Annotated in this window: 53 protein-coding genes and 4 pseudogenes (2 of these 57 only partly in view); 28 read left to right on the forward strand and 29 right to left on the reverse strand. The window is 54.7% G+C overall.

Going from position 1 to position 56,424, the window contains the following annotated elements; genetic code table 11:
* The 5 genes from ACZ1G5_RS19470 to ACZ1G5_RS19490 all read left to right on the forward strand — a co-directional run.
* Positions 1–559, forward strand: the 3' portion of a protein-coding gene (locus ACZ1G5_RS19470; RefSeq protein WP_472734548.1) for a maleate cis-trans isomerase family protein. The gene continues 227 nt to the left of window position 1, outside the view; only the last 559 of its 786 coding nucleotides appear in the window; the start codon falls outside the window, past its left edge; the stop codon is at positions 557–559.
* 54 nt (positions 560–613) lie between these two features.
* Positions 614–1,363: a helix-turn-helix transcriptional regulator gene (locus ACZ1G5_RS19475; RefSeq protein WP_472734549.1), complete on the forward strand. Its 750-nt coding sequence runs from the start codon at positions 614–616 to the stop codon at positions 1,361–1,363.
* A 102-nt stretch (positions 1,364–1,465) separates the two neighbouring features.
* A complete protein-coding gene (locus ACZ1G5_RS19480) occupies positions 1,466–1,990 on the forward strand; it encodes a YbhB/YbcL family Raf kinase inhibitor-like protein (protein WP_472734550.1) in 525 nt (174 codons plus the stop codon).
* Positions 1,991–2,052: 62 nt separating this feature from the next.
* A complete protein-coding gene (locus ACZ1G5_RS19485; RefSeq protein WP_472734551.1) occupies positions 2,053–2,676 on the forward strand; it encodes a YbhB/YbcL family Raf kinase inhibitor-like protein in 624 nt (207 codons plus the stop codon).
* 81 nt (positions 2,677–2,757) lie between these two features.
* Positions 2,758–3,363 carry a flavin reductase family protein gene (locus ACZ1G5_RS19490; RefSeq protein WP_472734552.1) on the forward strand — a complete coding sequence of 202 codons (606 nt, stop codon included), beginning with the start codon at positions 2,758–2,760 and terminating at the stop codon, positions 3,361–3,363.
* 420 nt (positions 3,364–3,783) lie between these two features.
* On the opposite strand, the gene ACZ1G5_RS19495 is transcribed toward ACZ1G5_RS19490, so the two are convergent.
* From ACZ1G5_RS19495 to ACZ1G5_RS19520, 6 genes are all read right to left on the reverse strand, one after another.
* A complete protein-coding gene (locus ACZ1G5_RS19495; protein WP_472734553.1) occupies positions 3,784–4,380 on the reverse strand; it encodes an FMN-dependent NADH-azoreductase in 597 nt (198 codons plus the stop codon).
* An 85-nt stretch (positions 4,381–4,465) separates the two neighbouring features.
* Positions 4,466–4,942, reverse strand: a complete 477-nt coding sequence (dps, locus tag ACZ1G5_RS19500) for a DNA starvation/stationary phase protection protein Dps (protein ID WP_472734554.1) — start codon at positions 4,940–4,942, stop codon at positions 4,466–4,468.
* A 46-nt stretch (positions 4,943–4,988) separates the two neighbouring features.
* The gene (gene gloA / locus ACZ1G5_RS19505) at positions 4,989–5,417 is read right to left on the reverse strand and encodes a lactoylglutathione lyase (RefSeq protein ID WP_472734555.1); all 429 of its coding nucleotides are present in this window, start codon (positions 5,415–5,417) and stop codon (positions 4,989–4,991) included.
* Between the two features lie 38 nt (positions 5,418–5,455).
* Positions 5,456–6,292 (reverse strand): sulfurtransferase, encoded by an 837-nt coding sequence (locus tag ACZ1G5_RS19510; RefSeq protein ID WP_472734556.1) that lies wholly within the window; start codon positions 6,290–6,292, stop codon positions 5,456–5,458.
* Positions 6,289–6,831: a protein tyrosine phosphatase family protein gene (locus ACZ1G5_RS19515; RefSeq protein WP_472734557.1), complete on the reverse strand. Its 543-nt coding sequence runs from the start codon at positions 6,829–6,831 to the stop codon at positions 6,289–6,291. Before ACZ1G5_RS19515 ends, ACZ1G5_RS19510 begins: the two co-directional genes overlap by 4 nt.
* 33 nt (positions 6,832–6,864) lie before the next feature.
* Positions 6,865–7,218: a nuclear transport factor 2 family protein gene (locus ACZ1G5_RS19520; protein WP_472734558.1), complete on the reverse strand. Its 354-nt coding sequence runs from the start codon at positions 7,216–7,218 to the stop codon at positions 6,865–6,867.
* Between the two features lie 74 nt (positions 7,219–7,292).
* Between ACZ1G5_RS19520 and ACZ1G5_RS19525 the strand changes: the two genes are divergently transcribed.
* From ACZ1G5_RS19525 to ACZ1G5_RS19535, 3 genes are all read left to right on the forward strand, one after another.
* On the forward strand, positions 7,293–8,159 hold the full coding sequence (locus ACZ1G5_RS19525; protein ID WP_472734559.1) for a LysR family transcriptional regulator: 867 nt from the start codon (positions 7,293–7,295) through the stop codon (positions 8,157–8,159).
* A 251-nt stretch (positions 8,160–8,410) separates the two neighbouring features.
* Positions 8,411–10,132, forward strand: coding sequence for an FAD-dependent oxidoreductase (locus tag ACZ1G5_RS19530; protein WP_472734607.1), 1,722 nt, complete (start codon positions 8,411–8,413; stop codon positions 10,130–10,132).
* Positions 10,129–10,434 (forward strand): hypothetical protein, encoded by a 306-nt coding sequence (locus ACZ1G5_RS19535; RefSeq protein WP_472734560.1) that lies wholly within the window; start codon positions 10,129–10,131, stop codon positions 10,432–10,434. Before ACZ1G5_RS19530 ends, ACZ1G5_RS19535 begins: the two co-directional genes overlap by 4 nt.
* Before the next feature lie 231 nt (positions 10,435–10,665).
* Here ACZ1G5_RS19535 and ACZ1G5_RS19540 read toward each other — a convergent pair whose 3' ends face one another.
* Complete coding sequence (locus ACZ1G5_RS19540) at positions 10,666–13,167, reverse strand: sensor histidine kinase (protein WP_472734561.1); 2,502 nt, start codon at positions 13,165–13,167, stop codon at positions 10,666–10,668.
* The gene (locus ACZ1G5_RS19545) at positions 13,164–13,892 is read right to left on the reverse strand and encodes a response regulator (protein WP_472734562.1); all 729 of its coding nucleotides are present in this window, start codon (positions 13,890–13,892) and stop codon (positions 13,164–13,166) included. The genes ACZ1G5_RS19540 and ACZ1G5_RS19545 overlap by 4 nt, the downstream gene beginning before the upstream one ends.
* Positions 13,893–14,129: 237 nt before the next feature.
* On the opposite strand from ACZ1G5_RS19545, the gene ACZ1G5_RS19550 reads away from it, so the two are divergent.
* From ACZ1G5_RS19550 to ACZ1G5_RS19575, 6 genes are all read left to right on the forward strand, one after another.
* Complete coding sequence (locus tag ACZ1G5_RS19550; protein WP_472734563.1) at positions 14,130–15,155, forward strand: ABC transporter substrate-binding protein; 1,026 nt, start codon at positions 14,130–14,132, stop codon at positions 15,153–15,155.
* A gap of 94 nt (positions 15,156–15,249) precedes the next feature.
* Positions 15,250–17,421, forward strand: a complete 2,172-nt coding sequence (locus ACZ1G5_RS19555) for an ABC transporter permease (RefSeq protein ID WP_472734564.1) — start codon at positions 15,250–15,252, stop codon at positions 17,419–17,421.
* 10 nt (positions 17,422–17,431) lie between these two features.
* Positions 17,432–18,493 carry an ABC transporter ATP-binding protein gene (locus ACZ1G5_RS19560; RefSeq protein WP_472734565.1) on the forward strand — a complete coding sequence of 354 codons (1,062 nt, stop codon included), beginning with the start codon at positions 17,432–17,434 and terminating at the stop codon, positions 18,491–18,493.
* A 9-nt stretch (positions 18,494–18,502) separates the two neighbouring features.
* The gene (locus ACZ1G5_RS19565) at positions 18,503–19,138 is read left to right on the forward strand and encodes an HAD family hydrolase (protein WP_472734566.1); all 636 of its coding nucleotides are present in this window, start codon (positions 18,503–18,505) and stop codon (positions 19,136–19,138) included.
* Between the two features lie 135 nt (positions 19,139–19,273).
* The gene (locus ACZ1G5_RS19570) at positions 19,274–19,984 is read left to right on the forward strand and encodes a response regulator transcription factor (RefSeq protein WP_472734567.1); all 711 of its coding nucleotides are present in this window, start codon (positions 19,274–19,276) and stop codon (positions 19,982–19,984) included.
* A gap of 227 nt (positions 19,985–20,211) precedes the next feature.
* Positions 20,212–21,816 (forward strand): phosphate ABC transporter substrate-binding/OmpA family protein, encoded by a 1,605-nt coding sequence (locus ACZ1G5_RS19575; RefSeq protein ID WP_472734568.1) that lies wholly within the window; start codon positions 20,212–20,214, stop codon positions 21,814–21,816.
* Positions 21,817–21,990: 174 nt separating this feature from the next.
* Here the strand turns inward: ACZ1G5_RS19575 and ACZ1G5_RS19580 are convergent, their stop codons facing one another.
* Both ACZ1G5_RS19580 and ACZ1G5_RS19585 read right to left on the reverse strand, forming a co-directional pair.
* Positions 21,991–22,371: a hypothetical protein gene (locus ACZ1G5_RS19580; protein WP_472734569.1), complete on the reverse strand. Its 381-nt coding sequence runs from the start codon at positions 22,369–22,371 to the stop codon at positions 21,991–21,993.
* Between the two features lie 91 nt (positions 22,372–22,462).
* Positions 22,463–23,296 carry a helix-turn-helix domain-containing protein gene (locus ACZ1G5_RS19585; RefSeq protein ID WP_472734570.1) on the reverse strand — a complete coding sequence of 278 codons (834 nt, stop codon included), beginning with the start codon at positions 23,294–23,296 and terminating at the stop codon, positions 22,463–22,465.
* A gap of 88 nt (positions 23,297–23,384) precedes the next feature.
* On the opposite strand from ACZ1G5_RS19585, the gene ACZ1G5_RS19590 reads away from it, so the two are divergent.
* Entirely contained in the window at positions 23,385–24,377 is a 993-nt protein-coding gene (locus ACZ1G5_RS19590; protein WP_472734571.1) for an alpha/beta hydrolase, read from the forward strand.
* Here the strand turns inward: ACZ1G5_RS19590 and ACZ1G5_RS19595 are convergent.
* On the reverse strand, positions 24,374–24,784 hold the full coding sequence (locus ACZ1G5_RS19595) for a winged helix-turn-helix transcriptional regulator (RefSeq protein ID WP_472734572.1): 411 nt from the start codon (positions 24,782–24,784) through the stop codon (positions 24,374–24,376). The genes ACZ1G5_RS19590 and ACZ1G5_RS19595 overlap by 4 nt on opposite strands.
* Positions 24,785–24,912: 128 nt before the next feature.
* On the opposite strand from ACZ1G5_RS19595, the gene ACZ1G5_RS19600 reads away from it, so the two are divergent.
* Positions 24,913–25,299 carry a hypothetical protein gene (locus tag ACZ1G5_RS19600; RefSeq protein WP_472734573.1) on the forward strand — a complete coding sequence of 129 codons (387 nt, stop codon included), beginning with the start codon at positions 24,913–24,915 and terminating at the stop codon, positions 25,297–25,299.
* A gap of 62 nt (positions 25,300–25,361) precedes the next feature.
* On the opposite strand, the pseudogene ACZ1G5_RS19605 reads toward ACZ1G5_RS19600, so the two are convergent.
* From ACZ1G5_RS19605 to ACZ1G5_RS19655, 11 genes and pseudogenes are all read right to left on the reverse strand, one after another.
* Positions 25,362–26,653: pseudogene (locus tag ACZ1G5_RS19605) on the reverse strand (methyltransferase); the annotation flags it as partial.
* A 113-nt stretch (positions 26,654–26,766) separates the two neighbouring features.
* Entirely contained in the window at positions 26,767–27,042 is a 276-nt protein-coding gene (locus ACZ1G5_RS19610) for a type II toxin-antitoxin system RelE/ParE family toxin (protein WP_472734574.1), read from the reverse strand.
* On the reverse strand, positions 27,035–27,328 hold the full coding sequence (locus ACZ1G5_RS19615) for a type II toxin-antitoxin system RelB/DinJ family antitoxin (RefSeq protein ID WP_386630269.1): 294 nt from the start codon (positions 27,326–27,328) through the stop codon (positions 27,035–27,037). The genes ACZ1G5_RS19610 and ACZ1G5_RS19615 overlap by 8 nt, the downstream gene beginning before the upstream one ends.
* A gap of 68 nt (positions 27,329–27,396) precedes the next feature.
* A complete protein-coding gene (locus ACZ1G5_RS19620) occupies positions 27,397–28,053 on the reverse strand; it encodes a DUF6927 domain-containing protein (protein WP_472734575.1) in 657 nt (218 codons plus the stop codon).
* On the reverse strand, positions 28,053–28,748 hold the full coding sequence (locus ACZ1G5_RS19625) for a regulator (RefSeq protein ID WP_472734576.1): 696 nt from the start codon (positions 28,746–28,748) through the stop codon (positions 28,053–28,055). The genes ACZ1G5_RS19620 and ACZ1G5_RS19625 overlap by 1 nt, the downstream gene beginning before the upstream one ends.
* Positions 28,749–28,855: 107 nt before the next feature.
* Positions 28,856–29,301 (reverse strand): annotated as a pseudogene (locus ACZ1G5_RS19630) (ParB/RepB/Spo0J family partition protein); the annotation flags it as partial.
* A pseudogene (locus ACZ1G5_RS19635) lies at positions 29,281–29,712 on the reverse strand (hypothetical protein); the annotation flags it as partial. The pseudogenes ACZ1G5_RS19630 and ACZ1G5_RS19635, both read right to left, overlap by 21 nt.
* A 109-nt stretch (positions 29,713–29,821) precedes the next feature.
* On the reverse strand, positions 29,822–30,907 hold the full coding sequence (locus ACZ1G5_RS19640) for a helix-turn-helix domain-containing protein (RefSeq protein WP_472734577.1): 1,086 nt from the start codon (positions 30,905–30,907) through the stop codon (positions 29,822–29,824).
* A gap of 142 nt (positions 30,908–31,049) precedes the next feature.
* Positions 31,050–32,045: a plasmid partitioning protein RepB gene (repB, locus tag ACZ1G5_RS19645; protein WP_472734578.1), complete on the reverse strand. Its 996-nt coding sequence runs from the start codon at positions 32,043–32,045 to the stop codon at positions 31,050–31,052.
* On the reverse strand, positions 32,045–33,229 hold the full coding sequence (repA, locus tag ACZ1G5_RS19650) for a plasmid partitioning protein RepA (RefSeq protein ID WP_472734579.1): 1,185 nt from the start codon (positions 33,227–33,229) through the stop codon (positions 32,045–32,047). The genes repB and repA overlap by 1 nt, the downstream gene beginning before the upstream one ends.
* Positions 33,230–33,517: 288 nt before the next feature.
* Entirely contained in the window at positions 33,518–34,615 is a 1,098-nt protein-coding gene (locus ACZ1G5_RS19655) for a tyrosine-type recombinase/integrase (RefSeq protein WP_472734580.1), read from the reverse strand.
* 125 nt (positions 34,616–34,740) lie between these two features.
* On the opposite strand from ACZ1G5_RS19655, the gene ACZ1G5_RS19660 reads away from it, so the two are divergent.
* The 8 genes and pseudogenes from ACZ1G5_RS19660 (at position 34,741) to ACZ1G5_RS19695 (ending at position 43,784) form a co-directional block, all read left to right on the forward strand.
* Positions 34,741–35,694, forward strand: coding sequence for a DUF1403 family protein (locus tag ACZ1G5_RS19660; protein ID WP_472734581.1), 954 nt, complete (start codon positions 34,741–34,743; stop codon positions 35,692–35,694).
* Positions 35,691–36,323: an SMC-Scp complex subunit ScpB gene (gene scpB / locus ACZ1G5_RS19665; RefSeq protein WP_472734582.1), complete on the forward strand. Its 633-nt coding sequence runs from the start codon at positions 35,691–35,693 to the stop codon at positions 36,321–36,323. Before ACZ1G5_RS19660 ends, scpB begins: the two co-directional genes overlap by 4 nt.
* A 178-nt stretch (positions 36,324–36,501) precedes the next feature.
* A pseudogene (locus ACZ1G5_RS19670) lies at positions 36,502–36,831 on the forward strand (DUF4172 domain-containing protein); the annotation flags it as partial.
* 254 nt (positions 36,832–37,085) lie between these two features.
* Complete coding sequence (locus ACZ1G5_RS19675; RefSeq protein ID WP_472734583.1) at positions 37,086–38,477, forward strand: Fic family protein; 1,392 nt, start codon at positions 37,086–37,088, stop codon at positions 38,475–38,477.
* 128 nt (positions 38,478–38,605) lie between these two features.
* On the forward strand, positions 38,606–40,213 hold the full coding sequence (locus ACZ1G5_RS19680; protein ID WP_472734584.1) for an SIR2 family protein: 1,608 nt from the start codon (positions 38,606–38,608) through the stop codon (positions 40,211–40,213).
* Between the two features lie 194 nt (positions 40,214–40,407).
* Positions 40,408–41,634, forward strand: coding sequence for an argonaute/piwi family protein (locus tag ACZ1G5_RS19685; protein ID WP_472734585.1), 1,227 nt, complete (start codon positions 40,408–40,410; stop codon positions 41,632–41,634).
* An 87-nt stretch (positions 41,635–41,721) separates the two neighbouring features.
* Entirely contained in the window at positions 41,722–43,089 is a 1,368-nt protein-coding gene (locus tag ACZ1G5_RS19690) for an AAA family ATPase (RefSeq protein ID WP_472734586.1), read from the forward strand.
* The gene (locus tag ACZ1G5_RS19695) at positions 43,086–43,784 is read left to right on the forward strand and encodes an HNH endonuclease (protein WP_472734587.1); all 699 of its coding nucleotides are present in this window, start codon (positions 43,086–43,088) and stop codon (positions 43,782–43,784) included. Before ACZ1G5_RS19690 ends, ACZ1G5_RS19695 begins: the two co-directional genes overlap by 4 nt.
* A 21-nt stretch (positions 43,785–43,805) precedes the next feature.
* On the opposite strand, the gene ACZ1G5_RS19700 is transcribed toward ACZ1G5_RS19695, so the two are convergent.
* Positions 43,806–44,753, reverse strand: a complete 948-nt coding sequence (locus ACZ1G5_RS19700; protein ID WP_472734588.1) for a LysR family transcriptional regulator — start codon at positions 44,751–44,753, stop codon at positions 43,806–43,808.
* Positions 44,754–44,875: 122 nt separating this feature from the next.
* Between ACZ1G5_RS19700 and ACZ1G5_RS19705 the strand changes: the two genes are divergently transcribed.
* The 3 genes from ACZ1G5_RS19705 to ACZ1G5_RS19715 all read left to right on the forward strand — a co-directional run bounded on the left by ACZ1G5_RS19705 (position 44,876) and on the right by ACZ1G5_RS19715 (position 49,430).
* The gene (locus ACZ1G5_RS19705; protein ID WP_472734589.1) at positions 44,876–45,886 is read left to right on the forward strand and encodes a TAXI family TRAP transporter solute-binding subunit; all 1,011 of its coding nucleotides are present in this window, start codon (positions 44,876–44,878) and stop codon (positions 45,884–45,886) included.
* 81 nt (positions 45,887–45,967) lie between these two features.
* The gene (locus ACZ1G5_RS19710; protein ID WP_472734590.1) at positions 45,968–48,184 is read left to right on the forward strand and encodes a TRAP transporter permease; all 2,217 of its coding nucleotides are present in this window, start codon (positions 45,968–45,970) and stop codon (positions 48,182–48,184) included.
* 1 nt (position 48,185) lies between these two features.
* On the forward strand, positions 48,186–49,430 hold the full coding sequence (locus ACZ1G5_RS19715) for an NAD(P)/FAD-dependent oxidoreductase (protein WP_472734591.1): 1,245 nt from the start codon (positions 48,186–48,188) through the stop codon (positions 49,428–49,430).
* A 309-nt stretch (positions 49,431–49,739) separates the two neighbouring features.
* On the opposite strand, the gene ACZ1G5_RS19720 is transcribed toward ACZ1G5_RS19715, so the two are convergent.
* Together ACZ1G5_RS19720 and ACZ1G5_RS19725 are read right to left on the reverse strand one after the other, a co-directional pair.
* The gene (locus ACZ1G5_RS19720; RefSeq protein WP_472734608.1) at positions 49,740–50,012 is read right to left on the reverse strand and encodes a putative quinol monooxygenase; all 273 of its coding nucleotides are present in this window, start codon (positions 50,010–50,012) and stop codon (positions 49,740–49,742) included.
* A 61-nt stretch (positions 50,013–50,073) separates the two neighbouring features.
* Positions 50,074–50,715: a LysE family translocator gene (locus ACZ1G5_RS19725; protein WP_472734592.1), complete on the reverse strand. Its 642-nt coding sequence runs from the start codon at positions 50,713–50,715 to the stop codon at positions 50,074–50,076.
* A 688-nt stretch (positions 50,716–51,403) separates the two neighbouring features.
* On the opposite strand from ACZ1G5_RS19725, the gene hisC reads away from it, so the two are divergent.
* Positions 51,404–52,507 (forward strand): histidinol-phosphate transaminase, encoded by a 1,104-nt coding sequence (hisC, locus tag ACZ1G5_RS19730; RefSeq protein WP_472734593.1) that lies wholly within the window; start codon positions 51,404–51,406, stop codon positions 52,505–52,507.
* Positions 52,508–53,062: 555 nt separating this feature from the next.
* Here hisC and ACZ1G5_RS19735 read toward each other — a convergent pair.
* The 4 genes from ACZ1G5_RS19735 to ACZ1G5_RS19750 all read right to left on the reverse strand — a co-directional run.
* Entirely contained in the window at positions 53,063–53,914 is an 852-nt protein-coding gene (locus ACZ1G5_RS19735; RefSeq protein WP_472734609.1) for an ABC transporter permease, read from the reverse strand.
* Positions 53,915–53,942: 28 nt separating this feature from the next.
* Positions 53,943–54,644, reverse strand: a complete 702-nt coding sequence (locus ACZ1G5_RS19740) for a hypothetical protein (RefSeq protein ID WP_472734594.1) — start codon at positions 54,642–54,644, stop codon at positions 53,943–53,945.
* Positions 54,644–55,678, reverse strand: coding sequence for a quaternary amine ABC transporter ATP-binding protein (locus tag ACZ1G5_RS19745; RefSeq protein WP_472734595.1), 1,035 nt, complete (start codon positions 55,676–55,678; stop codon positions 54,644–54,646). Before ACZ1G5_RS19745 ends, ACZ1G5_RS19740 begins: the two co-directional genes overlap by 1 nt.
* Before the next feature lie 64 nt (positions 55,679–55,742).
* Positions 55,743–56,424, reverse strand: partial view of an ABC transporter substrate-binding protein gene (locus ACZ1G5_RS19750; protein WP_472734596.1) — the 3' portion only. The gene runs 215 nt beyond the window's last position; only the last 682 of its 897 coding nucleotides appear in the window; its start codon lies beyond the right edge, outside the window — the gene reads right to left on this strand; its stop codon occupies positions 55,743–55,745.

Consider the following 56,424-nt stretch of genomic DNA (forward strand, 5'->3'; position numbering starts at 1 on the left):
TGAGGTACAAGCCTATGCCTGCCTTGTTGCAATCATGTCGATGGGGCTGGGATATCACCACGAATCCTACAGAAAGCTGAACCAAGCGACAGTCGACAACGGCTGCCCGACGCCTGTCTTGAACTCTGCTGGCGCCCTGATTGATGGGCTCAAGGATATGGGCGTGAAGAAAGTCTCGATCATCTGCCCTTACATGAAACCACTCACGAAACTGGTTGTCGACTACATCGAAAACGAAGGGATCGAAGTGCAGGATTTCCTCGCCCTTGAAATCCCTGACAATCTGGAGGTCGCCTCCCAAGACCCAACGGCCCCGGCAGAGCTGTGGCGTAAGCTGGATCTGCGCGGCGTCGATGCCATCGTCGCGTCAGCCTGCGTGCAGATGCCGTCACTGCCGTCGATTGAAATGATCGAACGGGCATCTGGCTTGCCGACACTCTCAGCGGCAGTTGCGACAACACGTCAAATCTTGCGCAGTTTGAATCTGACAGAGGTCGCCCCCGGTGGCGGTGCGCTGCTTGCCGGTGGTGTGCCGAGAGCATTGCCAAAAGTGGCCTGACAAACAGGGGTGGCGCGTTTATCAACGCGTCACCTCAACACCCAAGGACCTACCGTGGACAGCAAAGTTTCGATCTACCCCATCACACAGGCGACCACGGCCACGTTCACCGAACTCTACTTTCGCCTGACATTCTTCTTTTTCATCAGGCGCGGCAGCAAATATGTGCTGACCCCGTCGCAGGGCGAGATGTTGGGCGAAGAAGGCGATCTGATGATCTTCCCGCCTGGCTCAATGGTGACGATGGAAAACCGCCCCGTGATGGAAGGCGACTACCGCGCGCTTGGCGTCAGTTACTCACACGATCTGATCAATGCGGTGTTCTCAGATGTGCCAAAGTCGGACGCCGCACATGGCGTGCAGATCGTCCGCGCGGCTGAACACAATCCATCCGACATTCTGGGTCTGATCCAAGACACATTGGACAACGATGCCTTGCCGGTTTTGTGGTTACGCGAACAGGGCTTTCAATTGCCAACCCACGTCGAAGACGACCCGATCAGCCAAGTGCGCAGCCTGATCGAGACGGACCTGAGCCATTCTTGGATGGCGGAAGAGGTCGCCGAGCATTTTGCCATGAGCGCGGCGACGATGCGCCGTTGGCTGTCCAAAAGCGGGCAAGGCTTTGCCAAGATCCTGCTGCACACACGGTTAGAACACGGGCTCAGCCTGTTGCAAACGACCGATGCCCAAGTCTCGCAAATCGCACTCGATTGCGGGTTCAAAACACCGTCGCATTTTTCCGACGCATTCCGCAAAAGGTTCGGAATTAAGCCAAAAGACATTCGTTTGGCGGCAGATTGATCGAAATCCGATAATTCTTGATTGGGAGCCGGAAGCGGCACCGCGTTGTGATGGCTAAGTTAGTTTCATCAACAACAAACAATCCCAGAAAGGATTATCCCAATGACACGTAACGTTTTCCTCGCCGCCGCACTGGCAACAACACTGGCCGCCCCGGCGATTGCCGATGGTTTCACTTTGACCAGCCCAGACATTGCCGAAGGTCAGCAGCTGAGTTCAGATTTCGTCTTCCAAGGCTTCGGCTGCGAAGGCGGTAATGTCGCCCCAACACTGGAATGGTCCGGCGCACCTGAAGGCACCGAAAGCTTCGCCGTCACCGTCTATGACCCGGACGCACCGACAGGTTCAGGCTGGTGGCACTGGTTCGCCTTCAACATCCCAGCGGATGTGACATCGCTGCCCGGTGGTGGCGACGTGAGCGGCGTCCAATTGACCAATGACTACGGCGCGGAAGGCTTCGGCGGCGCATGTCCTCCTCCCGGTGAAGTTCACCGCTACCAATTCACCGTCCACGCTTTGGGCACCACGCTTGAGATCGACAATTCGGTCAGCAACGCGCTTGCTGGTTTTATGGTGAACGCGAACAGCTTGGCCTCTTCAACCATCACCGCCGTTTACAACCGCTAAAACAACGCGCCTCGGCACTCTGTCGAGGCGCTACCCCCAACATTCGCAATAGGACTAATCCCATGGACATCACTCTCAAAGCTTGGACGCATGGCGCGCCGATCCCAGAAAAATTCGCATTCGGCAAAATCCCGACAGAGGGCCGTTTCGCCACCTCTGAAAACATCAACCCCGAGATCAGCTGGTCAAACGTGCCCGAAGGGACAAAGTCCTTTGCGGTGATCATGCACGACCCGGACGTGCCATCGTCGGGCGAAGATGTGAACCAAGAGGGCAAAACGGTTCCTGCCGATCTGCCGCGTGTCGATTTCTATCACTGGGTTTTGGTCAATATCCCGGCCACCTCACGCGAGATCGCCGAAGGCGCGGACAGCCTTGGCGTGACGCCAGGCGGCAAAACCGCTGGCCAGCGATCTTACGGGAAAACGGGCATCAACAGCTACACAGACTGGTTTGCTGGCGACGCGGATATGGGTGGTTATGACGGCCCTTGCCCACCATGGAATGACAGCATCATCCACCACTATCACTTCACCGTTTATGCTCTGGATGTTGAAACGCTCGATCTAGACGGTGCCTTCACCGGAGCCGCCGCTTTGGCCGCAATCAAAGGCCATGTGCTGGCGGAGGCCTCCCATATAGGCACCTATTCCATGAACCGCGATTTGCGCGAGCAAGCAGCGTAACACAAACACTTCGGTCTGCACCAACACCTCGGTCTGCGCCAAAACTACAAGGCGCAGACCGGCAACATTAGAAAGACGCCCATGTTCTATGAACCGCGCAATGGCCACGGTCTGCCACACAACCCCTTTAACGCGCTCATCACACCGCGCCCCATCGGTTGGATTTCGACGCGCGGGGCTGACGGGTCCGAGAACCTCGCACCTTATTCGTTCTTCAACGGGGTGTCTTATGCGCCGCCCCAAGTCATGTTCGCTTCCACCGCCAGCAAAGCAGATCGCACCCGCGGCAAGGACTCGGTTGGCAACATCATCGATACAGGCGTGTTCTGCGTGAACGTCGTTGGGTTTGAGATGCGTGACGTCATGAACGCAACTTCGGCCCCCGCACCGCGCGACGTGGATGAGTTCGATCTTGCCGGGCTCGCCCGCGAAGACTGCGCCACAATCGCATGTTCGCGCGTGGCGGCGGCCCCGGCCAGCATGGAGTGCAAGTTGGTCAAAGTCGTTGATCTGCCGGGCGAGGCAAACATCGTGGTCTTTGGCGAAGTAACTGGCATCCATTTGCAGGATGAATACCTGATCGACGGCATTTTCGATGTGACCAAATTCCAGCCGTTGGCTCGTCTAGGCTACCGTGACTACGCCCGTGTGACCGAGCTGTTCAGTCTCAAAAGGCCGCACGCCTGATCTGGAGTTATCCTACAAGAAGCGCCATAAGTTTACCCTAAGAGGTTTCAGGGACCATTTCGTTCCTGCCCGAAAAGTTCTGCATGGAAAGAGCGCGTTGAGAACAGTTGTTGTCCTTCTACTGCTTCAGTCTCTTGGGGCCTTTCTGTCGGTGCTGTTTACCCTTGAAGACCCTCTATCAACGCGATCCTGTATGACAGGTATCTTCGGAATGTTTGCAAATCTGGCGATGGCGACGGGCTTCCTGTTATGGGCATTTCGCGCTGCCTATTCCGGTTGGACACAAAACTGGCCGGACAGAGTTTGGTTAGGTCTTATCGGTGCCGCCGCCTTGAGCGGTGGGCTGGGCTTAGTCCACTTTGTCGCCTTTGTCCGGTGTTCAGTTTGATGAGTTCCAAAGAGTGCCAACGCAGCTTCAGCCTAATCCGCCACCGCCTGCAGCACTTGGGCATCTATTCTTGATGCCAATGTCTTTCCATCCAAAACAGACATATCCGCGGAGACAACTTTTGTGTCTTCAATCCCAAGAAACCCAAGAACGTGTTTTAGATATGGCGTCACAAAATCCATGTTCCCACCCACTTCGGTTTCGCCTGTGGCCACACATAGGTACGCTGACTTCCCCGTAGCTAATCCAACGTAGGTGAGTTCCGGGTCAGGACGGAATGTCAGACCTGGTCGGGCGATTTGATCGATCCAAGCCTTCAGCGGTGCAGGGATACCGAAGTTGTACATGGATACCGTGATGACCAAGATATCGGCATCTAACACCTCCTGGGCCAGCTTGTCGGACGTCTTAAGAGTTTCGTTCTGGGTATCTGAGCGTTCAGAAGGTGCAGAAAAGCTGGCACCAACCCATTCCTCCGTTAAATACTCAGCCTCGTCAGTCGCTTCGCGGCAAATAATACTGGCATCAGGATGCCGCGCTTCAAGCTGTTCGATCAATCGCTTACCAGCAAGACGAGATGCAGATTCAGTCGTTCTGACGCTTGAATTGACGTTAAGAATAGCGGTCATTTTTCATTCCTTTTGTTCCGCGCACGCGAAAAGAAGCACGACGGCGGGTGGAAAAAGCTTCGGGAAATTTACGATTTGTCAGACGTCAAGTGGCCAAATGGGACTCGAGAAACCAGACATTCTGGTCCAGCATTCGCGACATCCCCGTCAACAAATCTGATGTCACGGCATCGCCGGCAGTCGCTGTTTCATCAATTGCTGTCCGAACCGAATTGCTGAGCATTGCAAACCGATCTGCAAGGCCGGCAACATGGTCAGGACCGATCTCGTAATCGATCACATATGCGGGCAACCCAGTTGTCCTGGCGACTGTTTGAACGCGCCCGTCCGGAACGCCCCCAAGGGTCGCCAATCGTTCTGCGACACCGTCGATTTCGTCGTCGAGTGGGCCGACGAAGTTATCGAATAGCTCGTGCAATTGCTGAAAATGCGAACCTCGCACGATCCAATGTGCTTGCTTTGTTGCTAGACGCAGGTCAAGCGCATCAGCAATTACTTGCTGCAATAAGTCGATGGATGTCTTTCGCGCGTTATCGGCCAACGCGATACGTGTCGGTCTCATATTCTTGTTTCCTTTGTTGGGACCGCAAAAAGTCGGCGGCTTGGCTTTAGTGAGTTTGCTTCTCGATAAACTCGATGCGGTAACCGTCTGGATCTTCAATGAAGGCGATGACTTCCCTCAGCCCGGTCTCTTCCGGCGCAAATGTCATTGGTCCTGCCGCACGGGTCACCTTGACGCCCAGTGCGATCAAGTGCTGTTCCATCGCATAGATGTCGTCAACTTCCAGCGCGATGTGACCATAGGCGTTCCCAAGGTCGTAGGTGGCGTCAGCCCAATTGTAGGTCAATTCGATCACCGCGTCTTTGTCGGCATCGCCATAGCCGATAAAAACGAGGGTGAATTTACCGTCCGGAAACGTCTCTCTGCGCAGTTCCCGCATACCAAGGGCGTCATGGTAAAACTTAAGGGATCGTTCCAGATCAGTGACCCGAAGCATCGTGTAAAGAATTCTGTTTGGCACAGGGTTTTTCGGCATCGAAGTCGTCCTTTTTGTATTTGAGAGAATGCGGAACGCTACGCGCCCTGAGCGACAGGGCGGTTCGGGTCTTGTTTCCATTCGGCAAATGATCCGTCGAACAGCGTCCCCTTTTCGCCAATCTTGGCCAAAGCAAGAAGAACAACTGTTGCGGCGTATCCCGACCCGCAAGAGGCGACGAGAGGTTTGGTGTTCCATTCCGGTGCCAAACGATCCAAAGTTTTACGGATTTCAACGTCATCAAGAAACTCGCCCGACTCCGGGCTCAGGACTGCGTTAAACGGAACGTTCAACGCGCCCGGAATATGACCTGTCCGCGGGTCATCCTCGTTGCCGGCGAAATTTGCGGCACCGCGGGCATCGATGATACAGGTCTCTACCTGTGCCGCCAAAAACACATCCAAGTCGATCTTTAGGCCTGGATGCAGCACGGGCTCATAGGTGCCTGTACTCGGCATTTTGGCGTCAGACGAAGCATGAAACCCTTTCGCCACCCAATTCGACCATCCACCATCAAGAACCCGCACATTGGTGAAACCCCAATGCCGCATGGCCAGCCAAATGCGGCCCGCGTGCATGTGCGAAGACGCATCATAAAGCACGACCAGATCGCCCTTGTTGATACCAAGTGCCGCAAATGACGCGCGCGCTTCTGCCTCATCCGCGATGGGTGCCAAACCGGGCACCACGTTTTGCGCGATGAAATGACGGGTCCAATCTAGAAAGACGGCTCCGGGGATGTGACCCGCATCATAGTCGTCGGGCAAGGCCCGCGCAGGCGATGCCCAAGTGCCGCGCACATCGAAAACCTTTACGTTTGGTGCATCAATTATTTCGTTTAGTTCGCCCGCAGTTATCAAGGGTCCTTGCGTCATTGTGCAGCCCCCGCGATGTTATCTGCCAGATAGTCTTGCCAAACTGTGTCTCGGGCAAAATCATATCCAGCAACGTCGCTCCAGATGTTTTCCAACTGATCAAGTTCGGCAGCTTGGGTGCCCGGCGCATGAATAGCCCGATGCGCTGCGACAAGGGCAGAGGCACGCGCATTCGCCCAGCAATGGACAAGAACCTTACGATCCCCCACACGGTCCATCGCCTTCAGAAAGGTCTGAAATTCCTCCGCCTTGGGGTCGCGCCAGTTGACCGGCACATGGATGTATTCGACGCCTTGAGCCGCCAGTATTTCCCCTTCTTCAGGGTTATAGATTCCTTCAGATGCTGGGACGAGGTTGATCACAACTTCGATGCCATCATCCGCAGCCTCGGCCAATTGTGTGGCACTGGGCTGGCCCGACGTCAGGACCGTTGGTTCAAATTGATAGAAATTGCGGGTCTCACTGATGTCAGCGAATGCGGGTGTCATCGTCAGTGTCGCCAAGATGAGTGCGGTGCCTGTGATCTTGCGGAATGTCATGTCTGAATCTCCTATCGAATTGAGCGTTGCGCCTTACTTGTTGACCGTGGTGTAGGTCTTGGAAACGATCTTCCAGCCGACGTTCAACCGCAGCAGGGTGAGCAAATCGAAGAACTGGAACGTCGGCAGATCAATGGTGACCTTGACCAGTGCCATGTCGTTGTTGATCTCAACATGCGTAATCTCGCTGTTGTTTGGGGGAAGCGTTCCACTGTCAGCCAAAGCCTCCAACGCGCTGCGTGGCGTCAGCACGAGGTTACCGTCCGAATCCGCTGAGTTCAGATTGACGCTTGAATAAAAGGCCTTGGCGACACGGGCTCCGCTGCCATCGCGGATGCCTTCAATATAGTCCGTAACGGTTGCAATAATTTGGTCTTCGTCGGTCATGCTCTTTTCCTTTCAGTTATTCGTTGCTTGACCGACATATAGGGGGCACGTTACGTTTAATAAAATGAAATGATGTGAACGATGTCATGCACAAAAACGAACGTAACTTTACCGATGGCAACCTGTTGAAGACATTTGTCGAGATTGCAGATTGCAAAAACCTGACCCTCGCCGCATCGCGGTTGAACCGAAGCCAATCCGCGATCAGCGTGCAATTGCGCAAACTGGAAGAAGAGTTGGGCGCATCGCTGTTCCTACGTGATGGGAAAGGCATGTCCCTATCGTCAAGCGGGGAAAAGCTGTTGCCCGCCGCAAGGCGTAGTTTGGCCGAACTGGCGGGGATCAAGTCACTCTTTGCCGAACCTCTGAACGGCCGAATACGGGTCGGTATTCCAGAGGATTTCGACGAAGGCGTCTTGGAAAAAGCCCTGTCTGAGTTTCGATTTTCCAACCCCGGGGTTGAAGTGTCAGCGACGTCGGGTTGCACTGCGCCTTATGCGGACGCAGTCCGCAATGGTGAACTGGATATGGCGGTGTGTTCCGCTGTTACCAAAACAGTCGGTGATGTCTTTCGCGAGCAACAGGCGGTTTGGGCTGCGAGCGAAAGCCTAATCCTGCGACCAAGCGATCCTGTCCCACTGGCTATTATTGACCATGGATGTTGGCTCGCGGAATTGCCAAAAGTCTCTTTGGACAAAATCGGCCGAAGCCATAACGTTGCTTTCGCATGCAAAGGCATCCTCAGCCAAAAATCCGCGATCCGATCTGGTTTCGCAGTGGGCGTCATCTATGAAAGCTCACTTGAACAAGGCATGAAAGTGCTGGGCCCGCGAGATAACTTCCCACCTTTGCCGAAATTCAAACGTTCGATTTTCATCGGAGACCACGCCCCACCCGATCTCGCAAATGCAATGGCCGATGCGATCAGACATGCAGTTTAGCAGGTATCTTTAACCGAACCGATTGAATTTTCAGGCAAAAAGATCAGCCCTCGAGAAACAGGCATATCGGCGTGGTCGTTACTCTGGTCAAGCCAGCCTTGCTGTATAACTCTCTCGACCTCATGAGTATTAAACTCCTTTGAGATTGACCGTATTCGATTTGTTACCTAACTAGCCCGGAAAGATGGATTTGTCCTGTGCACCCTTTCAGATTTGCTGATCCTTGGGATTCAATGTACGTCTACCCGGCGATGGAAACAAGTTATGCGAATGGTGGTCAACTGTCTGCCTCCAACGCGGAGGTTTGGAACAGTATTCCAACTATGATGAAGGGCGTTCAGTGGATGTTCTCATCTGGCGCTCCCTTGCTGATCAACCCGAAACCGTCCTGGCACAAGTACTCCTGGATAGCGGAATTTGTGGCGGCAATTCCGGGCTATGAGGCGAACACGCTTCAAACGGTGAAATGGGCCAAAGCAGCACGCCAGCAATTATTGAATATGGCTAGAACGGAAGACATAGATTTTGACCAGAAAAACACTGGGATCCTTCATTTCTACGAGACGAAAAAGCAGTTTGAGGTCGCAGCAAAGGTGACTGCTTTGCTTGGTAAAGGGGGGCTGGAACGCCGACCAGTGACAAGTGATGAGATCAGTTTGATCGAACCTACTCTAAAGGGAAACATTTATGGCGGTTTCTATACAGACAGCGACTTTACTGGCGATATTCATAAGTTCACCAGCGCGTTGTCGAAGGCCTGTATCAAACGCGGGGTGGCCGTGCGATGGTCAACCTCCGTGGAGAAATTGCGTCCGGATAACGGTAAGATCACGGTTTTTAGCGGGGTCGCAGACAAACACAGCCTTTTGGTAAATGATATGCATCGCGAGGTTTTTGATCAGGTGGTCATTTGCGCGGACGTCCAGTCGCGAAGATTTGCACACATGATGGGTGACCGCCTGAATGTCTACCCAGTAAAGGGGTACTCGATCACGGTAAATTTGGAGGACGATGCGAACCAAGCTGCGGCTCCGATGACCAGTCTTTTAGATGACAACGCAAAACTCGTCACAAGCCGCTTAGGAAAAGGACGTTTCCGTGTTGCGGGCACGGCAGAGTTTAATGGATTCAGCAAGGACATCGTCTGGAAACGCATCGATCCGATGTTGAAATGGTGTCGACGCCATTTTCCTGACATGAGTACGGAGAACTTTGTTTCTTGGGCCGGGTTCGCGGAAGAATTTGACCGACTGATCTCCGAACTCGGTGAATATCTAAATGCCGCAGGATCAGAGCTCAACTGGATGGCCGGGGCGATGCTCGACATCGTCGGAGTCTTGATGCTTTCAATCCTAGGCGGGCTCGCGGCCTTCATCCTAGTCGCCTCGCGCCTGATGATCGCACTGCTGATCGGTATCGCGCCCGTGATGATCTTTCTTACACTCTTTGATGTCACCAAGGACTACTTTGCCCGATGGCTATCAGCCTTAGTGTCCTTCGCCATTTACCCGATTGTTGTCGCGGGCGTTTTTGCGACAATCACGGGGGTGTCCTCAGCGCTCATCGGCGAACTCGGCGATCCTGAGGGAGCAACAAACATAGGTGCGCTCATCCCCTTTTTCATGATGGTCCTGATGGCGAAGGGCTTCATCATCGCGACGCCATTTATCGTTCGAGCAATCTCTGGGAACATCATGATGCCTGCCCTATCCGGGGGACTGGCTGGCAGCTATGGCTTCGCCCGTGCTGCCATGGGAAGCCAGCAGGCCTACAATCGCTTCCTTGTCGGTGGAGCAAGTGGGGCAGAATACGCCGCTCTTCGTGCAAGGCAATTCTTCGGGGCACAACAGATGCCTCAGCGACCGGGCATGGCGCAAGTCTCGCCCGCTGCGAATAATCCATCCACAGGAACGGGGTCGCGAATGTTGGCGCAGTTGGCAAGGTTAGGCGGACTAGGGAGGCGATGGAGATGAATGATCCAACTACATCATGGATCAAGTTTGAAGACCGCGCACCGACCCACGAGGAACTCCAATCCGATAGAGTGGTTGGCTATTTCAGGATCGAGAGCCTCTCTGGCGAAGTGACAACGGATCATTTTGGCAAGCTGTTTTGGATCGAAGAAGAACAAACTTGGGCGATTGAAATATTCAGCAATGCATTGCGCCTAACAACGCCAGGCCAATTCAACTACGAACCTGTCAAGCCGAGCCATTGGTGTTTGGTGCCAGCTCTACCAGATCATCCAGTTATTAACGGTTTCCCTGAAATTTAAGGCTTTTCCTCAGTAGGCCAGGCACACCAAAAGAGGTCATTCATTCTCAAGTGAACAATGAAAACTCTGCGGGACTTTCCGGACTTGTGCGGTTGCGGCTCTTGCTGACGCAGAATTTACTCGCTTATGCAGCGGCATACATTTTGCAGCGCAGCGGATTTCACGGGAGCGGCCATTGAGGGAGGCAAATCCGGGGTGCGAAAGCAAATCAAAGTCTTCGCTCCGTAACAGTCATTTGAGTGCCCTCAACAATTTTTCGCGCGTGATCGGTTTTTCGATAAACCGTGTCATGTTTGGCACCTTAGGTGCACCCGATGACTTACCTGACATAATGAGCGTCTGCGTCCTTGGCGCGATCTCTTGACACGCCTTGACTAAAGCAATCCCATCAATCTTGTCGCCAAGATCAAGATCACTGAGCAATATATCAAACGTTTTTGATTTCAAAAGCGAAAGGGCAGCTTCACCCGTTGACCTTGCCATCACTTTGAAGCCTTGACGCTCAAGCAGGCGTTTCACAGACCGACGGGTCTTCGGATCATCCTCGACCAGCAATGACAGCCTTTGGTTTTGCGATGTTTGCTCAACCTTCTGTTCATCAGCTAATGGCAGCAGAATTTCGATCTGAGTGCCCTGTCCCAAAGCACTTTCGATGTTCATCTGCCCACCGGTTTGACGAATGAACCCATAGACAATGGACAATCCAAGTCCTGTCCCGCCTTCGCTGCTGCGTGTTGTGAAAAATGGCTCAATTGCGCGGGCAAGGACGTCATCCGACATTCCTGTGCCGTTATCATTGATCAAGATTCGCGCTTGCGTGTGATCGAATGCTTCCAAGGTGACCTGAATTTTCCCATCATCCGCGACTGCAATGTTCGCATTCAGCAGCAGGTTGAACAAAGCGGATTCCATCTGTCCGGGATCGACCAAAACATGAAGCGGTTCAACAGGAAGTGACACTGCCAAGGTGACACCGGGCTTGAGGCTGATTTCCACAAGATCCGTCATACCTTCGATCAGGGCATTTAGGTCAATGCGTTCAGGTGTCAGGCTTTGCTTGCGCGCGAAGGCCAGCAAGCGGTCCGTCAGGGACGCCCCGAAATCAACGGCGTTGCTGATGGCATCTATGCTTTTGGACGCCTCTGGTTCTTCTTGTGTCTTTAACAAATGCGCATGGGTGCGGATAGTTGATAGGATGTTTGCGAAATCATGCGCGGTATCCCCGGCGACTTTGCCAAGGGTTTCGATCCGTTCGATCTGTTGCAGCCGGTCAGACATTTTGCGCCTTTCCGTAACGTCTGCCACAAGCCAGACTCGCCCGTTGTCGGGCAGTTTGCTGGCCCGGATTTCAAGCACCTGTCCTTCGGCGGAAACCAGTTCGCAGAACCCGCGATGATCGGGTTGCAGATCGTTCATGAATGCAGATTCCGCGAAACGACTTCCACGAAGCCAACCGACAAGGCTGTCTTGGTTGGACAGATCCTCTGGGATATTTACGATCTTTGCGAAGGCAGGGTTACAGGCCGTGATGCGCCCTGTTGGGTCTGCGATTGCGATACCGTCAGAGATATTGGTGAAGACTTTTTCAAAAAGTGCATTGCGTTGGTCGAGTTGCCTGTTGGACCGGTCGAGCCTGAGCGCATTGGCCCGAAAGCTCCTGAAAGATCGAAAAAGATCCCCGATCTCGTCCTTTCCACCCATGCGCCGCGGCAAAACGCTTGCCCTGTCACCGTTCGCCAGCCGCACCATGGCTGCCGACACCCGCGAGATATTGAACGTAACATAGCGCGACACATAGAGCGCGGCCGTCAGTGCCAACCCAAGGCTGACTGCACTGATCGCGGTGACCGAGACGCGCGTGACCTGAATGGTGCGCGAGGATGCGTCCCGTTCTCTCGCCAGAAAAATCTCGGCTTGATCGGCGTAGTTGCTGGCCAGATTATTCACCCGGTTGGCGTCAAATCTGATCCTGAACAGGGCGTTTTGCGCGGCAAGGTTGCTGGACAGCTCTTGTCTGCGCAGCTCGAAGATTCCTTCCTTTCCCCAGACACTGCTTTCAAGGCTTGCCAGATAGGTCCGCTGTGCACCGTTCAGTGCGGCACCAGAGATCGCATTTCTTTGCCCCAAATAGTGGCGCTGTTCTTCGCCGACACCGATCAGATTTCCCGCATATGCGGCGTTCAAAGCATCCGCGTTCATGCTTTGCAAAGACCACCAGATCAGCCGCGTGGCATCGTCCCCTTCGGGGGCTGCAATCGCCTCGGCTGCAACCGTGCGTAGCCGACCCAATGTTGCGGTGCGCGCGCGCAGGTCGGCTTGGACGCTGTCAAGCGTGCCGGATACGGCCACAAGATCGTTGACCGCTGCGGCCATGCTGTCGAGGATGACTGTGACCGGCTCATCTTCCGAGCTTTGCCCAAAGCGTGTTTGCGGCCAATCGCTGCGCACCCGGTCCAGCACGTCCAGAAGTTTCGCGCCTTCCTGTTCGATCAGGAAGTTGGACCGTTGGTTCAACAGATAGGGTGCTGATGTCGCCAGATCGGATGATCGTTTGGACAGGTCCAGCGCTTGGGCGACCTGACTAAGCGTTTCCTGATGCAGGTCCTGAAGGCGCGCATCGACCCGTTGCAGCGCAAGCCATGTCACCGCACTTGCCGCCAGTACGGCCAGCGACAACAGCGTCAGCGCGGCCCAAAGGCGGCTGCGGACGGTGCGCAGGCCGAAAACGCTCAAAGGTTTGCGCCTGATGTGTCTGTCACAAAGACATAGCCTTGTCCGCGTCTGGTTTGCAGGTGGACGGGTTTGGAGGGGTTTTCTTCGATCTTGCGGCGCAGGCGCAGGATCAACACATCAATTGTGCGATCATTATAGCGTGTCAGATCGCTGCCGATTTCTGAGAGCAGATCAACACGGGTGATCACCTCATTTGGTCGGTTCAGGAAGAAATCCAGCAACCGGTATTCCGCATTGGTCAGCGAAATCTCATCCCCGTTTTCGTCGCTGAGGATTTTGTTGTCCCGGTCAATGCGCAGCTTGCCAAGTGTGATGAGCTGGCCATGTGTACTGGTCGCAGATGGAAGGGGCACGCCCTTGCCGTATCTGCGCAAGACGGCGCGAATGCGGGCGATCAGCTCGCGCGGATTGAAGGGTTTGAGCATGTAGTCATCGGCCCCAACCTCTAGCCCGACGATCTTGTCTGTTTCGTCCCCGCGCCCGGTCAGCATGACGATGGGCAAGTCTTCGGTGCGTCTGATTTCCATCGCCAGTTCAAGGCCGCTTTCGCCCTGAAGCTGCAAATCTATGATCACCAGATCAAGCTTGACGGACTTGCGCACAACCGCGAAGTCGGCGCTGCTTTCCATTGGGACAGGTTCGAATTGGTTTTCGCTCAGCAAGGCGATCAAGGCGTCGCGCATACCCGCTTCATCATCAACGATTCCGATTTTTGCGGGTTTCATGCGCAGGCTTCCTGTTGGTCTTAAAGCAATCTAGACCCTAACCGCAGGCCCGTCTCAGGCTTTTTCGTTTCAAATATTACAAATCATCTGCGGTTTGTAATTTCATTAACCCGAAAGCCGACGTCCTGTAGCATTGTTAATCCATGGATTGTGCAGGTTTCCTTCGTTGCCAGCTACGCTTACCGGGCTGGTTAGATCGCTGATCGTACTGGCGTCACATTTTCCTGGGAGGAACACATGAAGAAATTTGGATTGGTCTCATCGACTGCATTGGTAATGGCGGCCGCAACCGCTGCGTCAGCGGATGAGCTGAGCATCGTCTGCAGTGCAGAGCAGGATTGGTGCGACCTGATGGTTGCCGCATTCGAAGCCGAGCATCCTGAAATCGAAGCACTGATGGTACGCAAATCAACGGGTGAAACTTTGGCGCAAATCCGCGCCGAGGCTGGCAACCCAAAGATTGACGTTTGGTGGGGCGGTACAGGCGACCCGCACTTGATCGCTGCCGAAGAAGGTCTCACGCAGGCTTCTGGTGTCGACACAAGCGATCTGCTTGGCTGGGCACAGAATATGTCCGAGATTTCAGACGGTAAGGCCATTGGCATCTACGCTGGTGCGCTTGGTATTGCTTACAACTCTGAAATCCTAGCGGAAAAGAATATCGCGCCGCCTGCTTGTTGGGCCGATCTGGAAGATCCGCGCTTTGAAGGCGAGATCCAGGTCGCAAACCCGAGCAGCTCAGGCACGGCTTACACCGAGTTGGCGACATTCGTGCAGCTCTTTGGTGAAGACGAAGCGATGGTCAAGCTGGCCGCTATCGGTCAGAATGTGAACACTTACACAAAATCCGGGTCTGCACCTTCTAGAGCTGCGGCACGCGGTGAAACAGGTGTGTCCATCGGCTTTATGCACGACATGGTCAAACTGGCCGCAAGTGGTTTCCCACTTGAAGTCGTCGCACCATGTGAAGGCACTGGCTACGAAGTGGGTGCGGTGTCCGTTATTGAGGGCGCACGCAACCTTGAAGGCGCGAAAGCATGGGTTGAATTCGCATTGCGGGCTGATGTTCAGTCGCGCGGTCCAGAAGTTGGCGCATTTCAGGTTCCGTCAAACTCAAATGCTTCAGTCGCGCCAGAGTCCCCGGACCTCGCATCGATCAAGCTGATTGATTATGACTTCGCTACTTACGGCTCAAGCGACACACGTAGTCGCCTGCTGGCCCGTTGGGACGCCGAAGTCGGCGATCCGAACCCTCAACAGTAATCTCCCTGTCGATTGGTCTGCCCTCCTTTCGGGCCAACTGACACCCAGATGTCCCGCTTTGGCGGGGCATCACCTTATTCACGCGGATAGACACATGAAAAAGACAGTCCTGATTTGGCTGGCTCTTGGGCTTGCTAGTTTTGTTTTGCTGCCTTGGCATATGACCGACGACGGTCTGTTTGACCAAAGATGGATCACTGATGGCATTGCTGCGACAGGCTTGTTCAGTACCTTTGCCGGTCAGTGGTGGTTGGCCCCGGCTGGTTTGGCGCTTGCGGTGGCTTTAATCCTACAGTTCATCATTGCAGAGCCGGTGAAATGCGCGCGGCTGACCTTGGGCACGACCCTCGCTGGTCTGTTCTTTATCGCCCTTCAAGGGCTTATCATCGTCCGCGCGGGACCGCGCATTTTTGAAGGCTTCTTGACAGACGGCGTCATGATGGCCGGGCAAGCGGGCATGGGCGCTGGCGCAGGTATTTGCGCCGTTGCCTTGCTGTTTGCCGCGACGATATCGCTGTCGCAATCGGGCAAGGGGCAAGGTGATGCCTTCGTGGTCAGCACCATCGGCCTGATCATCGCACTTGTCGGTATTTTCGTCTTTTTCCCGGTGGTCCACATCTTGACCCGCGCCTTTGAGGTCGAGGGTGGTTATTCGCTGACCCAGTTCTTTCCGCGCTTCTTCAGTAGCGAGATCTGGGGGCTTGGTTGTCTGATTGGTCCGAAGTCCTGCGGTGTGGCGATCAATTCGCTTTTCCTCGGGATCATGACAGGTCTGGGAACAACGATCCTTGGCCTGACATTCGCGCTGATTTTCACCCGCACAGACTTTCGTGCCAAGAAATTCCTGCGCGTTCTCACCGTGCTGCCGATCATCACACCACCATTTGTCATTGGTTTGGCCCTGATCCTGCTATTTGGTCGCGCCGGCACCGTGACAGAATTCTTCGCAGACCTTTTTGGCTGGGAACAAACCCGCTGGGTCTATGGCTTTTGGGGTGTCTATTTCGCACAGCTCTTGTCCTTCACCCCTATCGCCTTTCTGGTCCTGATCGGTGTCGTTCAAGGCGTCAGCCCGTCGATGGAGGAAGCGTCACAAACACTGGATGCAGACCGTTGGCAGACCTTCCGTTATGTGTCGCTGCCACTCATGCGCCCCGGCCTTGCGAATGCGTTCCTCCTCGGGTTCATCGAGAGCCTCGCTGACTTCGGCAACCCCTTGGTTTTGGGCAGCGGGTATGAGGTACTCTCGACCGAGATATTCTTTGCCATTGTCGGCTCTGTCGCCGATCCTGCAAAGGCTGCGATCCTTGCCATAGCGCTTTTGTCGCTGACGATGGCAGCTTTCATCGCGCAGCGCATGTGGCTGGGCAAAAAGTCCTATGCAACTATTACGGGCAAGGCCGATAGCGGACAGAATGCATCATTAAGTCCTGTGTTGAAGGGGCTGTGCTATGCCATCGCCTTGCCGTGGGCAGCGCTGACCATGATCGTCTATTCGATGATCGTCTTCGGCAGCTTCGTGAAGCTTTGGGGCTACAACCACAGCTTTACGTTTGACCACTATATCCGCGCTTTTGGCATTGATTTCGCTAATTGGCGCCTGACCGGTGTGGCGTGGGACAGCTACTTCACGACTCTGACGATCTCGTCCATCGCGGCCCCGCTGACGGCGATTGTGGGCTTGGCCACGGCCTACCTTCTGGTGCGCCAGAAATTTGTCGGCAAGGATGCGTTTGAGTTTTCTACGATGCTCAGCTTTGCCATTCCCGGCACGGTGATCGGTGTCAGTTATATCATGGCGTTTAACTTCCCTCCGATCGAGCTGACAGGTACGTCGATTATCCTGATCATCGTCTTTGTCTTCCGCAACATGCCCGTGGGCGTGCGCGGCGGGATTGCGGCCATGAGCCAGCTGGACAAGAGTTTGGACGAGGCATCCATCACCCTTGGGGCGAACAGTTTCACCACGGTGCGCCGAGTGATCCTGCCGCTGATGGGGCCTGCGATCCTGGCCGCGCTCACCTATAGCTTTGTGCGTGCGATCACGTCAGTCAGCGCGGTGATCTTTTTGGTCAGCGCAAAGCACAACATGGCCACGGCGTTCATCGTCGGCCGCGTTGAAAACGGTGAATTTGGCCTCGCCATTGCTTATTCGGCTGTGCTGATCGTCACCATGCTGGCTGCCATCCTTCTTATGCAACTTCTGGTCGGAACGCGCCGCCTGCGCCGCACCGACCGCGTCCAACAAGCCGTAAAGCCGGCGTGAGGAAATGAACATGACTGATACACAAACAGGCTCTGTCCGCTTTGAAAGCGTCGTCAAGAAATACGGCGAGGTAACTGCGCTGAAAAAACTGGATCTGGCGATTGAGCCTGGCAAGCTTGTAACCCTTTTGGGGCCAAGTGGCTGCGGTAAAACCACGACCCTGCGTCTGATCGCGGGGCTGGAAATGGCGACAGAAGGCAAGATCCTGATCGGCGGCGAAGACGTCACGCACCTGACTGCGACCTACCGCAAGGTCTCAATGGTGTTTCAATCCTACGCGCTGTTTCCGCATATGACCGTGCGTGAAAACGTGGCCTACGGGCTGTCGGTGAAATCCGTGCCCAAGGCCGAAGCCAACGCGAAGGCCGAAGAAGGGCTGGAGCTTGTTGGCCTTGCGGGCTTTGGCGACCGCCTGCCAAGCGAATTGTCCGGCGGCCAACAGCAACGCGTCGCCGTGGCCCGCGCCATTGTGTTGGAACCCGAAGTTCTGTTGCTGGATGAGCCGCTGTCCAACCTTGACGCAAAACTGCGCCGTCATGTGCGCGAAGAAATCCGCCAAATCCAGCAGCGTCTTGGGCTGACCGCCGTCTACGTGACCCACGATCAGGAAGAGGCGATGGCAGTTTCCGACCGGATTATCGTGATGAAGAACGCGGAAATCGCACAGGAAGGATCGCCAAGCGATTTGTATGAAGCCCCAAAGTCCGCCTTTATCGCTGACTTTATTGGGGATGCCAATCTTGCGGATTGCGCAATTGAGCATGTGAACAACGGTTCAGCAACTGTCCGAATGGAAGATGTGACCTACGAAGTCCAAAGTGGCGGACTTTTGCCTGGATCTGCCCAAATGGTGCTGCGCCCCCACAACCTGAAGCTTGCCGCCCCAGAGCAGCCCGGCATCAAAGGTGAGGTGACCTATGCAGCCTACCTTGGAAAGGAAATCCAATACACTGTTGAAAGCGCAATCGGGTCATTGTTTGTCATCAGCAGCGTGACCGCAAACCCATTCAAGCAAGGCGATGCCGTATCCGTGCAGTTTGATCAAAACACTGCACGCCTTGTTGCGGCCTGAGTCATAACGATGCGGGGCATCCTTTTCGCGAACGGCACTGAGCAGGTTGTCCTCCCGACCGACTGGCAGGCCATGATCACCGCGCGGGACTACCGCGCGGTGATCTTTGACAACGATGGCACGCTCGTTGACAGCGAAGAAACGCATTTCCACTCACTGCATTATGCACTCAAATCACAGGGTCATGACTTGGCCCGCGACTGGTACTTTGCCCGCACAGGCCTTGATCGCACCACTCTTTTGTCGGCCTTCGCGGCGGAAGTTGACGGACATGTTGACGTAAGCAGGGCGATGCAAGACAGTATCGCCGCATTTATTTTGAAGGCCGACACGGTCCAGCCCATCCCCGAGACGGTTGATCTCATCAGCAAACTGGACCCACTGATGCCGATGGCGGTTGGGACAAATGCCGAGGTTTCGGTTGCAAAGGCATCGCTGCACGCCATCGGCTTAATCCACCGCTTTGCACATATCGCAACTGTTTCAGACGGGCTTGCCCCGAAACCAGCGCCCGACATCTATCTGAATTGCGCGCGTCACCTTGGCAAACCGATTTCAAAAACGCTCGTGTTTGAGGACTCTGACAGCGGGGTAGCAGCGGCGCTGGCTGCTAGTCTTGACGTCGTTCAGATCATTCCAAATTGACAGGCAACTGCACGCGCAAGCGGCGATTTGGTTAACAAAGTTACAGGCCAGGGCTCGAGAATGGAAAATTTGAAACATAAAGCCCCGAGGCAGCAAAGCGAATGAGGCAGGCGCAAGGCTGAATGGAGGCACCACGTGTATAGGATTGGTATTCTTGATGACGACATTGGTGTGCGCAACGCGATCTCTGCGCTTTTGAGCGAGAACAATTTTTTGCCCGTCCCCATGTCGCGGATTTCAGAGTTCTACGAAGTCCAGAATTCTGTCGGCCTTGACCTTGTTCTTATCGACTTCCGTTTGCGCGGCGAAAGCGGATTGGACCTGACCCGCGACATTCGCAAGTCTTTGGACGTCCCGATCATCATGATCAGCGGTCATGCCGACACCACAGACATTACAATTGGATTACGTATTGGTGCTGATGATTTTGTGCGAAAGCCATTTGACCCGAAAGAGTTGATCGCGCGGATCCATGCTTTACTGCGGCGTATACGCGCCAAACCCGGAAAATTGCTGGAAAATCTGGGAACCGTTACCTTCGGCGATTTCACTCTGGATCGGGAACGCCGGACGCTCTTGGATGGGACCAACTGCGCCATCAACCTCACAAAAACAGAGTTTGATCTTCTTGACTACTTTGTCAGCAACGCCAACCATATCATATCGCGCATGGATTTGATCTGTGCGCTTGGGGAAGACAAAGCCGGATATGGCGACCGATCTGTGGATGTGCTTGTCATGCGTCTGCGGCGCAAGATTGAAATCAATCCTGCCGCGCCCGTGCATTTGCAGACGCGGCGCGGCCAAGGATATTGCTTCTTCATCGCGCCAGATTCAGAGACCTGAGACGCCCATACTGAGGTTATGCAGCGTAGCTGAAAATCTGGCAGAATCGTATCCATTTCAAGGAAGAAGTGGTCCCACCCGAATCTGGCACCCACCAAATCAGCATATTTCAGACCCAAACTTAACGCCGGTTTTTCCCAGACTGTTGACATCAATTCCAATGGCGCCGCGTTGAAAACGATGACAGCGAAAGCAGCGGCACATTTGAGCAAAAGAGGAAAAACCCGATGCAACTCTCACGATTTACAACGTCACTATCATCCGTATCGATCATTGCAATGTCAGCGATGTCATTGCTTCCGACCGCAGCACAAGCCGAAAAGATCAGCCTTATCTCAGAGGACAATAGGATCAACATCGAAGGTGAGTTGGTCGACTTCGATGGCGGCGCATATGTGGTCCGCACCGACCTCGGCGAATTGCGCGTATCAGCAAGCCAGGTGCGCTGCGAAGGCGCGGCCTGCCCTTTAGTTGGAGGCGGCCCAGAGATAGTGGCGCTTCGGGGTTCCTCGACGATTGGCACTGGTTTGATGCCGGTTCTTCTGGCCGGCTTTGCCGACTTGCGCAACGCGGATGCGCATATTGCGGATACCACAAACGGACGCGAAGTTTTGGGCACTGTGATTGCCGATCAAGGCTTTGGTGACGAAATCGGAAGCTATCTTGTGCATTCTTCTGCATCGGTCGATGCCTTTACGGCGCTCCTCCATGAATCCGCAGCCATCGGCATGGCCTCGCGTCGCATCTTGCCTCAAGAAGCACGTGCCCTGCGTGATGCAGGTGCCGGGAATATGATCTCTCCAGCGCAGGAACATATCATCGCGCTCGACAGTATGGTGGTTGTCGTGCACCCGGAAAACTCAATCCGTTCGCTGACAATGGATCAAATCAAGGGCATCTTTTCGGGGATCATTACGAATTGGAGTAGCCTCGGCGGGCCAGATGCGCCAATTTCAGTGATTGATCGCGAGGGTTGGTCGCATAAACGGCAGGCATTTTCTGATACGATCTTTGGACCTGAAGTCGAACTGCAGGGACTGCGCAATGCGGTCGTTGCGAAAGACGGCACTGAAGTTGCCGATCTTGTCCAAGGTGACATTCACGCGATTGGCTATCTGAGCCATGCAGAGAAACGCGGCGCAGTTCCCTTGACCCTGATCAGCGATTGTGGGCTTCCGATGATCCCGGACGCCTTTTCTGCAAGAACGGAGGAATATGGCCTGCTCCAGCGGCTGTACTTCTACAACCGGGCCGACGGTCTGGATCAAAACGCCAAGGCTCTTCTGGAATATACCCTTTCCGAGCGCGCTGATCCATTGATCCAAAAAGCAGGATACTTTGATCTAAGCGTTGAGTCGCGGTCTCAAGCTGCCGATAGTCCGCGCGCCGAAATCTTGCGCAATACAAATGCTGGTCCTTACGAAGCCAGCTTCATCGATGCGATGCTGGAAGACATGGGGTCACATGACCGGCTTTCGACAACATTCCGGTTCCGCACGGGGTCATCAAAACTTGATGAAAGGGGGCGCCTGGACATGGCACGCCTTGCCTCCCACCTTGAAGAGATGCCTGCTGGGACGCAGATCAAGTTTGTGGGCTTTACCGACGATGTGGGCGCATTCGATGCAAACCGTGCGTTGTCGCTTAGTCGCGCAGAAGCCGCGCTTGCAGAATTCGAAGCGTTCGCTGGCACGCGTCTTGATGGGATCAAGATGGCTGCCGTCGGCTATGGCGAGATTGCACCATCACAATGCAACACAACTGAACAGGGGCGCTCGATCAACAGACGCGTTGAAGTCTGGGTGAATACGTCTGGTGAGGAAGCGTCATAGGATCAGCTGGGGCAAATGACTCAATAGACGCGACCCGCCGGCTTGTATCTATGGTGGGTCGCGAACGGCCGATCGACACATATCTACAGCACGTCGGTGACCATTTAGTCTGCCCGCTGAAAGTTGACCATAGCTCTGTTTTAGAAATTGGTCGCCTCTCAAAGGTGCCGGGTCTTATTGAATTTTTTGACTATCCACCAATTGGTTAAGAAATAGGACCGCGATGGCTATCTCGATTGTGACTGCGATCAAGATGCCCATCCCTGCGGTCCCAAGCGCAAATTCATAAAGCCCCAGAAGGGCCATTGCTCCCATTGCCGTGCCGATAGTCAGCGATACCAATTTTCTGCCTTCTGTCGATTTTGTGTTTCGTGAAAGAAAACAAAGCAGTGCAACGCCAAGGAAGAGCACCTCTGCGCGCTTTGCCAGAAAACCGCCGAGCGCGTTTCCCTCTAAACTGAACAGCAAATATACGATTGCAGGAAGCAGGATCAAAGTGAGACACAGGACGGAAAACAGTATTGCGACGATAGTGCTCAGAAGCCGATATTGCATGGAAATTCTTTAATGAAGCGCCTGACAAAGCTCGAAATGTATGCTGGTTGCCTGTGTCAAGGCGCAGGCTTTGCGGCTTTGCAAAACCTTTTCAAAACCGCTCCCCCAACAAGCGGTAGCACCAAAACGGCTCTTGCGTCGCGATCATTGCGTTAAGCTTGGCGGGCGAAAACCCGGTCGCGCGTTTGACGGCGCGGCCCATGTGGGACTGGTCGCTGAACTTGGCCTCAACGGCGACTTCGGAGGCCGTGAGATAGGGCAGAGCTGTCGCCAAGGCGTGCAGGTTTTCGATGCGGGCGAAGAATTGTGCGCTTTGGCGGGTATGCCCGGTCCAGCGACGGAACCTGCGTTCTGCCGCGCGTAAGCTGCGCCCCGGGCCGGACAGTGCGGCGGCCACCAGCATGTGGCGGCTCCAGTCCGAAATACTGTCTGAGCCGGACCAGTTGGAAGCTGGTGCGTTGTGGCGGGAGGCTGACCAGACCGGGGTCAAAGCATAGCAGAATGCTGTCCAAAACGCTTCAATGGGCAGAGTCTCGTCCAGATCAGATATCAGCGAAAGCAACACTTGGGGCGCGTCCTTTGTATCGATTTCACCGCCCAAAGCGGCCCAGGCTTCAGGGAAGAAGGCGATGGACAGGGCCGTGATATCGCCACTGCTCCAGCTTGTGACCGGTGCGTTCTGCGGAGGCATAACGCTGACCCTTTGCAGGCAGGGCCTCTCGCGCAATTCGTTGATCGTACGCACTCCGACATCGCTTTGTAGTGCGCCGAAGAAGACGACGGACAGCGCGTAGGTTGGCGATGCCGGAAAATAATTCAGCCGATCCGCGTCAGACAGTCCGGCCCCGCGCGTGTCGCGATAGATGCCTGCCATGATGCAATTGGCCAAAGGTTTTGGTGGCAAAAGCAGCCGAGAGTCCAGCATTGATCCACGCTCCGAAGTGTCGGGTTCGTTCTATAGTTGCTACCCCGATCTCTGCCAATTGGTCCCGAAAAAATAGATGAGGCACCTGATGGCAAAAATTTCATTTCATGGCCCACTGCGGCATCGCATTCGCGGGTATCTGACGCTGAACCGGATCGCCTTTCTGGTCGCGATTGGGCACCTATTCGGGCGGCGGATCGCGCCGGATTGGGGGATCAGCCACGATATTGGCATTCGTTTTTGGCGGCATCAGTTCACCACGGCGATGGGCTATGAGGATATGGCAGTCGGACGGGCATATTTCTATGCAGTGCAGACGGAAACAGACGATGTCTATGACGTGACCCAAACCGCGCAAGACAGCCCCAAGGGCGTGTGGTTCACCCCCGCACACTGCACAAGCGATAAGGTTCTGCTCTATTGCAACGGCGGTGGCTACACGTTTCGGGGACCCATTGCCCATCGGTTCGGCGGAATGTTGGCGCATCATTGTGGGGCACGCGTGTTCATGCCGCATTACCGGTTGACACCGGAACACTCGCATCCAGCGCAATCCGAGGATGCCCTTGCCGCATGGGATTTCCTGACTGAGACGCACGCCCCGGAGAACATCATCGTCATCGGCGACAGTGCGGGTGGCCATATGGCGTTGATGCTATTGCAAACGCTTAAGGCACGCGATCAGGCCCAGCCAGCCTTGTGCATCGGGTTATGCCCTTGGACGGATATTGGTGAACGCGGCGACAGCATGACCAGCAACAACCATTACGACATGGTGCAGGGTTGGATGGCTTTGCAGTTTGGACGCTGGCTCGATCCAAACAACAGATTTGGGCGCGAGGCGCTCTCGCCAATCAACCATGATTTTAAGGGCTGCGCGCCGGTCTATTTGCAAGCAGGCGGGCGCGAAATGCTACGTGATATGATCTTTGAGTTCGCCGAGGTTCAACGTGCGCTTGGGGTCGAGATGACCCTCGATATCTGGGATGACATGCCGCACGATTTTCACATCTACGACAGCTTGACCACATCGTCGCGGGACGCTTTGAAAGCGATACGCGCAAGGGTTGATGCGGCTTAGGGCTTCAGGATGTCGATGGCGACATCTCTCAATGTCACCTCTTCTGTGTCGCCTGCAACCAAGGCCACTTTGAGAGGTTCACCGCTGCGCCGGTCTTTGACCTGAATAGCGGCGGACCCGTCTTTGAGGTACTTGTCGCCCCATTGCATCAGGGCAAAAATCGTCAGGCTCAGCTCCCGGCCCTTTTCGGTCAGAGTGTAGCCGGGGCGGGGACGCGCGCCTTCGACCTGATATTGCTTCTTTTCAAGGATGTCATGGGCGACCAGATGTTTCAGCCGCGAGGTCAAAACGGATCGCGGAATACCGGTGTCTTCGCGCATATCTTCAAAGCGTTTCACGCCATAGAACGCCTCGCGGATGATCAACATCGTCCACTTCTCGAACAGCATTTCCGACGCCAGTGCCATGCCGCAGTCACATTTAGCGACGGGTGCCAGACATTTTGACAGTTTAGATTCATCTGAGTTTGACAAACGGTCCCAGCCTCGATAGTTGAGTTCGAAATATGTACTTAGCAGCACAGGAGCGCGTTTCAATGTCTTTTGTTTTTCTGGTCATTCTGGTTAAGATCACTGTGACGGCGGTATTTGTGATGATCCCGTTTCTGTTCTTCCCGGTTGAGAGACTAAACAAGGTTACGAACATTCCGGCAACCGGCACATCGTTTTACCGGCTCTACGGTGTCGCGATGCTCGCGTTGTTGGTGGGATATGCCAGTGCTTTTCAGCTGATCTGGCAGGGTACATTCCCCTGGGCAGTCGTCATCATGGGGATCGTATCCAATGCTGGTGTGACTTTCATCTTGCTGAGGGCTGGATCATTCGCGTGCAAGGCACCCTTCGTACTGACCTATGGCGGTATCGCGGCGGGATTGGCGTTTTGCGCAGCCTTTCCACAACTCTCGATCACCCTGTTTTTCTAGAACTTCTGAAGGATAATCCCATGACACAGACAGGCGGCTGCTATTGCGGGGCTTTGCGGTATGAGATGACCCTCTGCAATCAAGCGGTTCGGCAAGCGCAACCCCTCCGCGGACTGCAGGGAAGGCACCGGTGGTGCAACAGACGCCATGGCAATGCTTTCAACCAGCGGCGTCGGGTGTTCCTGTGCCCCCGCAATGTCGATCCGCTGCGGGCGATAGCGGGCATATATCTCGGATATGGGGGTGTTTTCGCGCGGGGTCTCAAACGTGGCGAACGACAGCGGTGTCGCTGCGTGTTTAGGTGTTTTGGCAACAAATGCATTTGATGCGTCAGGCTTGCGCGCCTTGTGAGGCGCAGATCGCGTCAAAGAGCGCCGGACATTCAATGAGCGTGTCGCCGTCACAGGCGCTACAATCGACCGTGTTGCGGCGATCTGGTCGACGATGTCCACTGCTGCATCCAGATCATCGACAGAGGTGCGGATCATCTCGCTGACCTGATCGACCTTATCAAAGACCATCAGTTGGGTATCCACGCTGGTGCCAAGCTTGCGGTAGACATGGCCGGGGATGGTGAGAGCCAACTGCGGGGAAAGAAGGCTCATCGCCCGCGCCCAATGTGCGGCATCCCGCTCGGGGGTGAAGCCCATTGGCATGATAGCAACAAGGCGCCCGCCAGAGGCCAGTCGTTTCGCTGCCCCGAAGAGATGTTTTGCTGCGATATGCTCATCACGAGAGCGATCGACCGAGGACGCAAACGGCGGGTTCGTCACGATAACGCTGGGTGCTGTTGTTGATGTCAGCAGATCGTCGATATGCTCGGCATCATGTCCGCTCGCCTTCGCGTCAAACACTGCATCAAGCACCCGCTGGCGAAACGGATCGACTTCGTTAAGCATGAGCTTGGCCCCTGCCCGCTTGGCAAACCCTGCCAGCGAACCGGTTCCTGCGGACGGTTCCAGCACAGTCTCACCGTTGCGGATCGCCGCCGCGCGCACGGCGAGGGCAGCGTATGGCAGCGGGGTCGAGAACTGTTGCAAGCGGATCTGTTGCTCTGACCGGCGCGTTTCGGTCAAGAGCCCCATTGCGAGGTTTTTGCGGCACTGAGTGGGTCTGACCCGCTCGCATCCAAGAAAAGCGTTTGAACAGCAGCGGCCTGCATCATGTCGTAGGCGATACGCCAACTCCATGCACCGCTGGCATCACCGCCGCTAAAGGTGTCGCGCATGATATTTGAAAGAGAGGAGCTGCGCAGAGAACCCCGCGCGATCTCGGCGGCGATCAGCGACAGGGCTATTTTGAGCTGAGCATTAGATGGAGATTGATTGGAGTGCTTCTGGTTGGCGTGGGCCATAATTTCTGTCCTTTGTGATCCGGTTTGAGGTTCACAGGACAAAAAGCCTCCTTTGCACTTTGTGAGTGCCGAGAGGGCTTCTATTTATCTGAATGGCTTTGAAACAGGCCGACCTATGGCCAGTGCTGAGCTGCGTGCAGCACCCGCAAGATCACTATGGCACTTGGGTCGTCAGCATAAATCACGATGTAATTTGGACGCACAACCATTTCACGGGTGCCGTCAACACGTCCCACGCGGTACATCTGGGGATGCTCTGGCAATCTTGACGTCTTGGCTTCGATTTCGTCCTTGAGAGCTCGGGCCGCATCTGGATTGTCGTCAGAAATGTAGTCGATAATCGCCAGCAGATCAGCGATGGCCGTGGCCTTCCATTCGAGATCAGGCACGGCGCTTCTTATCAATCAGCGCCTGAGCGTCTTGCATTACCTGCGCCTGCGGTGTTGTCGGCTTTGGGTCGTCCAATGCTTCCTGCACTTTGGAGCGGAACCATGCGTCATAGGCGTCTGGGTCCGCTGTCAGTCCCGCTGGCAACCCGCCCTCTGCGGCCACGCGCGTCAAGAGGATGCGAACGGCATCCGAAAGCGTCAGGCCGACGCCCGAGAGTGCATCCGAGGCCTGCGCTTTAAGTTGATCGTCAACACGGACATGGATCATCGATGTTTGAGCGGGCATATGAGTCTCCTTTGGTTATTGCTGTATCTCAAATGAGATACGCAATCAAGGCGGTGGAGAGTTTCACTCTAGGCCCCCTGCCCCGCAAAAAACTCCGCCAACACCGCACTGCCCTCAGCTATTTCGCGACTGAAGAGGGTCGATCCCGCTAGTGACGCCTTTGAAAGCCGCACAAGACTGCCGGTTTCCTCGATGCGGTAGCAGCGACGTTTTTGACGCCCGCGCCTGTAATGGGTTGCTGTGACGATCTGGCAGGTGCTGCCATCGCTGAGCGTTACAGGAGATGCGAGCTTGATCTTATCGCCCTCTGCGTAATCAGGGATCGCGGCCCAATCCCGACACCTTTGCCGCCAGGCGTGGGCATAGCTGTCGGAGTCTTTCAACTCGGACAAGAGATTGAGGATACTCGACGGCGCGCGAGACTCACAAGGACCAGCGCTTTCCTCCATGTCTTTGTAGCCCCAACACCCGTCGTCGTAGCGCGTCAGAAACACTGCGCCAAAGGTGAACGATCCGTCCTTGTCGGTCACATAGGTCCGATCCTCTAGAGGTGCCGCGTCAAGGCTCTCTACTTTTGCTGCCGCATACCAGGTCGAGCCAACTTTACTGGCTTTGACCAGTGTCGTGCGGCGCGTATCTGTCTCAAATGTGCAAAGACGCGTGATCTCTGCCTTCTCATCAGCGTAGGTCTGGACCCGCCGGTCGATGTAAAACAACCAGCCCACTATGCTGCCCTCCGGTCTTCTAGCTCTATGAGTGCATCGAGCGGTACACGGTAGGGTTGCATGGCGTCGAAGTCCTCACAAGGGCGCTTCAAGAAATCAGATGAAGCCCCAATACCCTGCCACGCTTCACGTTCTCGGGACATTGGTGCTGAGTTATCTATTTGGTATTCTTGAAACGCTGTGTTCCCACAGTTCTGAACGATGACAAACGTGTCGCAGGCATCCTTGAGAACCACTCGGAATGTGCCACCCAAGCCTGACGGAACCTCATAGGTGCCACCAATTAGGAAGTCTGAGGCGCGATGGGCGAAGACACGGATAGAATGCCCGTCGGTTGCCAGCCGGATGGCCCCCTGCCCGCGATCGATAAGTGTCTGCACATCATCCAGAATGTCGGTGTAGAACTGCCCAGTCAGATCGCGGAACGCGAGTCGGCGCTTTGCCATCCAATCGCTGTCCCGGAACGGGTTGATGCCGTTTGCGAAGGCAAAGCTGGGATCGGACTGCTCGGTGGTGAAAATACGGGTGGTAGTGCCATCAATGCCGTTGGAGCGCAGATGCACGCCGTTCCCAACGATGAGGATCAGGGCGGGTTTGTCGACTGGCCCGTTCCAATTGGGCAGGAAGGTCGCACAGGAGCGCGCATACGCGATCTGCGCCGCAACAGCGGACGCGGTGAACTTGAGAATAGCCATGGGGATGTCTTTCATAACCGACGGCCGGAGCCGCTTGTTTCAGCGAGTTGTTGGGGAGTGGGATGACCCGCGTCTGGTTGTTCCCAAGCGCGGGTCAACTCGGTGGATCAGGCGGCTTTTGCCTGAACCGTCTCTGCTGGTGCGGTCTCTTCCGCATCAACAACCAAGCTGACGCCACCGGTCGTTTGCATCATCGGCGGACACCATGCGGCAACGGCCGCGCGTTGTGCCTCTGTCAGCGTTGCAAATGGCTCGCGAAGAGCTTGTCGCAAAAGGCGACGATCTCTTTCTTGCTCATGGAGGCAAGTGTCACCGCCTCCTGCGCAAGGCCGAGCTCTTCGCCAAGGATTTTGAGCAGCCACGCCTTCTTGAACCGGTTGAACAGTGCCGCGTTCGGCGTCCAATGCGCGCGAATGTCAGGCATGACCTCAATCTCGAAGTCATGCATTAGGCTGTCGCTCTGAACGCTGCGGGCAAAACACGATTGCGTCGTGCTAGCCGTTGCATAGGCAACCAGTTTGGCCTTCTCGCTCGCCTCAAGGCGTTCGGCAGCGTCGATATATGTCAGGAGCGATACCTGGCTGGAGGACGTCCAAGGCTCTGGATTGATCTGGCCGTCCATTGTGACCTTTGGCAGGTTTGCGAAGGCGATGATGTCGCGGACGGGGCTGCAGTCGATCAGAGGCGTGCCAAGCCGGACAGCCAAGCTGGCGAGCGGGAAGCGTTCAACGGGGGCATAGAGCGAGACTGTTGTCAGCCCGAGGTGAAGAATGGCCCCTCCCCCACCGCAGCTGACATAAGCGTTGGGGTTGTTGATCGCAGCTCGAAGGTAGCCAAGGTCACGAAGGATGGTTTTGCGTTCCAGTCGACGCGCCTCATCAAGGCCACCAGTTCTTCTAAGCTCTCGATGTCGCCACCACGACCGCGCCTCTGCGCGCAACACGCGCAATACTTCTGTTTGTATGGGAACTTCCTTGTCAGGACAGACAGGACGGAAACCGACCCGGACCCGTCAGGAACACCCCACAAGGGTTCCATCAGACAGTCCCAGAACAAGAAGGAAACTCTTACTTTTAATTAAGTACCTTCTTCGATAACGAAGGACTCGGCTTCAAGGTTTTCCGTGCCTTCAGCAACGTTCGCCATGGGATCGTACCATTGGTTAGTCCTTGAAGAAGATGAAAGGCGTAACCACGTGGCTTTTCAATGTTTTCTATGCGTTCCAACAGATAGCCTAAGGTTATGAAGGCTTTCGCTGGGCCCAGTAGCCTGATTTCAAACCAGAGATTGCCCAAGTCTAGTTGGCTTGCGATTACACCCATTCTACGCTCACATTCGGTTTGGTCCGGTGCAGTTCGCAATTCGGCACAGAGTCTGGGATAGGAGCGTTCCATCTCATCAGGGGAAACTTCAATCTGTGAAGATTCCTTTTCTACTGACTGATTCCTATAAGGTTCTTTGTGCCCCTCAATCTCAGGGTCTGTGCCCCTCAAATTATCTGTTTCTTCGCCGGTTAGATTTTGAAGTTCTTGTGTTATGTCTTGGAGCAGCGCTGACAATGCTTCTGTGGGAACGCGCCTGCGCAAAAGGTTGCGCGCCGTTTGGAAAAACGTCTCAAGGTCCGAACGATCTGGGATATGGGGTTTGAGTTGTGAAAGTGCGATGACACACCTGTCACGCAGAAGACTGAGTTTCGCTAGGCTATCCTGATGTATCTGATTTAATTGTATAAATTCTGAAAATCGCTCAGATAGGGGTAGCAATGAAAGGCCTGTGGCAAGCACAACCCGGCCATTCTTGTCGCGTCGGGCCCATCTCTTGCCGTTTGCACTTGAGCGGCGTGTCAGAAGGCCAAGGGAGATAAGTTTGGCGATGTGCCGCTCCACCGTTTGAACACTAACATGGGTTCGTTTGGCCAGAGCGGCATTAGACGCAAAGCAGACATGCCCGTCGTCACCCGCAGCGGTGATGTGATTGCCTTTGATGAAGGAAATCATTGCCCGCAAGAGTGAGATCGACGTGCCCTTGAGGCCTAAAGGCTCTCGGATATCTTCAATCACCTGTAGGAGTGACCATTTTGTTGGGGCAATACTCTCCTGCCCCGCCGAATGCTTCGGCGAGTGGGCTCCTTGTAGAGCCAGTCCTGTCAATGTTCTCATGATTTTGTCGGCAGACAAAAAATTCCCATGCGCTCGGAAGCGTTTTTTCTTGTTCGATGATTCGGGGACTGCTACCGTTTAGGTGTCTAGTCTAACGGCGCTTACGCGCTGCAGCCCTCGAAGCTCCGGCTTCGGGGGTTTTCTATTCGCCGTCCTCCTTTCTGCTTAGGCCTCGGGTGTCATCCTGCGTGTTTACAGCTGTAAACTCTTCGTAGGACTTGGTGATGATCTCTTCGAGATGGCGGTCAAGCCACGTCCCGAAGGCGGCATCCTTGCCAGTCTTTTTGACGGCGAGGGTGACGGAGGAATTGCTGGACTTGATCGTAACGCCTGGGGCGGGCGTGACCGCCCTGCCCTCTTTTGGGCGCGCGCCACGTCGCGCGATTTCGGCCAAGAGTCGCTCGAGGCGATCATCTGACGACATATCTTGATCGAGCTTTGACAGGATCGCAAAGGCGGCACCTGCGGTGATCTTCTTGGCGATGAAGGCTTCCGCAAGTGCTGTCCATTTCGGCCGACCGGACTTTTGGGCTACACCGATCGCATCGCCCACATTATCTGGCACATTTTCGGTGACTTTGGTCAGATGAGACAATCCGGATTTAGAGAGGCTTAAGACCCGCCGTACTGTCTGGGTCCCATGTCCTGCGGCCTGGATTACGGCTGCGAAGCGTGCTTTTTCATAAAAGGACAGATTGCGTCGCGCCGCATTCTCGAGGCCTTTTGCCAACAAGGCCGAGGCATCATCGAGGTCCTCGACATTGGCGCGGACTTTCAGTCCTAGTTCACGGCAGGCCTTGAGGCGACGTCGCCCGTAGATGATCTCATATCGCCCGTCGATGCTTGAGCGGCGAACAAGGATCGGAACTTGCTGACCGCCCTCTTCAATGCTGCTCTTGAGGGCATCGAACCCATCGCTGTCTTCGTCTGAGTTTACAGCTGTAAACCCGTCCAAGCGATCTTTCGGCCCCCACTCGTCGATTAGTTTGGGGTCAATCTCCCGGATCGCTGAAAGCGATCCCTGGAGTGCACCAAGTGCCGGCGCGCTGGTATTTGGTTTGCGCTCGGTTGTACGGGTTCCGGAATCGGCGATTGTTTTTGCGATGCCAGAGAGGCCTTGCAGGGATTTGCGCGCCATCAGATACGCCCCCAGGATTGGTGTATCAATGCTTCGACCTCTTTGCCGATCGCGTCCATAGAGTTTCGGGCGCGATCATAGGTTGCTCGCGTCATCTCAGATTTGACGACCTCGTAGATTGATTGTTTGAGCATGGTGGCGTCACTAATCGCGGTGCTTTTCAGTGCGGTTGCCCCCATAACACGATCCTGAAACAGCGCCCGCATGAAGGATGTGAGCTGCTGTGATGGCACATCGGTTGGCTCGTCGCGTGTGATCAGGAACTTGAAGTGATCATATTGCAGCTCAGCGCCCGCTTCTTCGATGACGCCCATATAGGCGCCTGCAAGCTCAAGGAACTGCGCGGTTGAGGAGACATCCAGCATCGAAGGTGTCAGGGGAACGATTAAGGAGGTGGCTGCGGCCATGCCGGAAATGGTTAAGAACCCCAGTTGCGGCGGGCTGTCCATGAGAACGATGTCATATTGGTCCTCAACCTGGGAAAGCGCGCTGCGGATGCGTGTGAAGAAGGGCTGATCGGGGCTCGAGTTCACGGCGGATTCCGTCTCAAACTCCGACAAAAGCAGGCGGGAAGGTGCGAGAGAGAGGCCCGGAAAGTAGGTTTCGACAATCGTTTCGGCAAAGGGTACGGGGTCATCGTACCGGATGGCGTCATAGACAGTCAGGCCGTCAAACTCGATTTCGGGACTGATCCCGCACATTGATGTTAGAGAGCCTTGGGGATCGAGATCAACCGCAAGGACCCTATATCCGTGCAGGGCCAGAAAGTGCGCCAGATGGATGGTTGTCGTGCTCTTACTTGATCCGCCTTTGAAGTTCATCAGCTGCCAGACCTGCAGTTTGTCTCCGTCCTTGCGCCCGGGGACATAGCGGCCTTTCTTTCGTGATGTTTGCTCAAGAACTTGCCGAGCATTCCAAATGTCTTGCGCGGTGTAGTAACGGCGTCCGCTGCGGATGTCCTGCGGTTCGGGCAAGGTGCCTTCTCCATGGACTTTGCGGAGGAACTGGCCCGATACTCCCAAAAGTTCTGCGGCTTCCGGGGCGTTGAACGGGCGCAGGGATTTGGTGTTGTCGGGCGCGAAGGCAGACAGCAAATGCTCGCGGATAGCTGTCGTTAGGCGCTCGGAAATATCAGTTGCCAGTTCCGAGGGACGGTTGTTAACGATTGGTGTCACGGGAATCATGTGGGTGCCCCAATTTGCTCAATATGGCTTTTTTCGCGCCACTTGGGCCTAAAAGGTGCGATTCACAGATCTAAGTCAATGTTTTTTTGCTGATTTAGTGTCTAACTTGCCGTGATCCGCAACATCATGCGGCGCAACGTATCAGTTTACAGCTGTAAACTGGAGCCAAGATTCGGTCGAACCGGGAGAATTTTGAGGAGACGTCTCAAGTCATTTGACAGTTTGGCGGTTACTGTTCGCCCGTTGGTGTGGCAGCTATGTCTCCTCAATTGGCAACTCAAGCAAAGGCTAGAGGCCTGCGGCCTTTGTCAGGTTCACCCGAAACCGATCGCGGCGTCGTTGATAGCGGCGGGTCATCTCTGCCGAGGCATGTCCAAGGTGTTTCTGAACGTAGCGTTCGTCCACCTCGGCAGAACTGGCAAGACCGGAGCGCAGAGAATGTCCCGAGAAGAGGGCAAGGCGTTCCTTCTCGGGCAGGTCCGCGCGGATGCCCGCATCGAGTACCGTCTGCTTAATGAGGCGCGCGACGTGTTTGTCGCTGAGGCGGGCGTTTGAGGCTCTGGTGCCGTCGCGGGATGTACGTACAAAGATCGGGCCGAAATCTATTTTTGCGAAATGCAGCCATTGCTCCAAGGCATGCACCGGGCAGGTCTGGTCGGATGATCCGCGTCCGATCTCAACCTCCCGCCATCCGGTTTTGGCATTCAACGTCAGGACCGCGCCGTCATCCTGGATTTCGATCCAGCCGCCGCCATCGGGTGTGTCGTCCTTGTGCACATCTAGGCTGACGATTTCAGAACGACGGAGACCTCCTGCGTATCCAATCAGCAGAATGGCCCGATCTCGTAGGTCTCTCAGCCCAAATCCAAGGGTCGCAATCATATCAAGGATGTCCTCGGCAAGGATGGCTTCCTTCTGGACCGGTGGGCGCGCTTGTTTGCGCTTGATCCCGGCCAACACAGTGGCGATGTGACGGTCCTTCCGGTCCAGGGCGAACCCACGCTGCGCATAGTTCCAGGCGAGACCTGACAGGCGGCGGTCAATCGTTGAAACCGAAAGGGCAGGGGGCTTGCCAGTTGGTGCCGCTAGGTCTGCAAGGTAAAGGCCGATCATTTCCGGCGAGGGGGGCAGGGGGTCTATGCCCTTCATCCGGCACCAGCGAGAGAAGTGCGCCCAATCCTTCGCGTAGGCTTTAAGCGTGTTCTCAGATGCAGCCTGCTTCGCATAGTCACGGGCAGTCTTAACCAGCCGATCGAGCGTACCAGAACCAGCAACAAATGTGGGAAGTGTCAGAGCCTCACCAGAAGAAGGATGTCTCTCGTCGTCCTCGTTGGGGTTAGGCGCGTTTGCTGGGTTAGGGGGCGATTTCTGGCGGTTTTCTGACATGCCGCTGAGCGTATTCTTTTACGTCCGATAATGCAAACTTATTGGACATAGAAAAGAACCGCAGGGTGGGGCGGTTAAAGTGATATTTTCTGGATTAAAGCGCCGTGGCCAGATAGTGTTCCAGCATGAACTATCAGCCTGCTGCACTCTCTCAAGACTTAAATACTCTACCGAAGCTACCGTCTTGGGTCACCTCAGAACGTGCAGAAACCCTTGAAACTGTGGCTTTTCGGTCCGGTGCTGCCCTGACAGTCCTTGATCAGTTGGTAAGCGACCCGTCTCATGGCGTACCGGTCAAACTGCTGGCCAACCGTCTTGCATTGAAGGCAGCGACAGCCACTTCGAAACTGGAAGGACGGTTGGCGCGAGAAGCTGATATTCGCGACGCCTACCACCTGACACATTCAGGCGAGGCGCGAGGGCCGGATGGCGATCTGCTGGCGTTCTGGCGGGAGGCGGTGCGCTTACGTGTAAGCGGGATCGGCGAGATTGCGGAACTGGTCGGTGCTCACTTCGCGGGCGAGGTGGGCGTCTGGATCGATGCCGGATTGGAGCGCGCCCGGAGCCATGGGCCGTTGGCGGGCTGCGTGGCCGTCTTGGGCGCCGTGCTCGAGGCCGACGACCGGGCAGAACGGGTCGCTTGCCTGGTCTCGGATATCGTCCTGGCGCGGGTTCTGAACTGGAAGCAGGCGTTGCCGGTTTCGGCGCAGCGGCTGACAAAGGTGGCGCTGCGAGACTTGGTCGAAAACTTCCCTGGAGGCGAGCTGAAGGTCCAGCAGTGCATTCTGCAATCGATGGAAGAGGCGGTCCGCCATGCGCAGGACCTGGCACAACGCGGTGCAGCGTTGCGAACCGCGGCCCCAAAATTGCGGGCCAAGGGATCGGACGCGGCCGTCGCACTGTTCCTGTCTGAGGATGCCGTGGCGCCCTCAACGATGCTGTCCCCAATGATCCACGGGACCGCAATCCCGATGACTGACCGTGCGGCGCGGCGGTTCTGCGACCGACTGGTGGAGCTTGGCGTGGCGCAGGAACTCACCGGGCGATCGACCTTCCGGCTCTATGGGATAGCCCTATGACGGCCGCGACGAAGAAACAGAAACCAGCAAATCAGGACAGCGCCGTCTTCGACCTTGAGCTAGACGATCTGCCACAGGAACTGCGCTGGCGCGAATGGATGTGGCGGATCGAAGCGGTGCTCTTTGCCAGTGCGTCGCCGGTCAGCCGCGAAGACCTCGCGCGTGTGGTGGGGCAGGGGGCCTCGGTCGAGATGCTAATTGAGGATATTCAGGGGGAACTGACGGGTCGACCCTACGAACTGGCCCAAACCGCCGGCGGCTGGATGTTCCGGACAAAGGTCCAGTTTGCCGATGCCGTTAAGGCGGCCGCTGACTTTGGCGATCAGACCCTCGCGTTCAGCGAGATGGAGATGGGCGTGCTCTGCGCCATAGCCTATCACCAGCCAATCGACCGTGCAGGACTCAAGGATATTTTCGGCAAAGATGTGAGCCGCGATCTGCTGGCGCGTTTGCGGGTCAAAGATCTGATTGCATCGGGGCCCAGGTCGCCGAGGCCGGGCGCCCCGCATACGTTTGTCACAACAGAGACGTTTTTGATGACGTTTGATTTGCAGACATTGCGGGACTTGCCCGAGTTGGATTTGGCTGTTGAAAACGCGGATAAAGCGGCGCGGACAGCGCAGGTCTGAGGCTCATCGCTTTCAATTGGTCGTGCTTTGACTTTTAATCGGTCGGAGATGTGAGCAGACTATTCGTGCAAATGCACAGCAAAGTTTACGTGTATTTGCACATCATCGAGGTATAGGATTGACTTCTATAGCTCGAAAATGCCCGCTTTGTGAGTTATAGAAAGGGCCTCTATAACTCATGGTATGGAACTGGCAGATACTTGGCTGGCCGAATTTTCGGTATGATGTGGCAGCACTGGCACCGTTTGAGTTGCGTTTCTTGCTGTCGTCGGGTGAAATTCTGGTTGCCGTTTACCTTGTCAGTCTGTCTGAGCGCGATCAACTGCGCATGGACTTGCTGAGCGATGAAGCCATGAAAACCAGCGCCATTGAAGGCGAGGTACTTTATAGGCAAAGCGTGCAGTCCTTGCTGCGTCGTCAGCTTGGACTGTCGCCTGAAAGCTATCCGACTAAGCCCAGAGAGCAGGGGGTGGCTGAGATGATGGTCGATGTCTATTCGACCTATGCTCACCGGCCGTTGCCTTGAATTTGACGACTGGCGAACCATCTACTCCGCATCGCCATCCAGACAGCCAAAATGTCATAAAGCTATCCGTCACGTCTTGAGGTATGGAAGCTCCCGCATTGTTTGATTGTGTGAGAGTAAACTCATTCTATGCGCAACGATAATTGCGCATAGACGTTGTAATTGCGCATAGACTTGAAAGTTGCGTATAGAATGCCCATACTTGCGTATATAGCCTATGCGCAAGAAAGAAAAAGATGGTTAAAAAGGTCCCACCAGAAGCGCTGACTGAGCTGCTCAACATCGTCGCAGCCCATCCTAACGGCATTACCGCAGCGGACATTGAGAAGGCACTGATAGAACAAGTGCCACGCAGAACACTTCAGTATCGACTTCAACAGCTGGTCACCAGTGGCCAACTAAAGAGCACTGGAGATCGTCGTTGGGTCAAATACCTGCCTGTCTCAAAAGATACCCCAGATGCCACAGCAGAAACGTCCGGCGATGATTATGCTGACGTAATCAGGTTATCAGCAGAAGGGAAAATCGTTCGTGCCTATGTTGCGCAGCCCGTAGCAGGCCGAAAACCAGTCGGATACAATCGAGAATATTTGGAGTCATACCAACCCAACCAAACATTTTACCTTACATCGGCTGAGCGCAAACAGCTTGATGACCAGGGCAAGTCACCTGCGGGAACGCAGCCCGCTGGAACCTATGCAAAGCACATCCTAAATCGGCTGCTGATTGATCTCGCTTGGAACTCAAGCCGGTTGGAAGGGAATACATATTCGCTGCTCGATACAAAGCGATTGATCGAATTTGGCGAAGAAGCTGATGGACGGGATCATATCGAAGCACAAATGATCCTCAACCACAAAGATGCGATTGAGTTCTTAATTAATGCCGTTGATGACGTCGCATTCAACAGCTTCACACTCATGAACCTGCATGCACTTCTGTCAAACAACTTACTTGCTGATCCAACTGCATCTGGTCGCCTGAGATACATTGCCGTTGGCATCGAAAGCTCGGCATTCCATCCCCTAGAAACGCCACAGTTAATCGAAGAATGCTTCGGTGAAGTTTTGTCGAAGGCATCACAAATTGAAGATCCGTTCGAACAAGCCTTCTTTGCGATGGTCCATTTTCCCTATTTGCAACCCTTCGATGACGTTAACAAACGCGTTTCACGATTGGCAGCCAACATTCCGATAATCAAGGGAAACTTTGTACCCTTGGCTTTTTCCGATGTGCCCCAACGGGCCTATACAGAAGCAATATTGGGTGTTTACGAGCTCAATGACGTTGCCCTCCTGAAAGACGTGTTCTTTTGGGCCTATGAGCGATCCGTGGCGCAGTTTGCGGCTGTAAGGCAATCATTGGGGGAACCCGATCCGTTTCGCCTCAAGTATAGAACAGAAATCCGCGAAAGCGTCGCGTCGATCATTCGTGATAAGATCGGTCGTGGTGCTGCCATTAGCGCGATCAAGTTGTATGCGTCGAACAATGTCTCAGAAAGCGACAAAAATACCTTTGTTCAAGTCGTCGAAGAAGAGTTGCTCGGCCTGCACGTGGGAAACTTTGCGCGATATCAAGTCCGTCCGTCTGAATTTGCAGAATGGCAATCCCAGTGGGCATCATCATGACAGATCATTCTTTTGCAACAATCGCTGGTGATGACTTTGCGCGGCGGTTTTCGATGCGACCAGGTGGTCTGATGTGGCTGCTTGGGGCTGGCGCATCAGCGGCTGCTGGGATTCCGACCGCATGGAATATGATCTGGGACTTCAAGCAGCGACTCTATGTGAGCCAACGTCAGGTGTCTCTCAAGAGCGTTTCCGATCTGTCAAATCCGGCCGTTCGGCGCACTATCCAATCTTTCATTGAAAGTCAGGGCGACTTTCCTGAAATAGACTCACCCGAGGAATATGCAGCGCTGTTTGAAGCCGTTTATCCAAGTGAAGCCGATCGCCGCGCATATATCGATGCCAAGATCAAAGGGGCCAAGCCATCATACGGTCATCTGGCTTTGGCCACCTTGATGAAGGCGGGACACACACGACTATCCTGGTCAACGAATTTCGACCCCCTTGTCGCAGATGCATGTGCGCGCGTTTTTGAGGGTACAGGGGCCCTTACAACAGTTGCGCTTGATGCACCGGAGCTTGGCCGGCAAACTCTAAATGAAGAACGTTGGCCTGCAGAAATCAAGCTGCATGGTGATTTTCGTTCGCGTCGGCTCAAGAACACAGGTGACGAGCTACGCCAGCAAGATGCGACGCTGCGGGATCTTTTCGTAGGCGCTTGCAACCGGTCGGGTTTGATACTTGCCGGATACAGTGGCCGAGATGACTCAATAATGGATGCGTTGGAAGAAGCGCTCGAACACAAATCACCATTTCCTGGAGGGTTGTTCTGGTTACATCGCGGCGACAGCCTGCCACTTGATCGTGTCAGCGCGTTTCTAGAGAAAGCAAGCAAGAAGGGCGTAGATGGCGGTTTGGTGCGTATCGACAACTTTGATGAAACGTTGCGCGATCTCATTCGCCTCATGCCGGACCTTGACACGACCGTCCTTGACCAGTTTGCCGCAGAACGGGCAATTGTATCGCCGCCGCCGCGAGCGCGGGGCCGTGCCAGCTATCCGGTAATTCGATTGAATGGTCTGCAAATTGAAACTCTGCCAACGATCTGTCGCCGGGTCGTATGCGACATTGGTGGATTTCGCGAGGTTTCAGATGCCATTCAACGCGCCGGCGTCAATGTTCTGGCCACACGCTCGGCGAAAGGCGTACTTGCCTTTGGGGATGACAATGACGTTCGCGCCGCCCTATCAAATTGCAACATCAATGAGTTTGACCTTCATGAAATTGAAAAACGACGGTTGCGCTACGATAGCCATGAGCGCGGATTGCTAAAGCAGGCACTGTCAGAAGCGCTTTCTCGCGAACATCATCTCAGTCTTATCCGTCGCCGAAACACAGACTTGCTGTCGCCCTCTGACGTGAAGGAACAAAAATGGTTACCTCTAAGAAAGATGGTGGGCTATTTGTCTGGAACTGTTCCGGGTCATCCAGAAATCAGCTGGTCAGAAGGCATAGCCACGCGTTTGGACTGGGCCGACGACAAGCTGTGGCTGCTGTTTGAGCCACGTACGATTTTTACCGGCGTCACTGATGAAAACCGAGGCAGCACAACGGATTTTGCTCGGGAGCGCAGTGTGCGGCGCTACAATCGACAACTCAATGATCTGATCTCGTTTTGGAGTGACCTGCTGTCCTCAGAAGGGCGAGAATTACGTGCCGTGAATGCATCAACCGGTGTGGATGCCGCATTTGTACTGGGCCTCGCCACCGCGTGTTCGAAGAGGGCCCAGGTATGACCAGCGAGATTTCCCAACATCTGTGGTATCCGGAGCCGCGACTTCAGTTTCACCCCGAACACCTCTCAGACGTTGAGATACATCCTCTCAAGGGCCTGCTGCGGTACGGACCGTATTCAGCAGGCTTGATACCGGATCCCATCCGAGTCGCGACCATTGCACCTGCAGGTGGAAGCCAGAAGCTTTATGATTTTATGAAAGAACTCAACGGTCAATTCGACGCGACCGAACGCAAGGACTACTTGCCTCCTTGGCCAGGGTTCAGTCGTGTTTTCAACGTGCATATGCGTGCGGCTGCGCAAGGGTGCCATATCCAGTTGGATGACGAGCTGGGCAAGGACATGGCGCAGTCGAACTCACCTCACGTGGTGTTGTCATCAAGGCTAACGCGAGCATTGCAAAGCTTAGACGCAATGCGTCAGCAGTTTGATGTGATTTTCCTTTATGTCCCGGCGTCATGGTCTGAGGGCTTTACGGGGGGCGAGGGCGAAGATTTTGACCTTCACGATCACCTCAAAGCGGCAAGTGCAGCGCGTCGATTGCCACTCCAGCTCGTTCGTGAAGATCGGGCATTGGCATACAGGCATAAGGCCAGTGTTATGTGGCGTATTGGATTGGCACTTTATGCCAAAGCGGGAGGCGTTCCTTGGAAACTCGCGGACTCTGATCCCGACACCGCTTACATCGGCATTTCTTATGCCGTTCGTCCTATGGTATCCGACAAACCGCGATTTGTGACGTGCTGCAGCCAGGTTTTTGATGGCGATGGTGCTGGCCTCGAATTCGTTGCCTACGATGCAAACGAAGTCGAAGTGCAACGCGACAACCCTTATCTTTCGCGGAACGAGATGTTTCGAGTGATGACACGTTCGCTTGGGTTGTATCAGCGACGACATTCCGGGCGGGTGCCCCGACGCGGCGTTGTCCACAAATCGACCGAGTTTAAGCCAGAAGAAGTCCAAGGCTGCATGGAAGCGCTCCACCTTTGCGAAGCGGTTGATCTTGTCCAGATTGTCGAAGACGTGGCGTGGCGCGCTGCAAAAATTGATCCGCCAAGAGGCGGCAACCGTAAGGGCAATCCTGCGGCATATCCGGTCGAACGTGGTTCCCTGATAGGCTTGGGGCCACGTGAGTCTTTGCTCTGGATGCACGGCAATGTAGCCGGGATCAACGACAAGAATGCATACTTTCAGGGAGGCAAAGGTACGCCGCGGCCTATCAAATTGGTGCGTCACGCAGGTCATGGTCCTTGGGATGAAACGGCACAATCTGCACTCGCACTATCAAAAATGAACTGGAACAATGACGCACTCTACGATCACCTGCCGGTAACAATGGGATATGCAAAGGTGCTTGCCCGCGTCGTGAAACGTATGAGTGGTCTAGGCACCGCGCCCTATCAGTTCCGCTTTTTCATGTAGCAACCAGCTTTTGCGGTACGAATAGGAGATAATCCATTTGATGAGAACGGAACTCACCATGAACTAGGTAACATCAAAATTGGATTTGTGGGTCAAACCGAAGACGTTTCAACGCATTCAACATTTCCACCGCAGTTTGAGGCGCTGACCGATTCCTACTTTTCAGTTGGTACTGACGTCGACTTCTATCAAACCTTAGGGACTAACTGCTCAGAGACTTTTCGCAATGCGCTTCTGACAGCCCTACGCGACATCGTACTTGACCCAAGCAACCTTGAGCGCGCATCTGGTGAGAATGTCCTGAAAACATCTCTACTGCGCGATGTCAGCATGGCTTCCATTACCGGTCAGTTCAAACGTGTCCTCGAGGGTGGCGTGCCGGTCACTGACTTCAAGTTTTTGTTTGTACGTCAACAGGAAGAGAAATTTGCTGGATTGGAGGCCTCCTTCGAAGTCTTGGCAAGTTCAAAGCCAACGACCAACATCCACGCAGTTATAGGCCGCAACGGGGTCGGCAAGACGACCCTTCTCAATGGAATGATTGGTGCAATAACTGAACCCGAGGGCTCACTTGGCCAATTTGTTACATCATCGTTTCTTGGCAACCGCCCCATAGCTTCCGACTTCTTTAGCGGCTTGTTGTCGATATCCTTCAGTGCGTTTGATCCGTTTCAACCACCACCGGAGCAATCGGATCCAGAGAAGGGCCCGCGATATTCCTATGTTGGCCTGAAAGATATCCAGGATGACACTGGCACTCTTCTCAAGTCCCTCGGTGATCTTCAACGCGAGTGCATTCAAGGTCTTTCCAACTGCATGCAAAACGCGGGGAAGCGGCAACGCTGGCTAAAGGCAATCCAGACCTTGGAGTCAGACGACAACTTTTCCGAGATGGGGCTCATGGGTCTCGCCGATTTGACCGGAATAGCGCTTTCAACTGAAGCCACATCATTGCTGAACAGGATGAGTTCTGGTCATGCGATAGTTCTGCTCACGATAACTAAATTGGTCGAAAAAGTAGAAGAGAAGACCCTTGTTTTGCTTGATGAGCCGGAAAGTCATCTTCATCCGCCTTTGCTATCGGCTTTCACGCGTGCACTGAGCGAGCTTCTGTTTGATCGAAATGGTGTAGCAATCGTTGCCACACACTCGCCGGTCGTCCTGCAAGAAATTCCTGCCGCATGCGTTTGGAAGTTGACGCGGTCGCGGTTGGCGATCTCTCTTGCGCGACCAAGTTTGGAGACGTTTGGAGAGAATGTGGGCATTCTCACACGCGAGGTGTTTGGCTTAGAAGTCATCAAATCGGGCTATCACACTGTTCTTGCTGACGCTGTGAACACTGGACTGGCTTACGACAACATTGTTGCGGAGTTTGGAGGAGCATTGGGGTTTGAAGCCAAGGCCGTCCTAAGGGCAATGATCGCCGCGAGAGATCAAGGCGCAGCACTACAATGAAGTCCATGAGCCGTCCTCAGGTAGATCCAACAGATCTGCTGACAAATTGCATTGCGAACGTTACCGACGTCATGACCCAGGCGCGCTACACAGCCAATCAACAAGTCCTCGCGCAAGGTGCTTTGGATTATGAAACTGCGTCTGCCGCAACATCATGGTGTCAATTGCCACGGGTACCCAACGGACAGCCTCATCAGGTTGTTGCTGGCACATTGACTAAGCGACAATTGATGGATTTGTATTCCAAGCACTTGGTCGGCCCATCGGGGCCTGCCCGTGAGACCTATGACGCTATTCTTGTTGCCGCCAACGGCAAGTGTCCCTTTTGCGGCGGGATTGGTCACGCAAAAACACTTGATCACTATCTGCCAAAGGCAAATTTCCCACACTACTCGATTGTGCCAACCAACCTCGTGCCCTGCTGTCGTGACTGTAACACCGGGAAAGGAAATGCATTTCCGAATCAAGTCCAAACTCAACCACTTCACCCTTATCTCGATGCGGCCCATTTTTTTGAGCTTAAGTGGACACACGCAGAAATTATTGCCACCGATCCGGTCTCCGCGGTCTTTAGCGCCCGCCCGCCAGGCAATTGGACGGCTTGTGATCAACAGCGGGTAATTAGCCACTTTGACGACTATGACTTAGCAACGCGATATAGCATCGAGGCGGGTAGACGCCCGGGCGTTGGCTGACAATGGGATCGCATCGAAGCGCTACTTAATGAGTTCGCGGATTGGGTCAGCTTTCAAATCCGTCAGTGTTTTGATGAGATGTGTTTCCCAATCTGAGGCCAAGTGGCGGGACAACGCAGATAAGCGGCGCAACTTTGGTACAAGAATAGCGTACTCGTATCGTATGGGATGATCCAACCGGCGAAATACGACATCATCTTCGGTCATACCGATCAGTTTGGCGCTGGAGACGGTAAGCGGATCAACAATTGCGCAGCACTGACTGGCTGCGACAAATTTAAGCAAGGGAAGAACGGTTTGGCTGCGAAAACGCACGTTCGTCTTCACCTCTGCCTTGGCGAGTGCTGCCTGCAAGCGAAGCTCAAATCGGTGATCGGGCTGCATACTGCCCAGGGTCTGATCATGGAGCATATGCAAAGGCACAGTATCGCGATCAGAAAAGGGGTGGCTAACAGGAAGCGCAACAAAGCTGTTTCCAGAGATCTTTGTGATGTGGGTTTGCAGGGTGCGACTGTGGTCTTCGTCATAATCCCCGAACCCAAAATCGACGCCCTGGCTGCTGACAAGTTCGCGCAGTTGCGTGGAGCTACGCGTATGCAATGACAAACTGATATCAGGGCGGTTTTCAGCGAATGAGCTGAGGAATTCCGGAAATAAAACCGTTGACACGCCTGGCATGACCGCCAGTTGAACTTCGCCTTCGTCACCGACCTGCATCCGCTTCATCGTGCGTTGCAACTGGGACATTTGGCTGAGCATACTATCCGCTTCGGCCAGAAGGTAATACGCTTCGGGAACGGGTTTCAGGTTGCGTGTATCTCTGTCAAAAAGGGTGATGCCCAACGACACCTCAAGGCTCTTCAGCGCGAGGCTTACGGCAGGTTGCGTGCGCCCCAGATTATGGGCTGCCTCCGACATTGAGCCTGTTTTCATGACTTCACGAAAAACCGAGAGATGGTGCAGATTCATACAATATATAAATCATCCTTATGAATGCCAAACAACTTCAAATTGGTATTTATGAATTTTCCCGCTAGCATCGGTACATTCAAATCGCAGGCACGTGATCTGCAACAACCCGGGAGAAACAAATGACACTTCTTAAAACACTGTCTGGCGCGCTTGTCGTAGCGACACTTGCCGCGGCACCAGCTGCTGCACAAGATCCTACATTTTTCCGGATCGGAACAGGCGGCGCAGGCGGCACCTATTTTCCGATCGGCGGCACGATTGCCAATGGAATTTCATCGCCTCCGGGCAGCCGGGCCTGCGACGAGGGTGGCCAATGTGGTGTGCCCGGCCTGATCGCGATTGCGCAATCCACGACGGCCTCTGTATTCAACAATGCCGCTGTGCAAAACGGTGAATTGGAAGCCGGTCTTGCCGCCGCCGATGTGACGCGATCCATGTATTTGGGTGAGGGGAAGTTTGAAGGCAAGCCACACCCGAACCTGCGCATCGTTGCCAACCTGTTCCCTGAGGACTTGCATCTGGTGATGCCCGCCGGTTCCAGCATTGGCAGCCTTGCTGACCTGGAAGGCAAACGTGTTGGCATCGCCCAAGCAGGCTCCGGCACACAAGTTGCCGTGTTGCAAATGCTCGAAGCTTGGGGCGTGACCCGCGACAACATGGATGAGGCAGAGCTGAACAACAGCCAGTCGGCAGAGCGTTTGGCTGACGGTCAGATTGATGCTTATTTCTATGCCGCAGGCTGGCCTGTCGCAGCGATGGTCCAGTTGTCATCCACCAAGGGAATGTCGCTGCATTCGTTCAGCGATGAAGACCTTGCAAAGATCAACGAGATCATCCCCGCCTACATCCCTTCTGAAATTCCAGGCGGCGTGTATGAAGGTGTTGATGAGGCGGTAAAGACGCCTGCTGTTTCGGCATTGTTGGTGGTCTCGTCAGACCTCAGTGACGAGTTGGTATACGGTATCACTGCCGCGATGTGGAACGAAAATACCCGTCGTTTGCTGGACAACGGCCATGCCAAAGGCAGGCAGATCACACCAGACACTGCCCTTGATGGCATCGCAGCCTTGGGTGTGCCGCTTCATCCGGGTGCTGAACGGTTCTACCGCGAAGCAGGGTTGATGGAATAACGACCTCCCTGAGCTGGGGCAGCGCCACGCGGTGTTGCCCCATTTTTTTCAATATTCTGATGACCGAATTGGGGCGCTGCGATGAGCGAGACAGCCAATAAAGATGTGTTAGAGCTGACCGCCGAAGAACTGGCAGCCATCGAAGAAAAATACGACGAAGCGGCAGCGACACGCCCTGTTGGTCATAGGACTGGTTTGGCCTTGCGCGCGGTCGCCATTGTCTTCGCCATCTACCATTACGTTACAGCTGGGTTCGGTTTGCCTGCGGACCACTGGCACATGGGGTGGCACTTGTCGGGCTTGTTTATTCTGACCTATGCGTTCTACCCGGTGATCAAAACCAAAACCAGTTTTGACCTAAAAACCGGCATCATGCATATGGGCGGTGTCCCTTTCTTGGACGTGATCCTGATGATACTTGGCGCGGCTTCTGCGCTTTATGTGGGTCTCGCATGGCGCGGTATCCCGATGCTTGGCATCGAGGAGCAGACCTTCCGCATGGGCAACCCCAACAACTACGATATGTTTTTTGGTGTGGTTATCATTGTTCTGGTGCTCGACATCGCCCGTCGCACGCTGGGATGGGTGTTGCCTGCGATTATATCGCTTTTCATTATTTATGCGCTCGCTGGTCCCTATTTCTCGGGTCTTTTGCAGCACCCGGGCGTCAAGTTCCGCACGTTTGTGTCGTCAATGTATTTCCCACAGGAAGGCATCTTTGGCGTCACCCTTTGGGTTGTCTCGACCATCGTGTTCCACTTCGTCCTGTTCGGCGTGATCGCGCAGCGGACGGGTCTTGGAAAACTCTTCATCGACAACGCCACGATCCTTGCCGGGCGCTACACGGGCGGGCCCGCAAAAGTGTCTGTCGTGTCTTCGGCCTTCTTTGGCACGATCTCGGGCTCCTCCGTGGCCAACACGGTGTCGACCGGTGCGCTGACAATCCCCAACATGAAACGCCTGGGCTACCCTGGCCATTTCGCTGGTGGGGTTGAGGCTGCCGCATCCGCTGGTGGCCAGATCACACCGCCAATCATGGGGGCTGCGGCCTTTATCATGGCCGAGTTTTTGGAACTGCCCTATACCACCATTGTGATCGCTGCGATTTTCCCGGCCCTATTGCACTATGTTGGCGTGTTCACCGTCGTCCACCTGATGGCCCGCAAGTTGGGCCTGAAAGGGTTGGCCAAAGAACAGCTTCCTTTGCTGGCCAATGTCTGGCGCGAGGGTTGGGCAAATATCATCCCGCTGATCGGTCTGCTTTGGGTGCTGTTCAGCGGCTACACGCCTTTTATGTCCGCCTTCTGCGGCATCTCTCTGGCAGTTGTCGCGGGCATGTCCCGCCTCAAAGAGCCACCAACGCTGATCTACGCCTTAGCCTTTGGGGCATTTGTGGTCTGGAAATTTATGGGTGGCGGGTTTGAGCCGCTCACGGCCTTGATCTTGCTATCGGGCACCGCCGTCGCAACCCTGAACCCGCAGAAACGCGTGCTGTTACCCGAGATGTCGGAATCGGTTGAGCTTGGTGTGAAATACGCGCTAGCGGTCGGTGCTGCCTCTGCCGCCGTGGGCATCGTGGTCGGTGTGATCAACACGACGGGTATCGGGTTCCGCATCGGGTTCATGGTGACACAAGGCGCGGGCAATCTTGCCAATGACATCTACGCCTTGTTCAGCTTCGGAGAGTTCGCGCTGTTTGCCGTTGAGGATCTGCAACTGTTCTTATCGCTGATCTTTATCGCAGTGGCTTGTATCTTGATGGGCGCGGGTATTCCAACGACGGCGCTCTATATCATGCTGGTGTCTGTCGCACAGCCAGCACTCGCTCAGTTAGGCGTACCGCCCATCGCAAGCCACTTATTCGTGCTGTATTACGGTGTGGTGGCCGAGATTACACCGCCCGTCTGCACCTCGGCCTATGCGGCGGCGGCAATTGCGAATTCGCCCCCGTTCAAGACGGGCATTTCTGCATTCACGCTTGGCCTTGGCAAAATCGTCGCCCCCATGGCCTTTGTCTATGCGCCAGTACTGTTGTTTGTGTCCTCAACAGGCTTTGATCTGTGGGAGTTCACCTATTCCGCCACAAGTTGCATCGCAGGCGTTGTCGCGCTGTCTGCGGCAGTCGTCGGCTACTGGCTTGCCCCGATGGGCGCCATCAACCGCATCCTGTGCGCGATTGCCGGGCTGGTGTTCATCGCACCGTCGCTATCTGCGGATCTGGCCGCTTTGATCATCGCGAGTCCCGCGATCATCCTGCAGGTTCTGGCCCGTCGCAGGACCGCAGCAGCGGCGGCTTAACATGGGCAATGACGCGCAACATGTTGGTATTGTCGGCGGTGGCATCGTGGGGATCTGCGCGGCATTGGCCCTGCTGGAAGTCGGGCAGAAGGTTACTTTGATTGATCGGGATGCACCGGGACAAGCAACATCCTTTGGCAATGCGGGCATCATTTCACCTTGGTCAGTTGTGCCACAAGCGATGCCCGGCATCTGGAAAGAAATCCCGGGCATGCTGCTGCGCCCGGACGGGCCCGCAGGTGTTTCCTTGCGGCACGGCCCGTCTTATATTCCGTGGTTGGCGCGGTTCTTGAAAGAAAGTCAGATAGATCGGGCACAGGCCAATTCCGACGCCATGCAAATCCTCTGCGGGGATGCGGTAGCGCTATACCGGCATCTGCTTATCGGCACCGGCCACGAGGGCCTGATAGCAGATGCCATGTATGTGCATGCATATCGCGATGGGGCCAAGGCGGACTTGCAGGCACTTGGGCACCAGATGCGCGTTCTGAAAGGCGCGGATTTGGAACGTATCAGCGCCGCCGACCTGCGTAATTTGGAACCGGCTTTAGCGCATGATTTCGAAGCGGCAGTCTTGATCAAGGGACAAGCGCGTGCGCGCGACCCTGGCAAGATCGGGACAGTGCTTGCCGAAAAGATTGAACGGCTTGGCGGGCATGTGCTGCGTATGACGGTGCAAGACCTCAAGCCCCATGATGCAGGCTGGCAAGTCAACGGCGATACAGGGCCCCATCACTTTGACAAGGTGGTTCTGGCTGCGGGGGTTTGGTCAGCTAAGCTTCTCAAAGATCTTGGTATCAATCTGCCATTGGCCGCTGAACGGGGATATCATGTGTCATATCCTGACTGCGAAGTCGCCTTGAATAACTCGGTGATGGATGTGCAGGCACATGCCGTCGGCAGTTCCATGGAAGCAGGCCTACGTGTCGCGGGCATTGCGGAATTTGCAGGGATTGAGACGGCCCCCAACCCCAAACGTATCCGGGGGCTGCAACGAACCGCCGAAGCGATGGTTCCAAGCTTAAAAGGAAAAACCCCAGAGACCTGGATGGGAACGCGCCCCTCCTTTCCTGACAGTCTGCCCGTCATTCAGGAATTCGCCGCCCACCCCGGATTGATCGGAGCGTTTGGCCATAGTCACTATGGATTAATGATGGCCCCAAAGACGGGACGCATAGTGGCTGATATTGCAACGCACAGCCGACACAATATCGACCTTTCTCCGTTTGGCGCTGAACGTTTTTGACTACAGAGCGCAGCCAGTGGCGCGGTAGCCTGCGTCGGCGATCGTGGAGGAAGTTGCTACGCTTTATAGTTTAACAAAGGGCTCTGCATCCCCTTCGCGGCGTTTTGTCTGAACGCTGGCTATTGATGCGCCAATGTCGGCGCATCGAACGAAGTCGCAGTTTCTCAGCTACATAGCCTGGGAGGCAGACGGCAGGTTCCAAATCGTCCTCAACCTCGATCACGCTGCACCGGCATTGGGCAGCTCCGAGCCCGAACATACCAATGCTGCGCATTGAACGAATGACTGCTCTAACGACGGCGATCTGAATCAGTCGACATACGGAACGAAGGGTATGCGTTCTCTGACAGCCACCATTGGGATCAACTCTTTGGCTGCGCTTTGAAAGTGTGCTGATGCGTTGTGTGCATCCCAGCCTGCCGCGTTGACGTATAGTTCGTAAACAAAGAACGAATTCGGATTGGTCGGGGACCGGTAAGGCATGAAAAATTTCACACCTTCCTCTGCCATCGTCGGCGCAGTCAGACGTTCAAGAATTTCCGCAACAGCGTCGGCCTCGCCGTCATTTGCGACAATATTAATCGCGACGACAAAGCCGTCATTTAGGTTTGCTGCCGCTTGATCGGATTAATTTACCATGTGCTTACGTCCGGCTTGTCAGAAGACGCAAACCAGCCAAAGCAAAGAATGTGCCAAGCACACCCTGTATAGCACGCCGCGACTTGCCATAGAGGCGCACCATCGCAGGTGTCGAAAACGCAACCGCATACATCAGGTGAATGGCGACCGAGAGTAAAAATGTGCCAACAACGATCACAGCCCCTACCCACAGTGGCGCACCCTGCTTCAAACCAAGAGAAATGATCGCAATCCAAGCGAGTGCCGCTTTAGGATTTGTCATCTGAATGATGTAACCACGCTTCAAGTAACCGAATGGAGTCCGGCGACCGCCCGCGAGTTCTTGTGCTTCGATGTCATGACGTGAGGCTGCGGATTTGAAGGACTTGTATGCGAGCCAAAGCAAATAGAGACCGCCAAAAATCTTGATCGCCAAAAGTGCCGAGGCGTAGGTAGCCAGAATGGCGGACAAACCAAACACTGTCAAAACGGCCCAAGTGAAAGAACCTGTCGCAACACCCAGTGCCAACGCCATACCAGAACGCCGATCAACGCTCATTGAAGTGCCGATGACAGCCAAGATATTTGGTCCGGGGCTGGCTATGGCGAGAAGAAAAGCGGAGTATGCGAGTAGGATTCCGGGAAGGTAAAGTGAGATTTCTTGCATGACTTAGCCCCTTGCTGAAAATTCATTTGTTCACACAATGTTCCAGAACGTGCCTTTAAGCAAACAAAACCTGATCTGGCTTCTTATTCATCCAGAGCAGCCATTGGTGCAGCTGCAGCGAAAGTCGGTTTCGTCCCGCAACTTGATCCTTGCCGTCTGAATCCTTGCTGCGCCGTGAACGAATGGTCGATATCCACGCTGCGTCGCAACACCCAGAACCAAGCAGATGCAGCGTTTTTCCTGCTGCGAGCGCTCGCAGCGAGAAAATCCAAGGTACTAGTTGGGCTCATTGCCGACCTTAGCCGCATCCGATGCGAAGGTCGGCTGTTGACCGTGGTTTGATAATTCTCGGTTATCGTTACCTCCTAGCCTAGATCATTGCAGCAATGATTGTTGGCGGACTTACAAAGTTCTGCTTCAATAGATATCCGCCAATGTCCCCCGCACTGCCCCAATTTAAAGTGCGTTGCCCGTTTTTGTAGTTGATAGGTGAATGCATCACATTTTTTGCATTTGGCGCCATTGATTATGGAACAGTTCGATTGAATGGGATATCCGCGACGATCCAGTCCAACATACTATTCAAAGTGCTTGGCGATCGCTTTAAGAGTTGATCTAGGTAGAAAAAAACTGGAACACATGGCGTAAGCTAAAAATAAAGCGCCGCCATATTGGAGACAGTCAAGTTATGACGGACTACGAAGAATTGTTTCGCAAAGAGATTGTTGAACAGACAGCGTACAACGCGGGGATTGCTATTGACCGGTTCCGTGAGGTTTATGGTGTTCCTTGTCTTGCCAAACTTGACAGTAACGAGAATCCATATGGGCCAAGCCCCCGCGCCACGAAGGCTGCACGGGACAGCATGTCACAACTGGCTTCCTATCCTGACGCAGGCACGAGCACCCTTCGTGCAGCAATTGCAAGCATCTTCAATGTGCAGGCAGATCAGATTGTCACAGGCAACGGGTCCGAAGATCTGATTGCTCTTATATACACAACGGTTCTGAGCCCCGGTGAACAGATTGTCACCACATGCCCAAGCTTTGGTCCGCATGAAATGGGCGCACAGGCATGCGGTGCGAAGGCGCAAAAGATTCAGTACAACGAAGACTGGTCCTTCCCGATTGAAGGCATCCTCGGCGCGCTTTCAAGAAGACCAAAAGTGTTGATGTTCGCTTCCCCAAATAATCCATCGGGGCCTGCGATTTCAGAAGAGGACTTTGACAGGATTGTTTCGGTATTGACGCCCGAGACGCTGTTCGTTTTTGACGAGGCTTATGTTGATTTTATTGACCCCGCGCACCGTTTCGATGCGGTTGCGAAGCTGGGTAAGACAGACCTTCCCTGGATTTCTTTGCGGACATTCTCCAAAGCCTACGGGCTTGCCGGGGCACGTATCGGATACGCCATTTGCTCCCATAACTCGATCAGCGGATCGCTGATGAAGGCCCGTTCGCCATTTGCGGTGAATGGAGCGGCCGTCGCTGCCGCAGAGGCCGCCCTTGCGGATACCGGACACCTTGAGATTTCGGTGGCCAAAATCGTTTCGGAACGGGCCCGTTTACGAACTGCGCTTTCCAGCCGCGGTTATACTGTCGCACCGTCACAAACGAACTTCCTGTTTTTCGACTGCGGGGAAAACGGCGATGCCTTCGCCGAGCGGCTCAGAAAAAACGGTGTCCTGACCAAGGGCTGGTTCGAGGAGCCGTATCTGGGATGGGTCCGTGTCTCCATCGGAACTGCCGAACAAAACGACGCGTTCCTGAAAACCTTGGACAATATCACCTAGCTTGCAGAGCAAATTGTTAACTGGGTTGTTGTGTGACTTGGGGTTTATGTAATCAACGGTCGGCCTATTGATCTTTTGGTGATGCTGTCGGCTACTTCCTGGAAAAACTCAATGTGCCACTTGCGGCTATCATCCTGGGTGTGATCCTCGGCCCGATGGCGGAACAATGCGTGAGACGCGCGCTCTTGATCAGCCGGGGCGACGCGACTGAACTTTTGACGCGCCCAATATCTGCGGAGCTGGCGGTCGCCACCGTCCTTGTCATGGTATGGACCCTTCTCAAAGTGATCCGCCGCAAGAGGGCGAGGGTGACGGATGCACGGAAATCGATAGACTGAAATCACCGTTCTCTAGTTTGCGACCAGAGTGAGTTTCGCCAATTTGGTCGAAAACTATTGAAGTCCCACACATGCTCTCATGATCAGTCAGCTGAGGCTCCAATGCGGCCGCGGTCAGCGGGCATTTAGGCTGGAAGGTTACTGCCTCATTTGGCCATAGCTGGCAGAGTGAACCCGTTGCGGATTGGCTGCAATTTCCAATGCCCGGACCTCTTCGTCACCCCTTCTTTCCAAGGAAAGCACCCTGGACAATCCTGTCGATCGTGATCGCGCAGAACAGAATTGCAAAGCCACCTAAGAGGCCTGGGCCTTTCGCAGCATATTGCAGCGCTTCAAGGATGGATTTGCCAAGACCGCCGCCACCGATGAGCGAGATGATGACCACCATGGACAGACACATGAGGATCGTCTGGTTCACGCCAGCCATGATGGAGGGAAGGGCCAAAGGGATTTCAACATCTTTAAGCAGTTGCGCCTTACTGGCCCCAAAAGCTTCTGCGGCTTCTTTGATGCTTTCTGGTACGCCGCGCATACCAAGGGCCGTCAACCGGATCACTGGCGGCATTCCAAAGATTATTGTGGCTAGAATGCCGGGTGGATTCTCAGTACCAAAGAACGCGATGATCGGGATCAGGTAGACGAAAGCAGGTAAGGTCTGCATCAGGTCCAGCACGGGTTCAGCGAAGGCATAGGCACGTTTTGATTTGCCAAACCAGATACCAAGCGGGATGCCGAACAACACGCAAATAAACACCGCAGCTCCAACAAGTGCGACCGTTTCCATGCTGACCTCCCAGAAGCCCAAAAGCGCGAGGTAAGCCATGGCAGCGACAACAAAGATCGCCACACGGGGGCCGGCAGAACGCCAGGCAACTACGGCAATGATCAGCATAACAACCGGCCAAGGCGTGCCGACAAGGCCAATGGTCAAAACATCCAGAACCCACCGAACGGCCAAAACAACAGAATCGAACCCTCCAGACCAAGCCGTCGCCGCGGCATCAATGCGATCCTCAAGGTAAGACGCAACGCTCGAATAAAGAGAGCGATTTGCCGGAAACGTATCCATTGCGCCTTCAGGGAAAAGGCCAAGACCATCAATGAATGTGGGCAACGTGAAATGGATCACTGTCAGCGGCAAAACCAACAAGAGCAGAACGAAACCAAGCACCACGTTGCGTGGTTTGACGCCGCTTTCTGTCTTTTCTGGTTGGATTCTTCCAATCTTCATACTGATGTTCATAGATGTTGTTGGCAAAGAATCCTTGCCACAGCCGGATCAGCGTAAGAAGCACAAGACCGGAGATAAGGATTCCAACCCCACCAGCAACGGCATCATTTGCCATCTCGGTGCTGCGCTCCGCAGCGGCCGTCATGTTCTCGGCAAGTTTTTCAAAACGAGACCCATCTTCACCGTTTGCGATCGCCTCGGCGGCGCGTTCGCGGAATGTCTCGGCCCGTGCAAGTTGGCTTTCAGCTTGTCGCAGGCTTTCTCCGCCAAGATCGCCCCAAAGGCCCCGACCGACCTGCACCCAAGCCAGGATTTCCAATAGCAATCCGGCCCAGAACAGGCCCCACACCCCCCGCATAGCCGCCCAAATCGGCCCAAGTAGGGCTGAGGCCATGTTGAATGTTTTGGGCATCCAGCCTGTTGCCTCATGGACTTTGGTGAAGGCGCGGATGTAGTAGTCCGGGTTCTTTTGGACGAAAACCGTGATGGAGGCATTCAGTTCTTCGTGGTCTGTCTGGATGTCGCTTGCGGCAACAACCTTGGTTTCGGTGTGAACGGCATCAGTCATTAATCTGCACTCCCCTGAATGCCTTTCAAAAGGCGCGACCTGCTGATGACACCGACGTCCATGCCGTCAGCTTCAATGATGATCGGAGCGTCGCTGTCGACAGAGAGGCTGATCAGATGATCAAGATCAACCTCGCTCGCGGCGCGTTTGGCACCTTTCAGGCTGCCACCGAAACTTGCGAAAGGTTCCATGATGTTATGTGCCTGGACGAGCTTGAGCTTGGAGATGCCTTGTGCGAACTCGCGCACGTATTCGTCAACAGGATTTGCGACAATCTCGTGCGGGGTGCCAATCTGCACGACAACACCGTCCTTCATAATTGCGATGCGGTCGCCGATACGGATGGCCTCGTCAAGATCATGGGTGATAAACAGCGTAGTCTTCTTGAGCTGCGCAACCAGCGCTTTGAACTGGTCCTGCAATTGCAGGCGGATCAATGGGTCAAGCGCCGAAAACGGCTCGTCCATCAGCAGGACTTCGGGGTCAGCGGCAAGGGCGCGGGCGATCCCCACGCGCTGTTGCATCCCGCCGGACAACTCGCTTGGGAGACGGTCTTTGTATCCCGTCAGGTCAACCAGCCCGAGCGCATGGTCGGAGATGGCCCAGCGTCGGGACTTTGGAATTTCGCGGATTTTGAGCGGGTAGGCGACATTGTCGCGGACAGATTTATGCGGCATCAGTGCCATGTGCTGGAACACCATCCCAATCTGTTCAGCACGCATGCGACGCAGCTCAGGCGGAGACATGGCATTCACATTCTGACCAAGGACGTCGATTTCGCCTGATGTGGGTTCAATCAGCCGGTTAATATGACGGACCAAAGTGGATTTTCCCGAGCCGGACAGACCCATGATGCAGAAAATCTCGCCGCGTTTGACCGAGAAGGTTGCATCCCGAACGCCGACGACGCACTGGAATTCCTCGAGAACTTCAGGTTTTGCAAGCCCACGATCAAGGATCGCTTTCATAGCTTCGTCGCTGCGGCCACCAAAGACCTTCCAGACATTGCGCAATTCTACAACAGTTTCGTCCACAGAGCCCGACCCCTTCGAATAGTTGAAAGGGCCACCCGAAAGATTGCGGATGGCCCTTGCTTGATCAGTTGCTCAACCAACCCAGGACACGGTCCTCATTGTCCGCGACCCATTTCCTCGCAAACTCCGCAGGGTCGACCCCTTGGATTGCGATCTCATAGGTCATTGCGGAGACTGAATCGGGATCGAGATCCATCGCGTTCAGCATGCTGGCCACTTGAGGGAAATCCTCTTCCAGCGACGCAGCGTAGTAGGGATAGAGATAGGCAGATGGCCAATGCACATCAGCTGACGACACTTCAAGCCAATTCGGGTCGTCCGTCGGGTGGGTGATGTTCCATCTGGCAGCGTCGTGCGGCGGTTCTTCGAGTGGGGTCACATCATGCAGTGTCCACATGTAATGGGGTGTATAGCATACGCCCACCCAACCTTCGCCAGCCTCAATGGCAGCATCAAGGTTCGCATAAGCCAGCGTATCGTCGATTTCGAGCAGTTCTAGCGTTTCCTCGTAGCCATAGGATTTGGCGCGGATCCGTTCGATATTGGTGGACGCCCAGCCCGTCGCCCCGATCCAAATCTCGCCCTTGCCGTCACCGTTGCTGTCGAACAGCGCGGCGACGCTTGGGTCTGTCAGATCGTCAATGGAGGTGATGCCATGCTCTTCGGCAAATGCTGTGGGCACACACATGGCTGTAAAGGCCTCAACACCTTCGCCACCACCGCGCATGACCGTTTTTTTGTCAACG

This window comes from Yoonia sp. JB2-21, from assembly GCF_055693545.1.

What these genes read in the sequence shown, in the direction of transcription:
- ACZ1G5_RS19480 (WP_472734550.1), top strand. Translation starts at nt 1,466, where the DNA reads ATGACACGTAACGTTTTCCTCGCCGCCGCACTGGCAACAACACTGGCC.
- ACZ1G5_RS19485 (WP_472734551.1), top strand. Translation starts at nt 2,053, where the DNA reads ATGGACATCACTCTCAAAGCTTGGACGCATGGCGCGCCGATCCCAGAA.
- ACZ1G5_RS19490 (WP_472734552.1), top strand. Translation starts at nt 2,758, where the DNA reads ATGTTCTATGAACCGCGCAATGGCCACGGTCTGCCACACAACCCCTTT.
- ACZ1G5_RS19495 (WP_472734553.1), bottom strand. Translation starts at nt 4,380, where the DNA reads ATGACCGCTATTCTTAACGTCAATTCAAGCGTCAGAACGACTGAATCT.
- dps (WP_472734554.1), bottom strand. Translation starts at nt 4,942, where the DNA reads ATGAGACCGACACGTATCGCGTTGGCCGATAACGCGCGAAAGACATCC.
- gloA (WP_472734555.1), bottom strand. Translation starts at nt 5,417, where the DNA reads ATGCCGAAAAACCCTGTGCCAAACAGAATTCTTTACACGATGCTTCGG.
- ACZ1G5_RS19510 (WP_472734556.1), bottom strand. Translation starts at nt 6,292, where the DNA reads ATGACGCAAGGACCCTTGATAACTGCGGGCGAACTAAACGAAATAATT.
- ACZ1G5_RS19515 (WP_472734557.1), bottom strand. Translation starts at nt 6,831, where the DNA reads ATGACATTCCGCAAGATCACAGGCACCGCACTCATCTTGGCGACACTG.
- ACZ1G5_RS19520 (WP_472734558.1), bottom strand. Translation starts at nt 7,218, where the DNA reads ATGACCGACGAAGACCAAATTATTGCAACCGTTACGGACTATATTGAA.
- ACZ1G5_RS19530 (WP_472734607.1), top strand. Translation starts at nt 8,411, where the DNA reads ATGGAAACAAGTTATGCGAATGGTGGTCAACTGTCTGCCTCCAACGCG.
- ACZ1G5_RS19535 (WP_472734560.1), top strand. Translation starts at nt 10,129, where the DNA reads ATGAATGATCCAACTACATCATGGATCAAGTTTGAAGACCGCGCACCG.
- ACZ1G5_RS19545 (WP_472734562.1), bottom strand. Translation starts at nt 13,892, where the DNA reads ATGAAACCCGCAAAAATCGGAATCGTTGATGATGAAGCGGGTATGCGC.
- ACZ1G5_RS19550 (WP_472734563.1), top strand. Translation starts at nt 14,130, where the DNA reads ATGAAGAAATTTGGATTGGTCTCATCGACTGCATTGGTAATGGCGGCC.
- ACZ1G5_RS19555 (WP_472734564.1), top strand. Translation starts at nt 15,250, where the DNA reads ATGAAAAAGACAGTCCTGATTTGGCTGGCTCTTGGGCTTGCTAGTTTT.
- ACZ1G5_RS19560 (WP_472734565.1), top strand. Translation starts at nt 17,432, where the DNA reads ATGACTGATACACAAACAGGCTCTGTCCGCTTTGAAAGCGTCGTCAAG.
- ACZ1G5_RS19565 (WP_472734566.1), top strand. Translation starts at nt 18,503, where the DNA reads ATGCGGGGCATCCTTTTCGCGAACGGCACTGAGCAGGTTGTCCTCCCG.
- ACZ1G5_RS19575 (WP_472734568.1), top strand. Translation starts at nt 20,212, where the DNA reads ATGCAACTCTCACGATTTACAACGTCACTATCATCCGTATCGATCATT.
- ACZ1G5_RS19580 (WP_472734569.1), bottom strand. Translation starts at nt 22,371, where the DNA reads ATGCAATATCGGCTTCTGAGCACTATCGTCGCAATACTGTTTTCCGTC.
- ACZ1G5_RS19585 (WP_472734570.1), bottom strand. Translation starts at nt 23,296, where the DNA reads ATGCTGGACTCTCGGCTGCTTTTGCCACCAAAACCTTTGGCCAATTGC.
- ACZ1G5_RS19590 (WP_472734571.1), top strand. Translation starts at nt 23,385, where the DNA reads ATGGCAAAAATTTCATTTCATGGCCCACTGCGGCATCGCATTCGCGGG.
- ACZ1G5_RS19595 (WP_472734572.1), bottom strand. Translation starts at nt 24,784, where the DNA reads ATGGCACTGGCGTCGGAAATGCTGTTCGAGAAGTGGACGATGTTGATC.
- ACZ1G5_RS19600 (WP_472734573.1), top strand. Translation starts at nt 24,913, where the DNA reads ATGTCTTTTGTTTTTCTGGTCATTCTGGTTAAGATCACTGTGACGGCG.
- ACZ1G5_RS19615 (WP_386630269.1), bottom strand. Translation starts at nt 27,328, where the DNA reads ATGCCCGCTCAAACATCGATGATCCATGTCCGTGTTGACGATCAACTT.
- ACZ1G5_RS19625 (WP_472734576.1), bottom strand. Translation starts at nt 28,748, where the DNA reads ATGGCTATTCTCAAGTTCACCGCGTCCGCTGTTGCGGCGCAGATCGCG.
- ACZ1G5_RS19640 (WP_472734577.1), bottom strand. Translation starts at nt 30,907, where the DNA reads ATGAGAACATTGACAGGACTGGCTCTACAAGGAGCCCACTCGCCGAAG.
- repB (WP_472734578.1), bottom strand. Translation starts at nt 32,045, where the DNA reads ATGGCGCGCAAATCCCTGCAAGGCCTCTCTGGCATCGCAAAAACAATC.
- repA (WP_472734579.1), bottom strand. Translation starts at nt 33,229, where the DNA reads ATGATTCCCGTGACACCAATCGTTAACAACCGTCCCTCGGAACTGGCA.
- ACZ1G5_RS19655 (WP_472734580.1), bottom strand. Translation starts at nt 34,615, where the DNA reads ATGTCAGAAAACCGCCAGAAATCGCCCCCTAACCCAGCAAACGCGCCT.
- ACZ1G5_RS19660 (WP_472734581.1), top strand. Translation starts at nt 34,741, where the DNA reads ATGAACTATCAGCCTGCTGCACTCTCTCAAGACTTAAATACTCTACCG.
- scpB (WP_472734582.1), top strand. Translation starts at nt 35,691, where the DNA reads ATGACGGCCGCGACGAAGAAACAGAAACCAGCAAATCAGGACAGCGCC.
- ACZ1G5_RS19675 (WP_472734583.1), top strand. Translation starts at nt 37,086, where the DNA reads ATGGTTAAAAAGGTCCCACCAGAAGCGCTGACTGAGCTGCTCAACATC.
- ACZ1G5_RS19680 (WP_472734584.1), top strand. Translation starts at nt 38,606, where the DNA reads ATGATCTGGGACTTCAAGCAGCGACTCTATGTGAGCCAACGTCAGGTG.
- ACZ1G5_RS19685 (WP_472734585.1), top strand. Translation starts at nt 40,408, where the DNA reads ATGAAAGAACTCAACGGTCAATTCGACGCGACCGAACGCAAGGACTAC.
- ACZ1G5_RS19695 (WP_472734587.1), top strand. Translation starts at nt 43,086, where the DNA reads ATGAAGTCCATGAGCCGTCCTCAGGTAGATCCAACAGATCTGCTGACA.
- ACZ1G5_RS19700 (WP_472734588.1), bottom strand. Translation starts at nt 44,753, where the DNA reads ATGAATCTGCACCATCTCTCGGTTTTTCGTGAAGTCATGAAAACAGGC.
- ACZ1G5_RS19705 (WP_472734589.1), top strand. Translation starts at nt 44,876, where the DNA reads ATGACACTTCTTAAAACACTGTCTGGCGCGCTTGTCGTAGCGACACTT.
- ACZ1G5_RS19710 (WP_472734590.1), top strand. Translation starts at nt 45,968, where the DNA reads ATGAGCGAGACAGCCAATAAAGATGTGTTAGAGCTGACCGCCGAAGAA.
- ACZ1G5_RS19715 (WP_472734591.1), top strand. Translation starts at nt 48,186, where the DNA reads ATGGGCAATGACGCGCAACATGTTGGTATTGTCGGCGGTGGCATCGTG.
- ACZ1G5_RS19725 (WP_472734592.1), bottom strand. Translation starts at nt 50,715, where the DNA reads ATGCAAGAAATCTCACTTTACCTTCCCGGAATCCTACTCGCATACTCC.
- hisC (WP_472734593.1), top strand. Translation starts at nt 51,404, where the DNA reads ATGACGGACTACGAAGAATTGTTTCGCAAAGAGATTGTTGAACAGACA.
- ACZ1G5_RS19735 (WP_472734609.1), bottom strand. Translation starts at nt 53,914, where the DNA reads ATGGATACGTTTCCGGCAAATCGCTCTCTTTATTCGAGCGTTGCGTCT.
- ACZ1G5_RS19740 (WP_472734594.1), bottom strand. Translation starts at nt 54,644, where the DNA reads ATGACTGATGCCGTTCACACCGAAACCAAGGTTGTTGCCGCAAGCGAC.